We start from the raw sequence: 57,671 nt of genomic DNA, 5'->3' as shown, positions 1-57,671 counted from the left end.
TTCCAAAATTTAAGTAAATATTATCGTGATATGGTTGTCTAGAATAATAACCTGCATTCGCATAAAAAGATCCAATTTGTTCTACTTTATAACTAACACCCCCTTTAACATTATATCCTACATTGTTAACCTGTTCTGCATCCTGATCTGCAGGCAAGTAAGCCCAACGATCTGTACGGTTGTGGGTTTGACTTGATAAAGATCCTTGAAAAAAAGAAGAGAAATTATCTTTTGCATATTCTATTTGAGAGAAGAAACCTCCGTATGAAATAGTCTCATCATAATCCCATGCATATCTGTTAGGAACATCCGCAAATTTGGTTAAGATAGCATAACGATCATTTGTATATGTATTATATATTTTATTATTAGGAATATTTACATTTCCGTTGTCTAAAAAATAATCTGCACCTAATAAGTTGTTGATTTGTCTAAAGTGCAACCCTTTATAAGTTCTTAAATCAAGCCCTACATTAAAGTTAACATATTCTCCAAAATTAGTTTTGAAATTACTTACTAATCCGTACCATTGATGATTATTTACAGAATTACGTAATGCAAAAGTTGCTGATCCACTTGCACTTGCTTCATTCGCAGCAATAATTGCATCATAATCTACATACCCATCTGTAGTTCTCTTTGTAGAACCAACTGTACCTAAACTACCACCACGACCCCAAGAAGCATATAAAACAGTAGATAAGCTTGATTTACTATTGATATCAAAATCCCAGTTTAAGTTAGCAACTGGTTTATGATAATAATTCCCAACCGCTGACTTGTACTCCCCATTTAAAACACCACCATTGTTATTATATTTTCTACCATAAGTTTCATATACACTTAATTTTTTACCATAGTTTTGATCATGCTCTTGTGGTGCACCAGTAAGTAAAAAATTGAAACTATGTCTGTCATTAGCTTTGTAACCAACAGAGATAAAGTAAGTTTCTCCAGCTCCTTCAGTCCCATCATTGTAACCATCTCCTTGCCAATGTGAAAGCATTATACTAGTTCCCCATCCGCTTTTACTCATTCCTGTACTATAAGCAGCTGTTGTTTTAAAATAGTTATCATTAGCAACTCCTGTAGAAACAAACCCTCCTTCTTCCTTATCTGTAGCTTTGGTTACAAAGTTTACCGTTCCTCCAACTGAAGAAATAGCTAATTTAGAAGACCCTAAACCTCTTTGGATCTGGACAGCATTTGCAATGTCAGACATTCCAGACCAGTTTGACCAATACATTTTACCATCTTCCATTCCGTTAATTGGCTGACCATTTAACAAGAAAGCTGTATTATCCTGAGCAAAACCACGAACACTAATTCTGGAGTCACCATATCCACTCGCTTGCCCTGCAACATATACAGAAGGCGTATTAACCATTGTCTGAGTAATATCTGCGGTACCTATTTTTGCCTGAATTTCAGCTGCTTTTATAGTAGAAACTGCAATTGGAGTTTTTCTGTCTTTTGCTAAATCGATAATTCCTTTACCCATTACAACAATTTCTTCTAACTGATTTGAATCAGATTCTAATAAAATCATACCTAAATTAGTTGTTGCTCCATTTGAAACTGAAAACTTAACTGTTTGTGTATTATAACCTAAGTAGGTAATAACCAATTCTCCAGAACTGTTTTGAGAGTCTAATGTAAATTTACCATCAAAGTCTGTAGAAGTTGCAGTTGTAGATCCTTTGATAACTACATTTGCACCCGGCAATGAGTTTGTGCCGTCGGTAATTGTACCTGTAACTTTTCCCTGAGAAAATGCGGTTGAAACTATCATGAACAATAGTCCGGTAAGTAACCAATTTTTCATTGTCTTCATTTGTTGTTTAGTTTATTGTTTTTGGCAAAATTATAACAAATTAATCAGATAATGTTATCGAAATGTTAAGAAAAACAAGATTTACGCAATCTGTTGAGCATTAAAACAGTTTTATCTATAAATGATAAATAAAATATATTTTTTTGTTTTTAAATACATTTTTTTTGTTAAAATCATAAAAATACAACCTGGCAAAACTCTTAAACACACAAAACGATTATATCTTGTAAGAATTTGTAAAATTTTTGTAATAAAAAACCTCTTAATTTGTAAAATCAAGAGGTTTAAAGTGCTAATAAAAAACTAAGGCGTCATCTTTTACTTAAAAAATAATTTAGCAAAAATGAAGTCGAACTATCATGTGCTTTTACCGTTTTAGTATGTATTTCTTCCAAAATACTATTAGCCAATTGTTTTCCTAATTCTACTCCCCATTGGTCAAAACTAAAAATATTCCAAATTACTCCCTGAACAAAAATCTTGTGTTCATATAAAGCGATCAAAGAGCCTAAGCTTTTAGGAGTCAATTTTTCAATCAGGACTGTATTCGTAGGCTTGTTTCCTGTAAAAACTTTAAATGGTAATAAATAAGATGCTTTTTCTGCTGAAAGACCTTGTTTATCAAATTCTGCCTGAACCTGTGCTGCTGTTTTTCCGTTCATTAAAGCTTCTGTCTGAGCGAAGAAATTAGACATCAATTTATTGTGATGATCTTCATTTCCGTACAAAGGCTTAACGAACCCAATGAAATCTGTCGGAATCAATTTTGTACCCTGGTGAATTAACTGAAAAAATGCATGTTGTGAATTGGTTCCCGGCTCTCCCCAGATAATGGTTCCGGTTTGGTAATTGACCGGTTTTCCGTCACGTCCAACACTTTTTCCATTACTTTCCATCGTTGCCTGCTGTAAATAAGGAGCCAATTTGTGCAAATATTGTGTGTACGGAATCAAAGCCTCGCTTTCGGCACCATAAAAATTGTTGTACCAAACACTCAATAAAGCTAAAGTTACCGGAATATTTTGATCAAATTCTGACGATTTAAAATGTTCATCCATTTCATTAGCACCTTTTAATAAATCATTATAATTATCAAAACCAACTGCCAAGGCAATGCTCAAACCAACAGCACTCCACAATGAGAATCTTCCTCCAACCCAATCCCACATCGGAAAAACGTTGTCAGGATTAATCCCAAATTCAGTTACTTTTTGAATATTAGTAGAAACTGCCACAAAATGTTTTGCAATGTCTTCCTGAGAAGCCGATTTCAGAAACCATTCTTTGATCGTTTCAGAATTTGATAATGTTTCCTGTGTTGTAAAGGTTTTAGAAACAATAAGGAAAAGGGTTGTTTCAGGATTCAGTTTTTTGATGACTTCATTTACGTGATCACCATCTACATTTGAAACAAAATGAAGATTCAAATGATTTTTGTAAAACTGTAATGCTTCAACCGCCATTACAGGACCAAGATCTGAACCCCCAATTCCGATATTTACGACATCAGTAAAAGCTTTTCCTGTAAAACCTTTTCTTTCTCCAGAAATCACTTCCTCTGTGAAATTTTTAATTTTAATTTTTACTTCGTAAACTTCCGGAATGACATTCTCCCCATCTACATTTATAACTTTCGATTCCGGAGCACGTAAAGCTGTATGCAAAACCGCCCTGTTCTCTGTCATATTAATGATTTCTCCTCCGAAATAATCTGCAATAGCATTTTTTAATCCAATTGAATTCGCTAATTCTAACAAAAGCGAAATGGTTTCCTCGCTAATATTATTTTTAGAATAATCTACCAAAAAGTCATTCCATTGCAAATTAAATTTTTCAACTCGGGCAGGATCTTGTTGAAATAATTCCTGTATAGTAGTCGAATGTGTTGCGTTATAGTGATTTTGGAGATTTTTCCACGCTTCAGTCCCGGTTGGGTTTGTTGTGTTTAAAGCCATTGTGTATTAAATTGAAATTAGTTTTTTTAGAAACACAAAAATACTGAAATTAGTTTTTAATAGTTGTTTGCTGTGTAATTAGTTACGAAAACGATTTATGTCAATAATTTCAATCTTATTTTCTCCGTTCCATTTATGGATTACAAAAGTGTTCAACTGAAATAGATTTCCATTTTTCCGATTTCGCAGTAAAAATTCTCCTAAATGCACGCATATATTTATATCTACTTAATGGAATATCGTTTATAAAAACGATAGGTTTAGATTCTAATTTAACTTTTCTAAAATATTCTTTGAAAGTTATTGGCCTTTCCATGTTCAATTGATAACCTATTTTTTGAAAATCATCTTTTACAAAATGAAGTGTTTTTTTTTCTTCTTTTTAAATATACCTTGAAACATACAAATGCTATAAAAACAGGAAAGAGCAAAAAAGAAAGTTCAGTTAAAACAGCAATCATAATACTGCCAGAAAACCATAATAATACAACACTTAATTGAATTAGTATATCTTTTATTGTAACCATTTAATATTTGTGAGTTACTATGCAAAAAAATTATCACCAAATCTTCCACCAGGGCTTTTTGTTGATTTCTATTGTTTTTTTGTCCTTATTAATCTCTATCCTTTTAGGTTCTTCAATTTTTATACTTGAATCATCAAAAAATAGTTCACCAAGGTCATTCATTCCAATTGGTGACTTTGTTTTTTCTTTCCAGGCTTCCGTCTGTAATTCCGGAATTAAAGGTGAATTTATTTTGGAAATAAATTTTTGTCTGGCTTTTTCTGTTATTTCCTCTTCAATATTAGAAGTTGAATTTTTAAAAAGTGAAAGAGAATTATCCGGAATATGAAGTAGAAAAACCTGTGTTTTATTTTCGATTTTTTGGATGTCCAAAACTTTAAAAAATGTGATCTCATCCAAAAGAAAATGTCCGGTTTTAGCAGAATAAGGATTGAATTTCGCTATGTCTTTTGCATTAGCACTTGCAATTAAATACCTCACATTTCCCGAAAGGCCACCTCCAATAGAAGTCATATCAGTAAACCCTTTTTCCTTTATGATTTGCCCAACTTTGTACTTTTCAATTAAGTTATCAGTCAAATGAGTATCTCTGTAAAATAGTTTTAAATCTGAAAAAGTCTCATCAAGAGTTTGTTTAATGCGTTTATTTTTCATATTTTATTCTATTTTCAAAAACCGTTACAGATTCCCAATACTATCCAACTCCCTCTTTAAAGGCTCCATTTGTTTTAAGAAACGTGTTTTGTCATTTCCTGTTAAAGATTCTCCGGTAGGTAAATTAAGACGGAGAGCATCTACCTGAATTCCGTTTTTCCAGAATCGATAGCAAACATGAGGGCCGGAAGCTAATCCTGTGCTTCCCACAAGTCCAATGGTTTGTCCTTGTGTAACACGCTGTCCGCGACGAACCAAAATTTTAGACATGTGCAAATATTGAGTCGAATACGTACCGTTGTGTTTTACTTTTACAAAATTTCCGTTTCCGGCAGTATATCCTGTTTGTTCTACCACTCCTGATGCAGTTGTAGAAATTGGAGTTCCTCTTGGTGCAGCATAGTCTGTTCCTTTGTGGGCTTTCCATCTGTGCTGTACAGGATGGAATCTGTTCATTGTAAATCTGGAAGTGATTCGACTGAATTTAATTGGCGTTTTTAAGAAGAAATTTTTCAAAGTTTTTCCTTCATCATCATAATATTCAATTTTTCCTGATGTAGTATCTTTTTGAAAAGGAAAAGCGTAAATAATTTTGCCTTTATATTCAAAAAAAGCAGCCTGAAGTTCTTCCACTCCATCATAAGTTTTTCCGTTAATAAAACGTTCTGTAAAAATTAATCCATAACGATCTCCTTTTTTAAGTTTAAAGAAATCGATAGACCATGAAAAAACTTTGGTAATTCGGGTAGCAAGAGCTGCTTCTACACTATTATTCCCAAGGGTTTCAGAGAGTGAACTTTTTAAAACACCTCCAATTATTTTTCTCTTTAATGTAACGGGTTTTACTTTTTTGTAAGCTATTGCAAGACTATCCCTTAAATCTATTACATAATAAGTAAGTGCATCTGGCTGATAAATAAAAACCTGCATTTTATTGGTTTTATTTTTAGACCTGAGAATAGTATAAGGTTTATTATAGCGAATCGCCCTTACATTAAAAGAATCTTTTACCTGAGAAACGATATCAAAAACTCTTTTATCCCCAATATTTTGACCTTGAATGATGGATCCGAAAGAATCCCCTTTTTTTATAGTATCGTGAATAACATTAAAATCTCCGTAATTAAATCCAAATTCTACTTTTTTAGGTTTTGGTTTACTAATTTTAATTTCAATTTTTTCTACTTTTTTATCACATGAAATTATTGAAAATAAGATGATTATAATTACGAATGCTTTTTTCAAACTTTTATTTTTTTTTCAGGAACTAAGCTGTTGGCTCATTTCCCCAATTAGACAATTCTTCTTCGGTCCACAATTTAGGAAAAAAGATGCGTCTTTGAAATTTTGGATGCATATATTTTTGCCAGTCACTTCCACCGGTTGCCTCACCGTTTCCTTTTCCGCTTTCCAAAATATATTTTATGGCCGTATTTAAATGCTGCATAACCCAGGTGATATTAACCGTATAATCATAATGACGCATAGCCAGAATTAAATCTGCATTTTGCTGATCCTGTTCCGGTAACTGGGTAAATTTTTGCCAGATATTCTTAGTTTTAAACGCAGCCATTTGACGCAGAAACTGTCCTTTGTATTTCTTTTCGAATTCGTGAAGCAGATACGATTTTTGACCAGTCTGATAATCTTTTCCGGCTGCCTGCCAATATAAATGCTCAAAAGAAGTTTCTAAATCGGTACTTTCATCAAAATTAGCTTTATATCTCCGATCTGTTAAATTTATAACATCAGTTGAAGCAAATTCTATTAATCTATACTGAGCACTCTGAAAACCACTTGCAGGAGTAAGCGTATTTCTAAATTTCATGTATTGATCTACTTCCATACCGTTTTCCATGATACTGAAAGAATTTGTAAGCATATCAAAGTAGCGTGTAATCCTGGAAAGCCTTTCACTGAAAAAATCAACCTGAATATCTTCTGTATCGGCTATCTGATCAATTTCCCACAGGATCATTTTAAAAATCAATTCGTTTACCTGATGATACATAATAAAAACCATTTCATCAGGAAGCGTAGTGCGTTGTATTTGAAGATTTAAAAGTGCATCAGTTTGGATGTAATCCCAATATGTAATTGGTTTTGACCAAAGCAAACCTTCAAGCTGAACATCCGTTTTTTGATTTATAGCTTTAAATTTAAGATCAATTTCTTTCAGGATTGATTCAGAATTATCTGTGGCATTCATTATTTTTTTACTTTAAATGGATATTTTAATCCTTTATATTCGTCGATATCAGCTTTAAGAGAACCAACTGCAAGATCAGCTTTTATTCTGACAGGAACTTTATTGTCATCATCTGTTATCCAAAGTGTTACACCTTCTTTTTCTTTAAAAACGCGACCTGTTTGTACTAATGGTTTGAAAACCATAGTTGCAACGGTGCCAAATTTAGTTGTAATATCCTGACGACCTATATATTTTAACTTAAATTTTGTGATCTCATCATCAAAAAACATGTCGATTGTAATGGAATCTCCTGATCTTAATTTATCGATATCGGGATGGTTTCGTAAATAATAAAAAGACGAGATTATATCCTGTACATCATCTTTTACAACAATTATTTTTTCTGTATTGCGTTTATAATCTTTCACTAAAACCCGATTTTGTGACTGACTAAAGAAACCTTCCTGATTTTTGGTATAACCTCCTTCATTTATTTTTCGGATATATCGATAAGGCTCTCCGGTTTCTTTATCAAAATAGCTTTCGTATAAATCCTCTACTTTGAAGAAAAACTTGGACATGCCAGTCGTGTAACCTTTACCCACGGCGTGAAAAACTTTTTTACCATTTGCAGTTCCCTCTTTAACCTCAAGAGTAGCATAACCTGCATTTACAATTCCGTAATGAATTCTAAATTTGAAATATTCTCCAACATCAAAAGCATCTTCTTTAAAGGTATCAAAACTTAGTGTTGTGAGAATTAATATAAATAGAGTTAGTTTTTTCATAATAAGACATTTACTGTTTATTAGCTATAAACGCAAATTTTATTCCAAATATACCAAAACAAAAAAACTCAGTCAAAGAATGACTGAGTTTTTATGCTATTAACTAACCAAAAAACTATAAATTATGAAAATTTATATCAATTCGGAAGGAAACCACCCCTTCCTGATTTGCGAGTGCAAAGATAGATACAAAGTTTAAATAATAAATAGCAAAAAGTGAGTTTAACAAAACATTTGCATAAAAATCATCAATTTATAGTGGTTTTTTTTACAATATGTAAATTTTCTGCGTTTTTACAAAGTTCCTCTTAATTCCTGTTCTCTTTCTATCGATTCAAAAAGAGCTTTAAAGTTCCCCGCGCCGAAACCTTTTGCACCCATTCTTTGTATAATTTCGAAGAAAAGTGTCGGTCTGTCCTGAACCGGCTTTGTAAATATCTGTAATAAATAACCATCTTCGTCAGCATCAACCATAATGGCTAATTTTTCAATTTCATTTAGATCTTCTTTCATCATATCCATATGAATACCTAATCTTTCCGGAATCGCATCATAGTATGTATGAGGAGGAGGAGATAAAAATTCAACACCTCTCGCTTTTAATTGTGACACTGTTTTGATAATATCATCTGTTGCAATTGCGATATGCTGAATACCTGGACCACCATAAAAGTCTAAATATTCTTCAATTTGAGATTTTTTCTTTCCTTCTGCCGGTTCGTTGATTGGAAATTTGATTCTTCCGTTTCCGTTAGACATTACTTTACTCATCAAAGCTGAATATTCCGTATTGATTTGCTTGTCATCAAATGACAGGAAATTCACAAATCCCATAACCTCTTCGTAGAATTTTACCCAGGTATTCATTTCGTTCCAACCTACATTTCCAACCATATGATCAATATATTTTAATCCTGTTGGTTCCGGGTTGTAGTCTGATTTCCATTCTTTGTAGCCTGGCAGGAAAACCCCTTTGTAATTTTTTCTCTCTACAAAAATATGAACAGTTTCTCCGTAAGTATAAATTCCGGAACGAACAACTTCTCCAAATTCATCTGATTCTACAGTTGGTTCCATAAAAGAACGAGCACCACGTTTCATCGTTTCTTCGTATGACTTTGTCGCATCTTCAACCCAAAGAGCCGCCACTTTTACCCCATCACCGTGTTTTTGAAGATGTGCATGAATAGGAGAATCTTGTGTTAATGGAGTCGTCAAAACAATTCTGATCTTGTCTTGTTTTAAAACATAAGATGCCTTGTCTTTTATTCCGGTTTCTAATCCGGCATACGCCAATGACTGATACCCAAAAGCGGTTTTGTAATAATGTGCCGATTGTTTTGCATTTCCCACGTAGAATTCTACGTAATCTGTTCCTAATAACGGAAGAAAATCTTGTGCTCCTTCGAAGATTTTTTCTAATCCGTATTCTACTGATTTTACTTCTTTCATAATAATTCGATAATTTGACAATGAGAAAATGAGATAATTTCTAAATACTTTAATCTGATCAATCTTGTAATTAATGTACTCTCTAATCTTCTAATTCCTCATCTTAGATGTTGCTATTATTTTATTTAAAAATTTTAAAATTTGTGATAATTCATTTAATAAGTTTTTACAATCAGGATAGCTTTTGTGTGCATCGCATAGTAACAGCCAATATCTGTTTCGTCTGCTTCTTTAATTGCAATTTTTAATTTATGAATAAAATCTGCTTTGCTTTCTGCATTTTGCGATTCTTTAGAGTTGGTTCCAATTGATGTTCCGCTTTTTAATAATTAATTAGCAATTACAAACTCTTTCGTTCTTTGTATTGTTCGTTGAAGGTCATTTTTTAATTAGAAAATTTGTTAATTAGATAATTTATTTTGTAAGCTTAAAATTACAATTTTTATTTATATTGTCTAATTATCAAATTGGCACATTGACTAATTATTCACACCATGACTTATAATACTGTCCGTCGTCGAGACCCATTGCTTCTTCGGTAACCATTAAAGGCCTGAAAGTATCAACCATAACAGCCAATTCCTGAGTTTCTTTATGACCAATACTGCGTTCCATTGCGCCAGGTGCAGGACCATGCGGAATTCCTTTTGGGTGCAACGTAATATGACCTTGCTCAATATTGTTCCGGCTCATAAAATCACCATCAACATAATATAGGACTTCATCAGAATCAATATTGCTGTGATTGTATGGCGCCGGAATTGCTCTTGGATGGTAATCGTATAATCTTGGGCAGAAAGAGCAAACTACAAAAGTAGCTGTTTCGAAAGTCTGGTGCACCGGCGGCGGTTGGTGAACACGTCCTGTTATAGGTTCGAAATTATGAATAGAGAATCCGTATGGGAAATTATAACCATCCCAGCCCACAACGTCAAAAGGATGAGTCGCATAAACGACTTCGTGAATCATACCTTCTTTTTTGATTTTAATTAAAAAATCACCTTTTTCATCATGTGTTTCCAATTCGTTTGGCAAGATAAAATCACGTTCGCAAAATGGCGAATGTTCTAAATGCTGACCCGATTGGTTTTTATAACGTTTTGGAGTATAAAAAGGAGAATAGGATTCGACATAAAAAAGTCGGTTTTCAGTAGTCTCGAATTCAATTTGATAGATAATGCCTCTTGGAATAATTAAATAATCTCCATATTCAAAGGGAATATTTCCTAACATAGTTCTTAATTTTCCTTTTCCTTTATGGATGAAAAGCATTTCGTCAGCATCTGCATTTTTGTAGAAATAATTTCGAAGCGATTCTTTCGGCGCAGCCAAACCAATAATACAGTCTTTATTGACTAACATTGCTTTTCGGCTGTCTAAAAAGTCATTTTCTGGTTTTAATTCAAAACCTTTAAAAAGAAGTGATTTTATATTTTTTCCGATTGCAATTTTTGGTTCAGCCGAATACGACTTTAAAATTTCTTTAACCTGTGTAGGTCTGTGTACATGATAGGATAATGACGAATGACCATGAAAACCTTCAGTACCAAACAATTGTTCGTAATAAAAACCTCCATCAGGCTTTTCGAATTTGGTGTGTCTCTTTTGTGGAAATTTTCCGAGTTTGTGATATAATGGCATGGCTTTTCAATTAGATAATTTGTAAATTAGATAATTCGAAAAATTTGAATTGTGTGAACAGATAATCAATTCAATATTATGATTGACTTATTCTCTCAATTCGGCGGTTTTATTCAGGATTTCTCTTGATAAGGAATTGAAGATATTCTAATAAACCTGTCCATTTTGTTTTCATTATAACAAATATCGTAATTTTTATTCAAGTAAATTAAAAATTAAAACAAAAATCCGATACTAAACCATGTGAAACCTTTGGAGTTTTCAGGTGACCATGAATATTTTACTTCTATAGGACCAATAATAGTTTCTAAACCATATCCCAAAGCATAACCAGAATATTTGGGCATCTTTATCCAATCGACAGTACTAAAAAGATCATCACCGAGATTGGCATAATTAGCAGAAAAATTAAAATGATTTTTTTTAAATATTTCATAGTCTAAAGTTATTGCCGCTTTTATATAACTATCGCCGGAAATACTCAGAAAATCATATCCATAAAAATAATTAAAGTTATTAACTTTATAATAACCGTATCCTCCCAGGATGTAATCAAAAAAGGGCACGCTGTCATTACCAAAAGCTAATCCTGCATCAGACTGAAATTTTATTGTTGCCTTATTAAAAACAGTTCTGGCAATTCCAATCCCAGCTTTTGCAGTAGAAAAAGGATTAAACTGACCAGTGTAATCTGATGAAGCCAGGTAACTCTGAATATCTCCTGAGAAATACCAGCCTGATTTTGGAAAGCTCTTGTTATCAAAAGAATCATATTTTAAATATCCGAACACACTAAAATAAGTACTTTCATCAATTTTAGGATCTATATTTCCGATTGTAGGAGATTTTATTTTTAGAAATTTATATTCCAGTCCACCCCCCATGAGAAACTTCTGTACAAAAATAGTTTGAAAATAAGCCTGATTTGTTATATCTAAAAAATCGACATTAATCAAATTAATATTGGGATTATCAGTAGACAAACTATTGATACTCTCTGTTACATTTCGGTTAAACTGATTCAGTTTTGAGTTAAAACCGAAACTGATATTAAAACCATTTTCTACATAATAATTAAAATCATACCTGAAATTATCACCCAAAACAATATCAAGAGATGTGTTGTCATTTTTTAGAAATGTCTTTTTGTGCGTTAAGTTTAACAAAACACCACTTTTATAAAGTCCGTCATAATGCAGGCCAAGCTTTAAATACGTTTGTGTTGGATTTTCTTTCAGAATAAGATTTAAATCATCTTTACCTTCATTTGATTCAAGCGAATAGGATATAGCACTAAAATTTTGCGTGGCATCTATATTATTTATTCCCTTTTGGAGGTCTTCGTAGCAAATTGTACTTCCAGATTTAAAACGAAGTTTACTTGTTATGTATTCTTTCGTGTAATTATCCAGTTTGGTGTTGTTTATTTTCTTTATTTCAAGTGTATCTGAAGCTATTTTTAATTTAGGTTTTTTATAAAAATTATGATCATCTGCCAAAGATTTGATTTTTTCATAAACCTCAAAAGTGGCATCTTCTCCTCTACGGATTATTTCACCGCCTTTATCAAATGAGATAACGCCATAATCACGAATATCGGGTTTTATATAAATATCGGTATCTGCAATTTTTTGCTTCATTTTATCAATAGACTGAAGATTCGTAATCTGAACCAAAATTCTGGTAGCATTTTTCAGACTTTTTCTGGTCAGTAAATCATCCTGCACATCGACACCTATTATAATATCGGCACCTAAATTACGAACTTCTTTAATCGGATAATTATTAACAACTCCACCATCAACCAATAATCTTCCATCAATTTCAACAGGTGAAAATAAGGACGGAAAAGCAGCACTTGCAACCATGGCCTGAGCCAAATTACCTTTGTTAAGCAACACTTCCTGACCTGTTTCTATATCTGTTCCAATACATAAAAAAGGAATTGGCAGTTTATTAAAATCACGAACATGGCGTACGTTTCTGGTCAGACTGCTTAATAAGTTATAATTATACATTCCTTTTGAAAGGGCTTCCGGAATTCCGACTCTTAAATTACTAAAAGGTAATACAATCGCATATAATTCGTCATTTCGTTTACCATAGAAATTTTTGGAACCTCTTGGAATATAATCATTGATTAGTTCGTCAAAATTGGTTTGTTTGAAAATAGAATCAATTTGTGCCGCATTATACCCTGTTGCATAAAGTCCTCCAATTATGGCTCCCATACTTGTTCCACCTATATAATCAATTTTTATTCCGGCTTCTTCCAGGACTTTAAGAACTCCAATATGCGCAAACCCTTTTGCCCCACCCCCACTTAAGACCAGTCCTATTTTTGGTCTTTTTACGCTATCCGTTTTTTTTTCTTGCGAAAAAGAATTTTCCTGGCTCAGCAATAAAAGTATAAAAAGAACCGTCTGCACGCCCCAGATGGAAATGTAAAACTGCGAGAGTCGAAAAGCTATTTTTTCCTGTAAAAAAAGAGCGACTTCAGAAGCTCCTTTATTTGCAGTAGAAAAAAAGTTTTTTGACCGAGTATTTGAAATGAACAGCTGGATAAGGCGCATAGAAAAGGTACTAATTGGTTTTGTAAAAGTCGACAATTTTTTTGGCTTTTGATACTCCTATTACATCAGAAATCTCTTTTTCTGTGGCCAATTTCAATCTTTTAACACTCTTAAAATGTTGTATTAACGTAAGCATTGTTTTTTCGCCAATACCCGGAATACTTTCTACAGACGAATTAAGTGCCGCTTTGCTGCGTTTGTCTCGATGAAAAGTAATTCCAAATCGGTGTGCTTCGTTACGCAATTGCTGAATAACCTTTAGTGTTTCGGATTTTTTATCCAGATACAGCGGAATCGAATCGCCGGGGTAAAAAAGCTCTTCGAGGCGTTTTGCAATTCCGATGATGGCAATTTTCCCACGAAGCCCTAATTCATCAATACTTTTTAGGGCAGCAGATAATTGTCCTTTTCCTCCGTCAATGATAATCAGTTGCGGAAGCGGTTCGTTTTCATCCAATAATCTTTTGTAACGACGGTACACAATTTCGGTCATCGAAGCAAAATCGTCTGGTCCAACAACCGTTTTTACGTTAAAATGACGGTAATCTTTCTTACTTGGTTTTCCATCTTTAAAAACAACGCAGGCTGCTACCGGATTTGTTCCCTGAATATTGGAATTGTCAAAACATTCGATATGACGCGGTTCATTTGGCAAACGAAGGTCTTTTTGCATTTGCGCCATGATGCGATTGACGTGTCGGTCAGGATCTACAATTTGCAATTGTTTCAATTGTTCGATTCGATAAAATTTGGCATTTCTGATAGATAAATCCAGAATTTGCTTTTTATCACCCAGCTGCGGAACAGTAACTTTTATCTTTTCACCCAAATCAACATCAAACGGAACAATTACTTCTTTTGATAATAATTGAAAACGTTCCCGAAGCTCAATTATCGCCAGTTCCAGTAATTCTTCATCAGTTTCGTCCAGTTTTTTCTTGATTTCCATGGTATGCGAACGAATAATCGAGCCATGAGAAATTTGTAAAAAGTTCACATAAGCCGCACTTTCATCAGATACAATCGAAAAAACATCAATATTGGTAATTTTTGGATTTACAATTGTTGATCTCGATTGATAATTTTCGAGGATTTCTATTTTTTCCTTAATTTTCTGTGCCTCTTCAAATTGTAAATTCTGTGCATACTGATTCATCAAACGCTTGAAGTCTTTCATGCTTTCCTTGAAATTTCCTTTGAGAATTTCGCGGATTGCATCTACCTGTCTTTGATAATCTTCTAATGATTCCAATCCTTCGCAAGGACCTTTGCAATTGCCGATATGATATTCCAGGCATACTTTAAATTTACCGGAATTGATGTTTGACACACTTAAATCATAATTACAAGTTCTTAACGGATACAGTTCCTTAATTAAATCCAGAATAGTATATACCATTTTGAAATTCGTATAGGGACCAAAATACTCAGACCCGTCCTTGATCATTCTTCGGGTTAAAAATATTTTCGAAAAAGGCTCTTTTTTAATGCAGATCCAAGGGTAACTTTTGTCATCACGAAGGAGCACATTATAGCGAGGCTGCAAGGTTTTGATCAGGTTATTTTCTAATAAAAGCGCATCAGTTTCAGTAGGAACGACAATATGTTTAATAGTTACTATTTTCCTAACCAATACATTTGTTTTCCTTGTATCGTGAATTTTATTGAAATAGGAAGAAACTCTTTTTTTTAAATTTTTTGCTTTTCCAACATACAATATCTTTCCGTCTTTATCGTAATACTGATATACTCCGGGATTGTCCGGCAGGGTTTGAATTTGAAGTTCTAAAGATGGCATTTGCATTGTATTTGTTTCTGGAGATAGGATAAAATCTTGTCAAAAATCATTCCGATTGCATTGGAAAGCTTAACACTGAAATATTTTCAAATTTACAAAATCAAAAGAATAATTTCTATATTTAGAGCCTCTTTAAAATTCGACATGAAAAACAATGCCCCAATAGTTCTTTTTGGCGAATCGATTTTGCCCGGAGAAAACAAAACGATAAATGTAGAAATTGCCCGATTGCATACTACAACCAAACTAAATATTCCGATTATTGTTCGCCGTTCTAAAATCGATGGTCCGGTAGTTTTATTCTCTGCCGGAATTCATGGTGATGAAATAAACGGTGTTGAAATTGTACGGCAAATCATCAGCAAAAAAATAAATCGTCCAACAAGAGGTACTATTATTTGTATCCCTATTATCAACATTTACGGTTTTGTCAACAAATCAAGGGAATTCCCTGACGGTCGTGATTTGAACCGTGTATTTCCGGGAAGCAAAAAAGGGTCACTTGCCAGTCGTTTTGCTTTTCACATTACCAATCAGATACTGCCAATTATTGATTATGCCGTAGATTTTCATGCAGGAGGTGCAAGCCGTTTTAACGCTCCACAAATTCGAATTACACATAATAATCCAAAATTAAAGCTTTTGGCAGATGTGTTCAGCGCTCCCTTTACATTGTATTCTAAAAACATCAATGGTTCTTTTAGAAACACTTCTGAAAAAGCCAATGTTAAAATGCTGCTTTTTGAAGGCGGTAAATCATTGGATATTAATGATCCGGTTGCTAATGAAGGCATAAAAGGAGTTAAGCGTTTACTCGATTATCTCAATATGCTTGATCCGAAACATGTTGTCGAAAAAGCCGATTTTCCTTCTATCTATATTAAAAACTCCGTTTGGTTACGGGCAAAACAATCCGGATTATTGCACGATTATAATATGATCAGCAGATTTGTCACAAAAGGGACCATTTTAGCCATCATTACAGACCCTTTTGGTAAATTTGAGCAAAAAGTAAAAGCACCGCATGATGGCTTTATCATCAACGCCAATCATTCACCTATCGTTTATCAGGGCGATGCTATTTACCATATCTCTAAAAATATTGACGAAAATGCCGACGAACAAGAAAGAATTAAGATTGCTTTATAAAAATCTCCGAAAAGAGCTTTCTCAACAAGATATTGAAGAAAAAAGTCTGGAAATAACCAATCAATTAATCCAATTGCCTATTTGGGATAAAACGTATTATCATGTTTTTCTTCCTATTGTAGAATTAAAAGAAGTTGACACAGAATTTGTTCTACACCTGCTTTCAGGAAAAGACAAAGAAATTGTGGTTTCTAAAAGTGATTTTGAAACCAGAATCATGACTCATTTTTTATTGACGGATAATACCAAAATAAAGAAAAACGAATACAACATTCCCGAACCTGTAAATGGTCTGGTGGTTCCTTCTCAAACTATTGAGGTCGTTTTTGTTCCGCTTTTGGCTTTTGATATTTTTGGAAATCGTATTGGCTACGGAAAAGGCTTTTATGATACATTTTTAGCCGAATGTAAACCTGAAACCATCAAAATTGGGCTTTCGTTTTTTGAAGCTGTAAATCAGATTGATGATGTTTTCGAATCAGATGTAAAACTGGATTATTGTGTGACGCCTAAGAAGGTTTATAGGTTTTGAAACTAACATCTCTAACGTCACTTCGAGTGATTTTTGATCTATGACTGCTTTTGAAAATATATTTTTATTCGTTTCTCTACTCAAAAAACACTCGAACTCATGAATCTTGCAATTAAAATCAATGAGTTTTTTTTTAAAATCTATTTCACCATAACACCTTCAACAAACAAAATCGGCACTTCTTCAGTGTTATTTTCGTTGATTAAGTTTGATTTAAAAATAAACTTCTTATCGTATAAAGTGTTTCCAATAAAGAAAGTGACCATAAATTCATTGTTCAAAATAAGAAGACTCTTTTCGATCATTTCGATTTTCACTACAGATACCGCCGGAACCTCAACAAAAGCATGACGTAAAATAGATGTTTTTTTCATTTCACCATCAATTGTTCCAAATGCTTTTGAAACCACCATCACACTGTCTAAATTAAAATCACTGTCGTTTACCAGATAAGCATACCATACTTTTTCCATAAAATCGTCGCTCCATTCCTGAACAGCGGCTAAGAATACGTTTTCTACTTCGGGGATTGTTATATCTTTTTTCATTTTTTCGTGAACTGTAAAATGTAAAAAGTGATTAGGAAGCAGGACTTCTAACTAATCACTTTTCACTTATAACTTAATTTTAAATATTTGCTTTGAATTGCTCTAAGAAACGAACATCATTTTCGTAAAACATACGGATATCGCCAATTTGGTATAAAAGCATCGCAATACGCTCTACTCCCATTCCGAAAGCAAAACCGTTGAATTCATCCGGGTTGATGTCGCAGTTTTTAAGAACATTCGGGTCTACCATTCCACAGCCTCCAATTTCTAACCAGCCGGTTCCTTTAGTGATACGGTAATCGGTTTCGGTTTTTAAACCCCAATAAATATCAATTTCGGCACTTGGTTCTGTAAACGGAAAGTAGGACGGACGTAAACGAATCTTTGATTTTCCGAACATTTCTTTAGTAAAATAAAGTAATGTCTGTTTCAAATCTGCAAACGATACATCTTTGTCAATATACAAACCTTCTACCTGATGGAAGATACAGTGTGAACGTGACGAAATCGCTTCGTTACGAAATACACGTCCCGGAGAAATAGTACGAATTGGCGGTTTGTGGTTTTCCATATAACGAACCTGAACAGACGATGTATGCGTACGCAACAGCACATCAGGATTTGTCTGAATGAAAAAAGTATCCTGCATATCACGAGCCGGATGATATTCCGGCAGGTTCAATGCCGTAAAGTTATGCCAGTCGTCTTCTATTTCCGGACCCTCGGAAACGTTGAAACCAATATTGGCGAAAATATCTATAATCTGATTTTTAACAATCGAAATAGGATGACGTGAACCAATAATTACAGGCTCTGAAGATCTTGATAAATCACCAAAAACCCCTTTTACTTCTTCTTTACTTTCAAGTTCTTCCTGAATAACTCTTACTTTTTCTTCAGCAACAGCTTTTAAAGTATTGATTACTTGTCCAAAGTCTTTTTTCTGATCGTTTGGAATATTTTTAAACTCTGTAAAAAGTTCTTTTAACAACCCTTTGCTTCCTAAATATTTAATACGGAATTGCTCTAAAGATTCTTTATTTTTATCATTAAAGGCCTTAGCTTCCTCTATATGCTGTTTTATCTTGTCTATCATTTTCCTTCTACAATTGAGAATACAAATTTAGTGTTTTTAGTTTAAACTATACAGTCCCAGTCTCAGTTTTCAGTTCAATTGAGATCGAAAACTGAGACTGAGAATAAAAAATTACTCAATAAGTTCTCTTTCTAAAAAATAATTCACAATCGCTTCTTTCATCAAAACAGATTGTTCGCCTGCTTTTAGCGGAGGCAATTCTTCTTTTACTTTATAATGCGGCCAGCCTTCGTCATCAAAATATTCGAATTCATAAAACCCGTAAGGTTCTAACAATCGGCAAATGGCAATGTGCATCAAATTCAATTTTTCGTCTTTTTTGAATTCGCGGTGTAGTTTCCCAAGTTCCTGAACTCCAATAAGGTAAATAATGGCATCTAAATCTAAATCTTCTCCCTGTGAAAACTGATTGGACAATATATCGACGAGCTTTTCCCAGCGCTCTTTTAGTTGTGTATCTCTGGACATTTTTATAATTGTGAATATGAGTTGTGAATTATAAATTCAAAAACCATAAAATTTAGCTTACAAAGATACGTACTTGAAATTTGAGAACATATCCCTAATAATTCTTTTATATTTGCGCCTCAATAAAACAGCATAAAATATGAGTTTTTTCGATATGATTTTAGGAGCGCTTTTGGCTTTTAGCCTGTATAAAGGAATTAAAAATGGTCTTTTTATTGAAGTTGCTTCCTTTGTTTCCTTACTTCTGGGAATTTATTTAGCCATTAAATTATCTTCTTTCGCAAAAAACATCATTATAAAGTATGTTTCCTGGAATCCAAACACGATTCAAATTACGGCTTTTATACTAACTTTTATTCTTGTTGTAATTGGCGTTTATTTATTGGCCAAAATCTTAACAGGTATAGCTGATTTTGCTTTCTTGGGCTGGCTGAATAAACTAGGAGGCGGTTTTTTCAGGGTTTTAAAAACTATTTTGATTGTGAGTATTTTTATTGCTCTTTTTGAAAAAATCAACTTTGACAACACTTTTGCAAAAAAAGAAACCTTAGATAAATCTATTTTTTATAACCCAATTAAAACAGTAGCTGCCGTTGTGTACCCTTCAATTGAAAAAGGATATGAAAGTCTAAAAAAGGCAAATCAAGAAGAGTCTGCAGAAAAAGAATAGTCCCATTTTGCTCAGGATAAACTTAGTTGAAAGGCTTTAATTGGAAAAGGGCTTCGACTCCGCTAGCCTGACATCTTCTATTAATTCTTACTGTTTAATCTTCCTGATTGATTTGTTGCGGAAATAAATTTTTCAAAATAATCAGCATCATTCCAATTACATTTACAGATGAAGTGGTTAGTAAGGTAATCAGTACATTCTCTGAAAGATTTAAATGCAACAAATTGTCATTGAAATATAAAATTGACACGACAGCTGCCAGCCAAAGAAAAATAATAAAAGAGAAAATATACGTGAGATATCTTCGAAGTTTTGTGTCTTCTAAAAACCTGCCTACTTTTGCATTTCCCAGCCTGTCTTCAAGGATTTGATTTTGAATACGGGCATTATCAATATCTACAGGTCTTATTGCTGCGCTGTTTTCAATAGAAATATTGCTTAAATTGAGTAACGACATTTAAGTAGAAATTGGTTTCAAATTATTGTAATGCTCAAAAATATCTTCATCCGAAATCATGGCGTTAGAATCCTTACGATATACTTTTTGCCACGGTGTTCCTTCAATATGTGTTAAAGCACTTAAATATATACCGTCAAATCTTCCATAAACTTCCCATATTTTATCTAAAAACTTTTCATCTTCACCTGTGATTTTTTCGTTTTTAGTTGCATTTGGAATTTTCTCCGTAATTTTTTCTTTCTTGTATTGCTTTATACTGTAATATAACGAAGGAAAAACAGGGCCAAAATCCCAGGCAATCGGATTTTCATCAATCAGCCTGTCTTTTTTGTTTGTCAGGGCCAAATACCAGCCATAAGCAATATAAGTCAGCTTGATAATTTTCATTGGAGTCAGATCCCCGGTTTTGGAATATTTATCTATGAAATAATTAGCTACTGTTGTTGGATTGTAAGCCATAATTATAAAATATTATTTATCAAAGTTAGCTAAAATTAGGTTGCTACAAAATTTTAAGAACTTATTATAATGTAAATGAGTTGTTTTACATCAAATTTAAAAGTAAACCCGAAAGATTTTAAAAAAAATTTCGGGTTTGTTTCTGTCAGGCTGAACTATATTAGTTTTCAAAAGTATTTACCAGTTTATTTTAAAGCTCTGGCCTTTTTTTAAATCGATAATTTGTTTTTTGTCACCACTAATTAAGGTTGTTTTCCCTCCATTTTTAGAAGAAATATTTAAAACCGTTACCTTCTTATTCTTCCATTCCATTGCAATTTCGAAACCACCTCTTGCACAAATTCCTTTTACCGAACCTGTTTCCCAAGCATCTGGCAATGCTGGCAATAACATGATTTGGTTTTCGTCTGACTGCACCAGCATTTCGGCAACAGCCGATGCTCCGCCAAAATTCCCGTCAATTTGAAACGGCGGATGTGCATCGAATAAATTAGGATATGTTCCTCCACCTCTTCTTGGTTTTTCCGTTTTTTTTCCGTCAGGATCAACATAACGAAGTAATTCGCGATACATTTTATAGGCTCTGTTACCATCCAAAAGTCTAGCCCAAAGATTTATACGCCACCCTTTAGACCAACCTGTAGTTTCATCTCCTTTTATCTCTAAAGTTGTTCGTGCCGCATTTGCTAACTCAGGTGTTGCTAAAGGTGAAATATGATTTCCAGGAAACAATCCAAACAAATGAGATTGATGACGGTGTTTAGGATCTTGATCTTTCCAGTCAAAATACCATTCTTGTAAATTCCCGGCTTTACCAATTTGATAAGGATATAATTTTGAAAGTGCCGTTTCAAGTTTTGTTCTAAATTCATCATCTGTTTTTAAAACTTTAGAAGCTTCGATGGTATTAGAAAAACACTGTCTAATCATGGCCAAATCAGCAGCACCACCATACATAGTTGCACCAGTATAACCATTAGGTGTAATATATAAGTTTTCGGGGGAAGTAGATGGAGACGTAATTAGATAACCATTTTTATCTTCAACTAACCATTCTAAACAAAATTGTGCTGCTCCACGCATCAAATCATAACCTTCATTTTTAAGATAATTTAAATCCTGAGAGAATAAATAATGTTCCCAAATATGAGTACTCAACCAAGCGCCTCCCATATTCCAACAAGCCCAATTGGGATCTCCTCCACCAAAATTTCCAACAGGATTACTCATAGCCCAGATATCCGAATTTTGAGCTACAGCCCATCCGTCTACGCCATAAAAAGTTTTAGCCGTAACTTTGCCTGTTTGGGCAACATTCTTTATATAACTTAAAAGTGGCTGGTGTAGTTCAGACAAATTCGTATTTTCTGCTAACCAGTAATTTTCTTCAACATTAATATTTACTGTATAATTACTACTCCAGGGCGGACGCATATAAGGATTCCAAATACCTTGCAAATTAGCAGGAACACCTTGTGTCCTCGAGCTGCTTATCAATAAATATCGACCATATTGAAAATACAAAATCTCTAAATTTTTGTCTTCTTTACCCTCTGAATAACGCAATAAACGTTCGTCTGTAGGCAAATTAGTAGCAGTAGTCTTTCCAAGGTTTAAACTCACTCGCTGAAATAATTTTTGGTAATCTAAAATATGAGCTTCTTTTAATGTCTTATACGATTTAGAAATAGCTTTTTCCATATTTTCTGCAGCAATTGCCTTATCGTCTAATCCTTCTGTACTTGGATTTTTATCAAAACCATTAAAACTGGTAGCTATAGAAACAAAAATCAATGCTTCAGTTGCATTTTTTACTCCAATTTTATTATCCGCAGTAATAATTGTCCCATCCGTATTTTTAATTTGAACTAAACTTGTAAAACGAGTCCCTCTATTTTCATCAAAAAGAATTGGATTATCACTTTTAACATAACTTGGCTCTGCATGATACGGCGCATAGCCATTAATTTTTAATTCTTTTGTACTAACATCTGTTTTAAATTTCAATAAACTTTCAAAGTCAATTAAAAAATTCAAGTTACTCTTTTTACTAGATGTAATCTTGATAGCCATGATTTGATCAGGAGCTGAAACAAAATATTCGCGGGTATATTTCACACCCTCGATTTCATAATTTATTTTAGAAACAGCATTATTTATATCTAATTCTCTATAATAATTAGTGGCTTTAGTATCCTTTTTAAAATGCGAAATGTGTAACGTTCCAAGTGGCGAAAAAGATTCTGAGTAATATCCCTGCAATTTTTTATTTAATTCATCTGCCAACTTATAGTCTTCGTTTTTCAATGCTGCTCTAATAGCCGGTACATTTTTATATGCGTCAGGATTCATATTAGCATTTACAGGCTCACCTGACCAAAGCGTAGCATCGTTTAAATAAACCTTATCCACATCCACTCCTCCAAAAACAGTCGCGCCTAATTTTCCGTTTCCTAAAACCAGACTTTCCTCAAAAAATTCGGCCGGTTGATTGTACGATAAAATATGACTGGATTGGGCATTTCCTTTGATGTGAATAAAAGAGAACACCAAAACCAGAGACACGCTTTTTAAGAATTTTGAATTCATATCTATTGCTTTTAAATTTTTAAATCTGTCCTGAAGCTTCTGGACCTAATGACAATATTAGGCTGTTTTTATAAAGTTTCAGGAAAAAACCCTCCAGTTTTTTTATCCCAAGTTTAAAAATCAATTGTTATTCAAGAAAATTAAATTTCTCGTGTAACGATTTTGCGTGAGGGATAGTAGCAAACTAGCGAAGTAGTGCGGATAGCCCGACCACATTTGCGAAAGGTGCGTATAAGCGGTTTGTTATGTAGCGCCTTTTGTAAATGTGGTCACGCCATAATTATTTACTAACCTGGTATTTTTCGTTAGCCGTTATCATTTCCCAATCATCGGTTCTGAAAGGCGATGCGGGGAATTTTTCTTTATTGAAAAGATTGATTTCGGTATCGTCGTCTGCCCAACCGTAATGAACGGCTACTGGATTTGGAACATTTTCGCTTGATACTATTATTTTGTTGTCTTTAATTATCGCTTTCGCGGAATGAAAAACTTTGTCAACACCCGCGATTTCGAAACCTGTTACATTTTCTGAATTATCCAGAGTTGAAAGTCCTGAGCCGATAGTATCGAAAGTCAGAATAATTTGGTTTCCTTTTATTTCCTGCGATCTAAAGGTTGGCCCGCTGTAAATTTGCTTTTTGCCGTAAATATTGTTCAAGGCAATAGCTGCCAAACGCAGTCCAACATCTTGTTTGTTTGTAGGATGAATGTCTTTTGCGTTGCCAATATCGGTGGTTACGGCCATTCCGGTATTTTTTAACTTCAGTGTTTCGGATTGTGCTTCGCGAAGTTCTGCCCATCGGCTTCCGATTTTGCTGTTACCTTTAAATTCATCAAAAGTGGACAGCTGTACAAAATAGAAAGGAAAATTGCCCTGTTTAAATTTCGTTCTCCAATCGGTAATCATTAACGGAAATGCTTTTTTGTATTGTTTAGCTCTCCAAACATTAGCTTCGCCCTGATACCATAAAACGCCCTGAATGGCAAACGGAACCAGCGGATTTACCATTGCGTTGTACAATAATGAGGGATAACTATTGGGTGAAACCGACATTTTAACCTGTACGACGTTGAATTTCCACAATCCTTCGAGCTGAATCGCGTTGTCTTTGAACTGAATTTTTAAATCAGATGCTTCACCGTAAATTCCGCCACCGCCACTGTAATCTGTAATTCGTACTGCGATTACGTTATTTCCTTCTTTTAAAACTCCGGCAGGGATTTTATAAATCCTTAGTTTTTCCCAAATGTTATTAGTGCCGACTTCAACTCCGTTTACAAAAGTTTGGTCTTCATCGTCTACTTTTGATAAATGCAAAACAGCTTCTTTTTTGGCTTGTTCGGCTGTCAGCACAATCGTTTTTCGCATCCAGACAATACCATCAATATTGCCTATTTGCTGGTTTTCCCAAAGTGAAGGGACTTTTATTTGAGGCCAGTTTTTATCATCAAAACTGAATTCTTTAAATTGTTTTTCATTGTCCATCGTTACTTCGAAACCCTGAACTTTTTTGAGATTTCCTAAAACTGATTTTTTATAACTTTCGAAAATGAAATCCATATCTACGGTTGGAACATCTGCAATCATGGATTTAAATTCATCACTTTTTTCGAATGCTTCACGGCTGGTCCAGGTTTCCACATTAGTTCCGCCCCAAGAGGTGTTGATAATTCCGATTGGGATTTTTAATTCGGCATATAATTTTTTGGCAAAATAAAAGCCCACTGCAGTAAAATTACCAACGGTTTCTTTGTTTGAAACTTCCCATTTTCCTGCTTTTAGATCCTCTTTTGGAGTTCCGCTTAGATCCTGTGCGATGCCAAAATGACGAATCATAGGATAATTAGAATCGGCGATTTCTTTTTCGGCATTCATCGTTTTTGAAACCTGAAATTCCATGTTAGATTGTCCACTGCAAATCCAGACTTCACCAACCAGAATATTTTTGATCGTTATTTTATTTTTTCCGATAATTATCAATTCAAAAGGTCCTCCGGCATTTTCAGCCTTTAAATTTAGAGTCCATTTTCCATTTTTATCAGCTTGTGTTTTTACAATTTGTCTGTTAAAATGTACTGCTACTTTTTCATTGGCATCTGCCCAGCCCCAAACCGGAATTGTTTTGTTACGCTGCAATACCATTCCGTCAGAAAAAATCAAAGGCATTCTGATATTAGCATGGGTAAATATACTGTAAATCAACAAGATAAATAATTGAAATTTCTTCATTTTTTGTTTATTTAAATTAATAAACCGCATAAGCGATATAAGTAAACATGAGTCCATAACCAACAACAAACTTAAATTATCTTATATCACTTATATAGTTTAGAAGAGTTTTACTGTTCCAGTCCTTCTTTTAAAGCATTTAAAACCTGAGTATCAAAAACGGTATTATCGCTTCTTTTGAAAATTCCAAAACCATTATTTCCAAGACTTCCTTCATCCCAATAAAAAGGCAAAAGACCATTTGCTTTTGCTGTTTTTACAACTGTTTTTAGATAATAGGCTCTTGAAGCCAAATGCAAAGTTAAGTCGGTTCCGGTTAAAGTTGTTCTTCTGATGGCACCAAATTCTCCTAAAAGAACCGGAATTCCTTTATCAGCAAATTGGGTTTTCATTAGTTTGAAGTTCTTTTCTAACTCTGCTTCTTCTCCATACGTTGCGTTTCTTTCTGTATCTGTTGCAGAGTGAAAACCAGTACCCCAATAATAGAACATTGTTCCCCAGGACTCATCTTTTGTCAAACCGGCAAAATTCCATGGTGCGTAATAATGCACTTCAACCATCATACGATTTGCAGCTGTATCAGTTGGCAATTTTGTCATGAATTCATTTGTTTTTGCAATATCGGTAGTTGGCCCCTGAACTACCAAAGTACGATAGGCATTTTTACCTCCCGTAGAACGCACGGCATCAATAAAGGTCTGGTGATACGAATTCAAAACAGCCATTTGAGCTGCATTTTCCACTGCAGGTTCGTTAGCTCCTGCAAACAGCAAATGCTGGTCAAAGCCTCGTAAATGTGTTGCGATTTGTTCCCAAAAAGCTTTTTGTTTGGCATTATTTTCTGCTTTTTTGGCTTCGGTAATATTATTTTCGAGCCAGCCGCCATCCCAATGGATATTTACGACTACATACATATCATTGTCAACACAATACTGCACAACTTCTTTTACGCGGTTCAGCCACTCTGTTTTTATTTTTGCTGTTGTAGTATTTTCCAAATACTGGTTCCAGGAACACGGAATTCTAATCGCATTAAATCCATTTGCCTTAACGGCATCAATCAATGCTTTAGTCACTTTAGGATTTCCCCAAGCAGTTTCGCCGCCTGTTGCTTCTAAAGTGTTTCCGATATTCCAGCCTAGTTTTATTTTTGCAGCTAATTGAACCGCCGTATTTGTCATTCCGGTTGCATCAGCAGGAAGGGGATTTGTGTTATAACTTGGATACAAGCCTTCAGCAACATTTTGTTCTTGTTTTTCCTCTTCTTTATCTGAACTGCAGGCCCAGATACTTATACACGATAAACACAAAATGGTGCTTAATAGGGATGTTTTTATTAGCTGTTTCATTTTCATTTGGTTGTTATAGTTAATAAAGTGGTTTTTGAGGTGGTTTTAAATGGGTAATTTATTTGATCGTTACCACCACTTCTTTTTTGATATCTCTTGAAGAAGTACCGATTTTCAAGGTATATTTTCCTGGTTCAACTATCCATTTTTTAGTAGTAACATCATAATACGCTAATTCTTTAACCGGAACTTTAATCGTTACTGTATTTGAATTTCCTGATTTAACCAATACTTTTTTGAAGCCTTTTAATTCTTTTGCAGCACGCGATACTTTAGAATCTGATTTGGAAGTATACAACTGAACAACTTCTTTTCCATCGGCTTTTCCTGTGTTTTTTACGTCAACTGAAACTGAAATAGTTTCGTTTAAAGCATATTCTGTTTTATCAGCTTTAACATTTTCAATTGCAAAAGTAGTATACGATAATCCGAATCCAAAAGGATATAAAGGAGCTATATTCTTAGTATCAAACCAACGGTATCCTACTAAAATTCCTTCAGCATAATTTACGGCTTTGTCACCAGGGAAGCTGTTGGTTGCATGTGCAGGAGAATCCATCAATTTTTTTGGCATTGTCCAAGGTAATTTTCCTGACGGATTTACTTTTCCTAACAATACATCTGCCAAAGCATTTCCTCCTTCAGAACCATTAAACCAGGTCCAAACCAAAGCATTTGTCTTTTTGCTTACCGCATCAATACCAAAAGGAGCTCCTGCCACAATTACCACAATTGTTCTTGGGTTAACGTCTACAATTTTTTTGATTAATTCTTCTTGTCCGAATGGCAGATGTAAATCGCTTCGGTCGGAAGCTTCGGTTTCGTAATCACGGTTTGAACCTGCAAAAACGATGGCTATATCTGAATTTTTAGCTGCTTCAATTGCTTCTTGTACTTTAGCGGGTTCTAACTTATCGATAGTTACAGGGCCCGAAGAAGTAATATTTCCTAAATTTCCTTTGTTTTTTTCTTCGTAACGCTCTAAATATCCTTCAGCATAATTAATTTGAATTGATTTAGGCAATCTGTTTTTTAAACCATCGAGCGGTGTTACTTCTCTTTTTGTTTTTACACCAGCACCAAATCCGCCTAAAGCATTTTTCTTCGTCGCATTGTTTCCAATTACGGCAATAGATTTAACCCCCTCTAATTGTAAAGGCAATGCATTGTTTTCGTTTTTTAATAAAACTATTGCTTCTGCTGCAATTTTATAGGCATCCTGATAATGTGCTTCAGTAGCAATGCTTCCCTTTACACGTTCTTTTCCTCCCATAGCTTTTACCTGAAATAAAGTGCGCAAAATTCTTTTTACATGGATGTCAATTTCTGCTTCTGAGATTTCTTTGTTTTTAGCTGCTGCTATTAATTTGTCGGCAAGGAAAAATTCATTGAATGGTTTTGGTGTTCCCATCTCAATATCCAACCCGCTTTTTAAAGATTTTACTGTGGAATGCACCGCTGCCCAGTCTGAAACTACAACTCCCTTGAATCCCCATTCGTCACGAAGAATTTTATTGAGCATATAATCATTCTCGCATAAATATTCACCTCTAAATTTGTTATAAGCGCCCATAATACTATAAGCTTTCCCTTCTTTCACAGAGGCTTCAAAAGCAGGAAGATAAATTTCACGCAACGTACGCTCATCAATTTGCACATCTACAAAATCACGATTGGTTTCCTGATTGTTTGCTGCAAAATGTTTTACACAAGCCATAACGTCGTTATCCTGTAAACCCACAACCATGGGCACGGCCATTTTTTTGTTTAAGAAAGGGTCTTCGGTCATGTATTCGTAGGTTCTTCCTCCAAGTGGTGTTCTGACAATATTAATTGCCGGAGAAAGCAGCATGTCTTTGTCTCTGGCACGCAATTCCTGTCCCACACTGTTTCCAAAAGTATAGGCCATTTCCTGATTAAAAGTCGCTGCCAAAGCCCCCGCTGCCGGATAATAGGTAGCGAAATCATCTGTCAGGCCAGCCGGAGCCCAGTTATCACGGGAAATTTCTTCACGAACTCCTAATGGTCCATCGGCCATTTTTAGTTCCGGAATCCCCAAACGTTTTACCCCTCCGGATGTAAACATACTGTTACCATGCAACATTCCGATTTTCTCTTCAAGTGTCATTTGAGACACCAGTTTATCAATTTCGGCATCAAATTCTGAACCGATTTCTTTCCCTACATATTCTTTTTGATCTGAATCCGAATTAGTAGTTTGCGACTCATTTTTACAGGAAGTAAACGTTACAAAAGCTATAGCCGCTGATAAATATAAAATTTTGTTTTTCATAGAGTTTTGTTTTTTCAGATTTAAGATTCTCCTCACTAAAAGCTTAAATCCTGTTTTAGAAATTTTTTCGGTGTTTATTTTTTGAATTATTGTTTGATAAGATTCAGCAGGATAACATCGTTTTCGTTTATTTTGAAATCTTTGATGTAAGTTCCTGTGGTATTAATTGTCACTTTTTCGGTTGCGATTACCTCTCCGTTATTCTTTTCTTTAAGGGTATTAACCTGTTTCTTTGTTATTTGACTGGGTTTGCCCATTGCCAGATAATCGGCGTAGGCGTCATTGGTTTTATACCCAACTTTGTATATTTCCAAAATATATTTCCCTTTTTGAATACCGGACAATTCTATTTTTACGGTTCCTTTTGGTTTGGATGGTAAATCCTGAATATAATACGTTTGATTGTTCACCGAATCACCGGGATGCGTATTGGTGAAATCCCAGAACAAAAGCTGAACATCTCCTTTTGAATTTTTACTTGCCCAGGAAGAAGTGTCGCTATTTTGAAGTTCAGTTTCTCCTAATTTGTTTAGGAAAGCATACGAGAAATAAGCCGGTTTTTTGATTCCCTGTGTGTTCAATAAACCGAAACCTCCGTGAAAAGGTGTAAATCTTGGACCGGGTTCTTCGAAAATATCGGTAAAAACCCAGTACGACATCGAGTTTGCCGCATTGCCTACTTGTTTCAGTTTTTGAAGAATATAAGCAGCCGAATGATAACTGTCGTGAATAGGATCTGCCGGTGTATAAGAAGAACTCCATTCCGTATAATGCAATTCTAACTTAGGCATAGCAGACTCTGAAATTTGTTTACGCGAGCGAATTACATCGCCACTTATGCTATTTTCATCCTTACTCAAAATAGTTCCAGTAGTCCCAAATTCATCCAAAAAACCCTGATTTACACCATAGGTATGTGTTGATATAAAATCTAAAGGCACTTTGTTTTTACTGGCAAATTCAATTGTCTCCGGAACCCAGCCAGCTCCTGCAGTTGCCGGACCTCCAACTTTATAGGCACGATTGACACTTTTTATTCCGCGTGCTGCATATTCATACAACTTAAAATATTCTTCCTGTGTTCCCGTCCAGAAACCCGGAGTTAAATTGGGTTCGTTCCAAACTTCGAAGTACCATGTTTTCACTTCTTCTTCTCCGTAACGTTCAGTAAAATGCTTGGTTAAGTTTCGAATTAAATCTTCCCATTTTTTATAATCTTTAGGAGGTGTTACATTTCCTTTCCACCAAAAAATCGTTTCCGGTCCGCTGGCCAATGCAGAAGGCATAAATCCCAATTCGACAAAAGGTTTCATTTTGATGCTTACAATATAATCGTATAAAACATCAATATATTGGTAATTGTACTCGGGATTCCCTTTAGAATCTTCTCTGTAGACCGCCATATCATCAGACAATAAACCATGCATTCTGATGTATTTAAAATCACATTCTTTTTTGACCAAAGCCAGTTGTTGCTGCCAATCGGCTCGTAAACCTTCATTTGCTCTTCCGGCACCAATACATTCTTTGAACATGGTGTTCAGTTTTCCTGCCGTTTTATTGTAATCTACTTTTATATTTCTTTCTGAAGATTTTACTACATCCGAATTTTGTCCAAACAAATTAATATTGATTAGATTAATGAAAATCACAAATGGTACTATTATTTTTTTCATTTAATTCTATTTAGAGTTAGTTACGTTATATTAGTCAAACCCGAGAGGTTTTAAAAACCTGTCGGGTTTGAAAAAAAATCTATACTTATAATTTTTTAAATCTAATTGCAGTTCCGCCTGCTCCGCCTAAATGTAATTTTAGGGAATCAGAAGCTTTAACTGTTTTCTTAGAAATGGTTACTCCTGTTGGATTATGAGTTTCATCAGAACCTTCTGAATCTGCATAAATTTGAGCTTCGTACGTGGCATTAGCATCTAAGAAAGATAATGAAACCTCTAAATCCCGGGCTTTTTCGTTCGTCATAGAACCTAAATACCAGTCTGCACTATTTTGGTCTTTACGAACTGTAGTCAGGTATTCTCCAATTTCGGCATTCAATACTTTAGTATCTGCCCAGTCTGTCGGAACCTCTTTTAAGAATTGAAAGGAAGGAACTCCTTTATAATTTTCAGGGAGATCGGCTAACATTTGAATTGGAGAATAAAATACTACATACATCGCCAATTGCTGCGCTGTTGTTCCGTGAATTCTTTTTCCAGGATATCCTTGTTTAATTTCTACATCCAAAACTCCGGGAGTATATTCCATAGGACCCGATAACATTCTTGTAAAAGGCAAAATAACAACGTGACTTGGCGGATTTCCTTCGCTCCAGGCATTATACTCTTGTCCACGAGCCGCTTCTCTGGCCAGCATATTTGGATAGGTTCTGCGTTCTCCCGTATCTTTTATTGGTTCATGATAGAAAACGGCCAAATCATATTCCGCTGCTTTTTTCAATACATATCTAAAATAATTTACACCAAACTGACCGTGGTGCCATTCTTTCATATTTAACTTAGAACCTACATGACCAATTTTTACGGTATGAATTCCTAGTTTTTTGTACAGCGCAAAACCTTCATCGATTTGTTTTAAATAATTAATCAAATTAGAGCCTGTTTCGTGGTATCCAATAAGTTCAACGTCTTTTTTCTTTCCGTATTCCACCACTTTTTCCAAATCAAAATTATCGGCACTTTTTGTAAAACTAAACATATGCATGTGGTTTTCGTACCAAGCGGGAGTCCAGCCTTTGTTCCAGCCTTCAATTAACAAATGATGAAAACCTTCTTTGGCAGTAAAATCTATATATTCTTCAGCATTTTTGGTCGTTGCCCCTTGTTTGTCGCTTTCCCAAAAAGTATATTTTCCTATGTGCATTCCCCACCAGATTCCGAAATATTTATACGGTTTTACATAAGAAGGGTTTCCTAGTTTGTTAGGTTCGTTTAAATTTAAAATTAAATACGAATCAATCAAGTCTCCTGCTGTTTCTCCAATTTGAATCGTTCTCCAGGAAGAAGTAAACGTATCTTTTACACGGACTTTTACACCATCAGCCCAAGGCACTAAATCAGATTTTAGCTGTGTTCCAGTTGTGTTTACTAACGTCATACTCGCAAAATCTATCAAATTTGCTTCGTGAAAACTCAATTTTAATCCGCTTTTGCTTTCAATTGTTAAAGGCGTGTGAACTGTATCCAAAGTACTTACTGGAGAATTCTCATATAAATATTCGTAACGATTCTCACGATAAGCCGGAATCCACCAGGCTTTTCCATCTTCCTTCAAGTTAAAAGTTGTTTTTTCATCCATAATGAAAATACTGTCTTTTTTTGCTTGTTTTGGATAGACATAACGAAAAGCAATTCCATCATCATAGGCACGGAATTGAATTTCTAATTTTGTTTTATGCTTATCTTTTTGTTGCAATTTGACCACCAATTGATTGTAGTGGTTTCTAATATTTTTCTTTTCTCCCCAAACCTGTTCCCAGGTTTCATCGAAAGTAGAATTCTCCACTTTTGCAATTTCGAAGTTCTTACTCAGATCATTATCCTTTAATAAAAATCCCATATCCGAAAGCGATAACACTTCGGTTTTCCCATGAGAAACGGCATATTTTGGTTCGCTTTTCACCAACTCAAAATTAATTTTGTTTTGGCCGTTAGGCGATTTTACTTCGTAAGCATTTTTATTTTTTTGACTGTATCCAACCGTAATGGATAGCAAAACTGCGGAAAGGACTAGTTGTTTTTTCATGGTTTCTTTCATTATTCTTTTTAAAATTAAATTGGGTGGTATGAAAATTTCACCCAATTTAAAAACTCAACTCAAACAAAAATTTATTTACATCCTGCTGGGACTCTTTTTTAGCAACTGATTAAAATATTTCAAATGATTAATTTAAAATTTGTCGCAGATTTTTCACGCAGATTTAGCGGATTAAGCCTATTTCTATTTTATCCACTCTGTTTTAAAAGTGGTTTTTCCGTCAATTGTATTTGGGGTTACCTTGAAATTGTTTTCGTTTTTAGTAACTGTAATGGTTTGTAATACTTTGCCTTCTGGTAAAAATACTTTGGCTGTAGCCGAATTTATTTTGTCTGTTGCAAAAACTTTTAAAGTCAATTTACTCCAATCCATGTCCTTCGTCGATTGCGCCAATGGAATATGAGGAATTGCAGAACCGTCTCTAACTAAAACAACAATTGGAATTTCGCCAGCTTCGATTTTGTGCCAGCCTCCATGATATACTTTTTTAGTCTGATAATCAATCCAGGTTCCTTCCGGAAGATATACATCTCTGCTTTTTACGTCTTCAAACAATGGAGCAACCAACATACTTGAACCAAATAAATACTCATTATCAACCAACCAAGAACCCGCATCTTGTGGATATTCCACAAATAAAGCACGTAACATTGGTAATCCTTTTTCTGAACTTTCTTTGGCTTGTGCATAGATATATGGCATTAACTCATAACGCATATTATCTGCTCTTCTGAATGAATCTAAAAATTCTTTGCTATATAACCAAGGCTCTGTTGGTGGTTCTCCGTGGCTTCTTACGTGAGACGTTAACATTCCGAATGGTGTCCATCTGTTGTATAAATTTTCAGGTGATTTCGTTACAAATCCACCAACATCATGGCTCCAAAAACTAAATCCGCTTAATCCTAATGACAATCCACCACGCAATTCTGAAGACATTGCTCCATTTGAAGTTGCTGCATCACCTCCCCAATGTAAAGGATAGCGTTGACTACCAGCCCAGGTACTTCTGGCCCAGATTAAAGTATATCCTTTTTCTTTTTGCGTAATTTCAGCAACAGCTTTATTGTAACGTAATGGATATAAATTGTGCTCGTAAAAACCAGTTCTTCCTGAGTAATAAATTCCATCAGCTGGAGCAGCTTCACCGAAATCAACCTTGAAAACAGAAACCCCTTGATCAAACAAATGTTTTAGTTTGGCTTGGTACCAAGAAACGGTTTCCGGGTTTGAAAAATCCAAAACGGCGTCTTCGTAAGGCAAATTCCCTTTGCGATCTTTTACGGCTAAACCTTTATCTACAATTTCATTAAACAACGTATTTTTAGGAGTGAAATAAGGTAATTGCCATAAACAAACATGAAAACCATCTTCTTTCATATCGGCCATCATTTTTACAGGATCACCAAAACGCGCTTTTGCAAACTCATAATTATTTCTCCAATCTACATCAAACCAACCGGTATCAAAATGAATTACATCTGTTGGAATTTTGTATTTACGTAAATTTTTAGCTACTTCACGACCTTCTTTTTCAGAGAAATAGGTAATACGACTCATCCAAAATCCGAAAGACCAAAGTGGTGGCATTGCTGCTTTTCCGGTTAGATTGGTATATTCATCTAAAATATCTTTTGGCTCCCCGATGAACAAAAACAAATCGGCTTCATCATCGCCAATATACATTTCATTTGCACTTCCAAAATATTTTCCAAAATCAACTGTAATTGGTGTTGAATGATGCATAAAAACACCGTATCCACGACTACTCATGTAAAATGGAATTGGTTTATACATGGTCTCATTCTGAATACCATTTGCATCATCTGTCCATAAAACTACTTTTTGACCGCGTTTGTTGAATTGTGTGAAAGATTCTCCACAGCCAAATATTTTTTCATCGGGTTCGAGACTGAAAGCAGCTCCCATACTTCGAGAATAATCGCTGTTTCTTCGAACAAAAGAAAAGGGCAAAGCTGGTGTATAAGTGTTTTTAAAGTCGGAATTATGTAACGTACTTGTTAGTAGTTTTCCGTTTTCATCATAAATTTTCACATGCCAAGGCTTAGTCAGTATTTCGACTCTTCCATGTTTGCTTGTAAATTTATAACCTCCTTCTATTTTAGAAGATTTCCATAATTCAGGATGATTTGGAGCCACGCCATCTACCAGCATCAAAGATTCTTTTTGTGGATGAAATTGGGGCCCCGAAGTCATTTTGATACGAATGGTACGATCAGAAACAAACTGAATTTCAAACGGCAGTTCTGGTTTAGCTGCATACTCCGTTGCAGGAAATTCATTCGCTGCAATCGTATCTGGTTTTACCAACATATTGTTGAAAGCCTGACGGGTCTGATAATTATAACGTAAATATTTTACAGTTCCTTTTCCTGTTGCGGGATCAAATTTTGTTAGCTCATCGGCAAAATAAAAGGTATTGAGATAATTCTCAAAATCCTTACTGATGTCTATTGGAGCATTAAGCACATCGGCATTTTGTATTTGTGCCGAAGCTTTTGGCATAACTAGAAATCCAAACATAAAGATGGAAAGCAATGCGGTTCGTTGTGAGTTTTTCATTGGTTAATAATTCTAGATGTTAGTTGTACTGCAAGGTTTCCAAAACCTTTTAGATTTATAATTTTTATTTAAACCTTGTTTTTCCTGAAAGATTTTGTAAACCTTTCAGGAAGGTACCATATTTATTCTGATGTAATTACAATTGTTGACTGTTTTAATCCATTCGCTTTAGCGGTCAATTCCATTCTCCCGGCTTTATCACCAGACTGAACGATTACTAAACATTTACCACTCATCGCTGTGTGTTTTGAACCTTTAAACGATTCATGACTTACGGGATCTCCACTGCTCACTCCGACAATTTTTCCGTTTCCTTTTAAAGAAAAACTAATTTCATTATTTGCATTTGGAGCCAAGATCCCTTTCTCATCTAAAATAGCAACTGTTACAAAAGACAAATCATTTCCGTCTGCTTTTATTGTACTTCTATCTGCTGTCAATTTCAATTGTGATGGATTTCCTGCTGTTTTAATTTCGGTTTCTAAAACAGTTTTTCCATTTTTACGTGAAATAGCTTTCAGTGTTCCTGTCTGAAAAGGAATTCTCCACATAACATGTAAATCATCTCCTTTTTTGCTTCGGACTCCAACTGATTTTCCGTTAAGGAAAAGTTCAACTTCATCGGCATGATTGTAATAACTCCAAACATCAACCGTTTGCCCTGCTTTCCAGTTCCAATGTGGAAAAATGTGCAAAACCGTTTTGTCTGTCCATTCACTTTGGTACATATAATAGACATCTTTTGGGAAACCGGCTAAATCTACAATTCCGAAATACGAGCTAACTGATGGCCATTCGTATGGAGTTGGTTCACCTATATAATCAAAACCTGTCCAAATGTACATTCCCGAAAGAAAATCGTGTTTTTTAATGACTTTCCAGGTTGCTTCGTGAGTTGATCCCCAAGGTGTCTGTACCTGATCGTAAGCCGAAACCGTGTTTCCTGGATTTCCATCGGTAAATTTAATGTCCCATCTTACAGGCCATTTTTTTATGGTATCTGAAACAATATCATAATACCCACGGGTTTGCAAACCTGAAGTTGTTTCGGTTGCGATGAATGGTGTATTTGGAAAATTTTTTTGATGGTGCTCATAAGTCTGATGTGCATAATTATAGCCAATAAGATCTAAAACCCCAGATTTTGCTATGGCATTAAAATAGGTTTTTGCTTTATCAAACTGCAAAGTTACCTCATCAATATTCATATTTACCGGCGGATTCATTGCTGCTGTAAGTGGGCGCGTTTTATCATATTGACGTACAATTCGAGCCAACTCTTTTGCGATTTCAACACCAGTTTCATTCCATTGTTCCGGAATTTCATTTCCGATACTCCATATAAAAATACTTGGATGATTACGGTCACGACGCAATTGATCTGTTAAATCTTTTTCGTGCCATTTGTCCCAGTCATTTGCGTAATCGTATTTGGTTTTGTTTTGTTTCCACATGTCAAAAGCTTCATCCATAACAATGAAACCCATTTTATCACAAAGATCCAAAAGTTCAGGAGCAGGCGGGTTATGAGAAGTTCTGATTCCGTTTACACCCATTTCCTTTAAAATTTCTAACTGACGTTCGATCGCGCGCGTGTTGATGGCAGAACCCAATGGCCCTAAATCGTGATGCATACAGACTCCTTTTATTTTGACCTGTTTTCCGTTTAAAATAAAACCTCTGTTCAGATCAAATTTGAAATCTCTGATTCCGAAATTGGTTTTGTATTGATCAACGATTTTATCATCCACCGAAATTTCAGTAACTGCGGTGTATAATTCCGGTATTGCAACTGACCATAAAACTGGTGATTCAACTTGTGCATTTTGTTGGATTGTTTGATTGGCATTTGCGCCAATCTCTATATTTTGAGTAACCGACGTTACTTTTGTCTCTTCTTTAAAAATAGTTGTAGTCACTGTTGCTTTTTTTGAAGATGTATATTGATTCTGAATTGTAGTTTCAATATTTATGGAAGCGTTTTCAGCAGTAACTTTTGGCGTTGTCACATAAGTTCCCCATTGTGCAACGTGCAATTTGTCTGTGGTTTCTAACCAGACATTTCTAAAAATTCCTGAGCCAGAATACCAGCGTGAATTGGGTTGTTTTGAATTGTCAACCTTAACAATTATTTCGTTGGTCTTTTCTCCATAATTTAGGTATGGTGAAAGCTCATATTGAAAACCGATATATCCGTTTGGTCGTTTTCCTAAATAATGGCCATTTATCCACACTTCGCTGTTTTTGTAAACGCCATCAAAAGTAATTGAAGTTATTTTTGTGCTGTCTTCTGCAGCTACTTTGAATGTTTTTTTATACCAGCCTAAACCTCCGTTAAGTGATCCTCCTCCATATCCTGCCGGGCTTTTTTCATCAAATTTTCCTTCGATACTCCAATCATGCGGAACATCTAAAATTCTCCATTTGGTTGAAGTTCCAATAGTATCTTTGTCGGCTATACTATGATTTAAATGAAAACTCCAATCTGAATTAAAAGAAACTTTACGTTTAACAAAAGCATCTTGTTTTTTGCTGCAAGAGCCAAAAAATATAATTCCAATTATCATTACTAATGACAATCTATTACTTAAATTCTTTCTTTTGTCTTTCATACAGGAACTATTTTATTGAAAAAATATAAACATACCGATAAGTGAATTTTTAAGATCACTTATCGGTAGTTTATTGATGTAATTGAATTACGGTTTTGGTTTGTAGTGGAAAATGATTTGTGCTTTTCCATCATTAGGGTTTCTAGCCTGATCACGTAGTACAGACAAACGTAATGAAGTCTCCGTAAGTTCAACTACTTTTATACTTGTCCAACTGCTTGCATCAGGGTAATAATCACCTCCATAAAGCAATTCAGGACCATTGCTTAATGTCATTTTATTATTTGCAATATCAAAAGAGAAAAGACCTGTTTTAGTCGTTTGGCTTGTTGTAGCCTGAGCCGTTTGTTTTACAGAAACATTGTATCCTGCGTCCAGGTTAAAAGTCATTTCTCCCCAATCTTTGTTTGGCATAACCCAAGTATTACTTGCATAGTCAGGATACCAGTTCCAATTGTCACCTGTTTTACCAGGAAAATCTAAGCCTCCCCATCCAATTGGACTAGCCATATCCAGAACCCATGTTTTACCAGTAGCACCGTTAGTCAACATTGCCCATTTGGGATCTGTAGTTATAGAAGACAAATCTGTTGTCGTAACGGTGACACTTTTTGATGTTGCTGCTTGTACAGAACCTCCTCTTGCAAAGGCAGTGAAATAAAAAGTATAGGTTCCAGGAAAAGGAAAAATTATTTTATCTGATGATTTATTAGAGTGTCCTAATTCCGTGCCGGCAGCATCGACATATCTCCAATATGCAATTACATCAGGGTCTTCATTTTTTATTAGAATCTCATTTCCGTTTTCAGGATTTGGCGCTACTGAAAATTTAACATCAGCTGGTGTTAATGTTACCGCTTCAAAATTTTCGCGATCTTCAACAGGTTCGCATGAAAATAATAATGAGCCTATGGTTACTGCAGCTATTAATATATATAATATACGTTTCATAATCATTTGTTTTTAATTAATTCCAACCTGGATTTTGTTTAATTGTACCGTTTGAAAGGACTATCTGAGACTGTGGTAACGGGAACCAACCTAACGTTTCTGTTCTAAAAGTTACATTAAACTCTGTTCCGGTAGTATTGTCAATTGCTTCTTTAGCAACATCCATACCTTGTCTGATCAAGTCAAAATAACGTTGTCCTTCAAGAGCTAATTCAAAACGACGCTCTTCCATTATAGCAATTTTATCAAGAGTAGTAGCCCTGTGTGCTGTATCTTTAAAGGCTCTGTCACGAACTCTGTTAAAATCATCAATCGCTAAAGCTGCATTTGTATCTAAATTTAATTCAGCAGCCATAAGCAGCACATCTGCAAAACGTATAACTGCATAATCCTGATAGTTATCAATTTGAAAATTACCACCATTTGCTTCTACAACTGCTGTACCTGCTTCATTAGTAATTGGACAATATTTTTTCCATGAATATCCTGTATATTGACGCTGATCTCTTGCTTGCGGATCAAAATTTAGAGGCTGTCCTTTATACTCTTCTGTATTATAACTTATAATTGTAGCATCCCTACGAGTATCACCTGTCGCATAATCATTATATAATTCAGGATTTACAGTTGCACCTCCCCAACCAGTAGCATAGGGTCCTATACTTCCGCCACGAGGCGCAATATTTACCTGAAAACGGTTTCCTTCATTTAAACCCCAATCTCCTTTTCCTGAACCGTTAAAACGAACAGCCCAAACCATTTCTGTATTGTCTTCTCCTGCAAATTTATCAAAAGACGCAGCCAGCCAAAGATTTGCAAAATCAGCAACCAATCCGTGTCCGCTATTGCTTACTGCATCGTTGATATAAGTTGTAGCTTGTGCTTTTGTAACTACACCTGCTAAATCAGGTTTTTCGTAATAATCTGTGTAGAATAAAAATGTTCTTGCTAAATAAGCTTCTGCAGCCCATTTTGTAATACGCCCGTAATTTGCATTTCCAGCTTGTGAATAGTTTTCTGGTCCTAAATTATCTGCAGCGAATTTTAAATCGCTTGCTATTAAAGCATAAGTAACCTCAGGCGCTTGTCTTGGCAATTGAAACTCACTTGTCGTTACTGTATGATCCAGAGGAACAATATCTCCAAACATTTTTGCAGCTGTAAAGTGAAAATGCGCTCTTAAAAAACGTGCTTCTGCTTCGTATCTTGTTTTCAATGCTGTATTAGCTCCCCAGTTTACTTTGTCCAGATTTTCTAATAAAATATTAGCTCTGTAAATTCCTAAGTAAGCAAATTTCCAAACATCAGAGTTCATGTCTTTATTACTCACATATAAAAAGCGATCCCATTCAATATCAGCCTGAGCATCGGCAGTTCCGTATCCTCCAAAACAATCATCAGATGCTTGTTCACTAATTAATAAAGGTCCTCCGTAAGCTTCGCGTTGTAATACATCGTAAACAGCAATTAAACCTTCGTAAGCATCATTCGGTGTTTTATAAAAATTAGATTCATCCTTGTTTGTTGAAGATTCAGTATCCAGAAAATCATCTGAACAAGCTCCTAAAACAAATAAGCTTGACAGGGCTAATATTTTTATATATTTTTTCATCGTTTTCATAATTTAAAAGTTAACATTAAGACCCATCATATAGGTTCTGGGCTGTGGATAATATCCAACATCAATTCCTCTTGCCCATGGTTGTGTTAAAGTACCGTTACTATCTCTGTTACTATTTCCAAATCCAATTTCAGGATCCATTCCTTTATATTTAGTAAATGTAAACAGGTTATTGGCAGCAACATACAATCTGAATTTACTAAAGAAGCTCAGCTTGTTTGTTAATTTTGTAAAATCACATCCAATAGTAGCACTTTTAATTCTGTAAAAGTCTGCATCCTGAACATATAAATCAGAGAACTTTGTATAATTACCGTTTGTATCTGCTCCATAAGTAACTCTAGGAATTTTGTTTGAGCTTCCTTCTGTTGTCCATCTGTTTAATACTTCGGTAGTATTATTTGTGTAAGGGCGTGTTGGATCATGAACTCCAAAAACGTTTTGACTTCCTGCTACACCATATGTATATACAGATATATCGAATGCTTTGTAAGAAAGATCAAAGTTTAAACCATAAGTAAAATCAGGATTTGGATTTCCTATTTTAGTTTTATCATTTGCATCAATTTTTCCGTCATTATTTAAGTCAACGAAACGAACATCTCCAGGTTGTGCATTTGGTTGTACACCGGCAGCAACTTCACTCGCATTTTGAAAAATTCCTGCTGTTTTTAATCCGTAAAAATAACCAATTGGCTGTCCAACCTCAACACGGTTCATCTCATCTGTTCCCTGAAACAATAAGTTTGTTTCTCCGTGAATAATTCCTTCACTGTTGGCAACTCTAAGAACTTTGTTTTCATTGTGTGAAATATTTCCGTTTACAGAAAAATTCCAGTCTTTTCCAAATTTAGTACGGTAGGCCAACGCAACTTCAATACCTTTATTTTGAATATCACCTCCATTAATATATGGCGCTGTTGCTCCTGCATAAACAGGAATGGAAGCAAGAACTAACCAATCTTTTGTTTTTTTATCATAATAGTCAAACGTTAAAGTAAAATTATTGAATAATGTAGCATCAAAACCAAAGTCTGTTTGCTCTGAAGTTTCCCATTTTAAACCTGGATTTGCAACTTGGTCAGGACTTGCACCTGTTTGCAATGTTTCAGTTCCTGTACCAAAATGATAGTTCTTATTATAAGTACTAATTGTAGACATATAAGAAAAAGCAGGAATCTGATCATTACCATTCTGACCCCAGCTTACTCTAAGTTTAAGATTATTTAATATTTTATTTTGAGGAAAGAAACTTTCTTTATCAACATTCCACCCTGCAGAAACTGAGGGGAAATTTCCGTACCTGTTTGCAGATGCAAAGTTTGAAGAACCGTCTCTTCTAATTGTTGCAGTAAATAAATATCTGTTATTGTAGTCATACAGCAAACGTCCGAAATAAGATTGAATTGCATAATCTCCACGGTTTCCTTTTACTGTATTTGATGTTTGATCTGTAGCATTGCTAAGGTAAGCGTGTCCAAAATCATCAAAAGTTAAGTTTCTTCCTGTCCCTTCCATAAAATCTGACGTATTCTTTTTGGCAGAAGTACCTGCCAAAACATCAAAATTATGTACACCGGCAATTGTAGTTTTATATTGTAACGTATTTTCAAAAATCCATCCTAATGACTTAGTAGCATTTTGAGTAACACTTGAAACCGTATTATTATCTGTTGTTGACAGGGAATAAACCGGTCTGAAAGAACGGTAGTTACTGTCTGTCATATCAACACCAAAACTAGTTCTGTATGTAAAGTTTCTTAAAAATTTTAATTCTGCAAAAATATTACCCACATAACGGTTTGATTTTGTTTCATTAAAATTATTGTAGTATAATGATCCAACCGGGTTACTAACATCTGGCGCCACTATTGACTTTGCAAAATTTCCATCTGCATCATAAGCTTCATCAATTGGTGCTGCGTTTAAGAAACTTCTAATACCATTACTATAAATTCCCTGATCTGCAATCCCAGAACTTTTAATATTGGCGAATGAAAAATTCTCTCCAATTTTCAAGTGGTTTTCAATAACTTCTGAAGTTGAATTTACATTGAAAGTCACACGGTCATATTGCGATTGACTTGTTGCACTTCCAATCATACCTTCTTGCCCGTAATATGACAATCCTGTAGAAATTGTAGATTTTTTATCGCCACCGCTGATAGTAAGCGAGTGATTTTGTTTTATTGCACCCTCGTTGAATAAATCACTTTGCCAGTCATGATTTGGAAATGCAGCAATCTGTTCCTTTGTATATAAAGGTGTCAGACCAGAATTTATACGAGATTCATTCATAATAGTGGTGTATTCCTGTGTATTTAATAAATCAAGTCTTTTAGCTACTTGCTGAAAACCCGTATAAGTATTAAATGATACATTTATTTTCCCATCTTTACCTTTTTTAGTCGTTACTAAAATAACACCATTAGCTGCTCTGGCTCCATAAATAGATCCTGCAGAAGCATCTTTAAGTACGTCAATTCTCTCTATTGCAGAAGGGTCAAGGTATCCAATACCATTATCAACCACTACACCATCAACTACATAAAGCGGTGTACTGTTTCCTGCCGTTCCTACTCCACGAATGTTCACTACCATTCCAGCACCGGGTTGCCCTGATGATGAAGTAACATTTACCCCTGAAGCCTGACCTTGTAGAGCATTTACAACATCAAGACTCGCAACCTGCTGAATATCTTTTCCAGACACTAATGATGTTGCTGCTGTGTTTACCTTTTTCTTTTGAGTACCATATCCGATAACTACAATTTCTTTAAGTTCATTGGATTCAGTTTGTAGTGTAGCATTGATAACCGATTGAGACCCCACAGTAATCCGCTGTGTTTTAAATCCCATAAAACTGATAACAATTACATCACCTTCTTTAGCGTTTAATTTATAAAAACCATCAAAATCTGTTGAAGTTGCATCTTTTGTTCCTTCAACCATAACACTTGCTCCCGGAACTCCCATTCCGTCTTCTTCAGATTTTATGTTTCCACTTATCGCTTTCTTTTGCGCTTGTGCAAAACCAGACTGCATCGTAAAAATACTTAGCAACAGTGCCATATAAAATGGGAGCATCGTTGTTCTAATACAATATTTGCTTTTCATAATAATTAATAATTTGTTTAAAGTTTGTTGTTAGTTGTTTGTAATCTAAATGCGAATGCGAAATATTTTTTCCCTATTTATGAGTAACATAAATCTTTTGCTAAAACTTTTTAAGATATTTTTATTCATGCAAATGAATCTATTGGTTAATTTCAGATTTAATTTTATAAAAATCATTCTGAATTTTAGTTGCACTTTGTCTTTTTTAAATTAACTTATAGTCAAAAAGTATTTATCTTATGGTTAATTTGACTACAAGTGTAGTGTAATTTTTCTATATTAACAAAAAATTAGGCTTATTTTTTATAATTCAGATAATAACAATGTAATTTTTATTGATTATTTAAATTTAACGAGTGCGCCATATTAAACATTATTAATAAATCAACACTTTATTGATTAAATTAATAATGATTTAAAATATTAATTCAAATTAATGAATGGTTTTTTAAATATTATTAATATTTAATTGCTGAATTAAAAATATATCCGTATTTACGAGTGTAATATTATTTTATTTATTTAATTTGTTGAAATTTTAACAACATGGTTGACAATTTGGATGATGATAGTATTGTAAAGAATGGCTCTTCAGTGATGAATGCCATTACGATTGACTGTGTTATTTTTGGTTTTGACAAAGGAAGCCTTGAAGTTCTTTTAATTCAGCACGCAGAAGGAATAAGCAAAGGAAAATGGGGACTTCCGGGAGGCTGGATCAAAAAAAAAGAAAGTACAGACGATGCCGCTCACCGACTATTAAATGAACTGACAGCGTTAGATCATATTTATCTGGAGCAATTGAAAGCGTTTGGAAATCCCGATCGTTTTCCACTCAGACGTGTGATCACAATTGGTTATTATGCCCTAATTAAAAGAGAAGATTATAATATTCAGGCAGGTTTTACAGCATCGGATGCCAAATGGTACAAGATCAATCAAATTCCGGATTTAATTTATGACCATAATGAAATATTGGCTTACAGTCTAAAACATTTACGCGACAGAGTACGGCAGGCACCAATTGGGTTTAATCTATTACCGGAAAAGTTTACATTGTTGCAATTAATGCATTTGTATGAAGAAATATTAGGAATAGAAATGGACAAATCTAATTTCAGACGTAAAGTTCTTCATATGAAACTGCTCGCTGCATTGGATGAAAAACAACAAGATGTTTCGCACAGAGCAGCAAAGCTATACAAATTTGATTCGGAAATTTATACAAAACTTACTGAAAAAGGATTTAATTTTGAATTTTAAACCAGCCTCATAAAAGCAAAAAATGGCATTTTTACACTCTAAAAAAACTCGTGAAATTAGCGAAACAGTTTCAGAAATTCAGAAACCCGTTTTAGACGGAATCACGATTGATTGTGTCATATTTGGATTTAACAAAGGAAACCTGGAAGTACTTCTGGCGCATCATGCCGAAGGAGAAAGTGTTGGAAAATGGGGACTTCTTGGTGGCTGGTTAAAAAAAGATGAAAGTTCTGATGATGCAGCTCAACGAATTTTATATGAACTTACGAGTCTTGACAATATTTATCTGGAGCAGTTAAAAGCTTTTACAGATCCGAATCGTGTCGCCGGAAGAAGAGTAGTAACCATTGGATATTATACACTCGTAAACCGTGAAGACTATAAGGTCAAAGCCGGATTAACCTTGATGGAAGCGACCTGGCATAAAATTAACGCACTGCCTGATTTGATTTTCGACCATAAGGAAATCATGGATTTCAGCTTAATGCAACTTCGTAACAAAGTGCGTCAGGCACCCATTGGATTTAATCTTTTGCCTGAAAAATTTACCTTATTGCAACTAATGCATCTTTACGAAGAAATATTAGGAATTGAATTAGACAAATCTAATTTCCGGAGAAAAATTCTGCACATGAAACTTCTGGTTGCCTTAGATGAAAAACAACAGGACGTCTCGCACAGAGCCGCAAAATTATACAAATTTGATTCTGAAATTTACAAAAAACTCACCGAAAAAGGGTTCAATTTTGAGTTTTAAAACTTCTTTTAAATCCCGGCATCCAACAATCAGTCATCTTCATTCCAGAATCCAAAACTTTGCGCTATCTTTGCGCCTTAATAACATGCTCTACAGCAATTGCTATAGCATCATTTATACCCGAAAAAATACTTAAAACTCGTATAGAGAATTGACAACATAAAATGAAGAAGATACGTAACTTTTGCATTATTGCACACATTGACCACGGTAAAAGTACATTGGCAGACCGATTATTAGGCGCTACGCAAACCGTTACAGCCCGTGAAGAAAAAGCACAATTGCTTGACAACATGGATCTGGAACGAGAACGTGGAATTACCATAAAAAGTCACGCCATTCAGATGGAATACACTTATAAAGGAGAAGAATATATTTTGAACCTAATTGACACTCCTGGTCACGTTGACTTTTCATACGAAGTTTCTCGATCTATTGCCGCCTGTGAAGGTGCACTTTTGATTGTGGATGCTGCACAAAGTATTCAGGCACAAACGATTTCAAACTTATATCTCGCTTTAGAAAATGACCTGGAAATTATTCCGGTTTTGAACAAAGTTGATTTACCAAGTGCTAATCCTGAAGAAGTTAGTGATGATATTATCGATTTATTAGGATGTAAATTAGAAGATATTATTCACGCCTCTGGAAAAACAGGTTTTGGTGTCGAAAATATCCTGGCTGCCATTATAGAAAAAATTCCGGCTCCAAAAGGAAATAAAGACGAACCATTACAGGCATTGATTTTCGATTCACATTACAATCCGTTTCGTGGTATTGAAGTTATTTTCCGTGTTGTAAATGGTGAAATCAGAAAAGGGCAAAAAATTAAATTCATGGCTACGGGCAATGAATATTTTGCTGATGAAGTAGGAACTTTAAAACTAAATCAGGTTCCTAAAAATGTAATTTCTACTGGAGACGTTGGGTATTTGATTTCCGGAATTAAAGAAGCGAAAGAAGTAAAAGTTGGTGATACACTTACCGATGCCAAAACGCCAACCACCAATATGATTACCGGTTTTGAAGACGTAAAACCAATGGTTTTTGCCGGAATTTATCCTGTTGACACCGAAGATTATGAAGATTTGCGTTCTTCTATGGAAAAATTGCAGCTGAATGATGCTTCGTTAGTTTTTACTCCCGAAAGTTCTGCTGCTTTAGGATTTGGTTTCCGTTGTGGATTCTTAGGAATGTTACACATGGAGATTATTCAAGAGCGTTTAGAGCGCGAGTTCGACATGACGGTAATTACTACAGTCCCTAACGTTTCGTATTTGGCGTACAGCAAAAAAGAACCAGATGTTCCATTCGTTGTTAACAATCCTTCAGATTTGCCTGAACCTTCTCGTTTAGACAGAGTTGAAGAGCCTTTTATCAAAGCAACCATCATTACAAAAGCTGACTTCGTTGGAAACGTAATGAGTCTGTGTATCGAAAAACGTGGTCAAATTACCAATCAAACGTATTTGACAACTGAGCGTGTTGAATTGAATTTTGACATGCCTTTGGCCGAAATTGTATTCGATTTTTACGATCGTTTAAAAACGGTTTCTAAAGGGTACGCTTCTTTTGATTATTCCCCAATCGGAATGAGAACTTCGAAACTGGTAAAACTGGATGTTCTTTTGAATGCTCAGACAGTGGATGCACTTTCTGCCCTGATTCACGAAGACAACGCTTACAACATCGGTAAAAAAATGACCGAGAAATTACGCGAGTTAATCCCAAGACAACAATTTGATATTCCGATTCAGGCTGCTATCGGTGCCAAAATCATTGCACGTGAAACCATCAAAGCACTTCGTAAAGATGTTACCGCAAAATGTTACGGAGGAGATATTTCGCGTAAGCGTAAATTGCTCGAAAAACAGAAAAAAGGTAAAAAACGTATGAGACAAGTTGGAAACGTTGAGATTCCGCAAGAGGCTTTTATGGCTGTTTTGAAATTGAACGATTAGTCTTTTTAGAAGAAAGAACAAAGAGTAAAGAATATAGACTAACCCAATGACGTAAAAGTTGTTGGGTTTTTTGTTTAGGTTTGAAAGAAAATGTATTTAAGTAAATAACAGCAGTAAATTTTACAACAGAGTAACAAAGATTTTTTAGCAACAGATTATTACAATCTTCAGAAAATTTAATGCTTAAAATCATTTTTTTCATTAACCTGATAATTATGAAAACTAAAAAATTCAACATTCGCACAGAAATTCCGGTAGAACATCAGGAAATAGTTTTAATAAGTAACACAAAATCAATGACGAAAACTGTTGTTTATTTTGTTATGAAATAAGACCTCCACAAATCCCCAGCCCCACAATTAAATATACTACCGCTAAAACAAATAACACTTTGGCTGCTTTTGGATTGCCTTTTTTTATTGACAATCCGATTATAGCAAATAAAATTGGAGGACCAACCATTATCAAAACAAAAAACAGAATCAATCCATTTAAATTTCCTACTTCTAATGCTATCATATACTTTCCACTTTACTTCTTAATTCTTCTAATCTTTCTATTTTATCGTCTCTGTAAAACAAATTCATGGATTCAAACGGAATGATTTTATTGTCTTTATTTACAATATGCACACATGATTTTTTGATTGCTCTTACATCAAAATTATAAGCATCAATAAATTGCATAATGATGATTCTGAACAAATTATCATAACTTAAATCCGGAGCATCAATATTAGGGAGACAACACAAAATAGATTTTAAATTCTCCTGAGCTACCTCTACAGAATTCCCGGTACTGAAAAGTTCAATCATTTTTCCGTGAAGCACTTCATCTTGTTCGTAAATAATCGTGTTTTTACTATTGTCTAATAAATCATTTGGATTGATATATCGTGTTAATGGAAAAACCTCATCTCCTAATTTCAAGGCGTATCCCATGACCAAAGCATCAGGATTGCAAGGCACCGGAAGCAAATCATCTGAATTAAAAATAGAAGTCTGCTCAAAAATTTTCCTTCGAACTTCAGTTAAAGTCATCCTGTCTGTTTCAGGATTAAAATTATCCAGTCTTCCTGCAATTTGTGTAGGCTGAAAGGTAACACCTCTAATACATTTTTGTTTTAATGCAAAGTCAATTATTTTACCTATTTCATTATCATTCAACCCTTTTTGAAGCGTCACTACCAATGTGGTCGATAAATTTACTTCGTTTAAATTTTCAAGAGCCTGCATCCGTATGTCACGTAAATCAGCACCACGTAATTCCTGTAAAACACTGTTTTCAAAAGAATCAAACTGTAAATAGATTTCAAAATCCGGAGCATACGCTTTCAGTTGTTTGGCAAATTCTTTGTCTTTCGCAATTTTAATTCCATTTGTATTCAACATTAAATGTTTAATAGGAAGCGTTTTTGCATAATCTAAAATCTCAAAAAACTGAGGATGAACTGTTGGTTCTCCACCACTAATCTGTACAACGTCCGGTTCTTTTTCATTTAAAACTATCGTGTCCAACATCATTTTCACTTCCTCCAAAGTCCTGTGTCTGCCATAAGAGGGAGACGATCCGGCATAACAAGTTGGGCAGGTCAAATTGCATCTGTCTGTAACTTCAATTACTGTTAAACAGGAATGTTGTTCATGATCCGGACACAAACCGCAGTCATAAGGGCAGCCATAATGTGTCTTAGTATTGAACGTATAAGGTGTCTCAGACGGCTTATTGTAGTTTCGGATGTTTTTATAATACGGAATATCGTCTGCAATCAACACTTTTGAATTTCCGTGCTCAGGGCATCTTTTGAGCATGTAAACATTATCATTTTCAAAAACAATTTTAGCATCAATTCGCTTCAGGCATTCCGGACAAAGACTTAAAGTAAAATCATAATACGTATACTTTCTAACAGGCATTTTTTATTAAATTTAAAATGGTTTTATGATAATATAGCAGACAAATTAAGCATAAAATCTGAATGGTACTCAATCCTAAGAAAAAGAAATTATTGGGCTTTAAAAACTCGATCAAAAACCGAAAAGAAAAATAAGCAATCATAAAATATTGAAACAGCAAACCGCTTTTTAAGTCTTTGTTCTTTACTTTCCATAAAAAAAAGAATAGAAGGGTCAGGAAAATTAACTCATACAAAGAAAGAGGATGTCTCTTTAGATTATCTCCTAAATTCATTCCTAAAAAAAAAGTAGTGACTTTTCCATAAGTAAATTCATTTGTACCTGATAAGAAACAGCCAATTCTACCAATAAAAATGCCTAAAATGATGGGGAATATAAACAAGTCGCCCGAGGATTCTTTTTCCCCAATCCTCTTTTTTACCCATTCAACACCCAAAAGTCCACCAAATAATCCACCCATTATCGTTTTTATATTAAACAAATTTAAGAGTGATTGTAAATCTGAAGGAAAAATGGGGTTTTCTAGAAAACCTACAATCCTAGATCCTAAAAAAGCTCCGATAGCAGCCCCTAAAATAATAGATAACCGATTAGTTGAAACAATTTTATCATGGCTTTTTTTGCGTAAAAAAACATAGTAGCGATACCCAAAAAAGAAAGCTAAATATTCTAAAACTAAATGAATATTAATTTCATAACCAAAAACGATAGGTTCAAATGGAATTGTCATTTTATAAATGATAGAATTAAGTATGGTTATGAAATAAAATATAATTGTAAAGATGCGAAAAAATTGTAGTTAGCTTTCAATTATAAAATGCAATCATTAAAAATCTCATGTAAATGGCTTAAAGCCAAAAACGATTTTATCAAATTCCCATCATCTTATTGAATTGTAATCTGATAAAATTGCAAAAGGTATGAAAGAAGATGCTAAATAGACGTAAACAACAATACATTATCAGTCAATGCATTAACCAATACTTTTAAATATTTACAGGTTTATTCTTACTAAATAAATTATTTTTACATAAAATACTGATTTTTAACATCTTAATTACAATATAGAGGTAATTTCTCACACAAAAATTATATCTTTATTTATGAAACCCAAAAATTATTATTATGAAAACTAAATTCTTTATTATTTTATTAATGTTGACGTTTGGATTTGTAAACGCACAAGAGAGAGAAGCAGAGGCAGAAATGAATTCGGCGAAAGGAGTGAGTTTCGATACAGGTGACATGTTTATCGAAGGAGGAATTTCATTTAGTGATTCCGATGATTCTAATTCATACTCTATTAATCCCAAATTTGGTTATCTGATAGCACATAATTTTGCTGTCGGTGGTGATTTAGATTTTGGCGGCAGTAAAACGGATGCCACTGATTCTAAAACTACTTTTTTTGGTATTGGTGTTTTTGCCAGATATTACTTTTTTGAGGCAGATTCTAAACGCTTTAAAGCATTTGGCGATATAGGATTAGGCTATAGCCATGCGCGTGATGAAGGTAATGTTGTTGGAGGAGGAAGATATGACGAAACTACTAATGGCATTAAAGCCAATATTACACTTGGGCTTAATTATTTCTTCACCAAAAAATTTGCTGCTACCTTTGTTCTGGCTGACATCCTTACTTATAACAATGCTAAACCCGAAGATGGACCTTCGTCTAATTCTTTTGAATTAAACATCAATTTGTTTAATAACATTTTTGCCCAGCCAAAATTTGGATTGCTTTATAAATTTTAAAATTTAATTTGTTTCAGATTTTTTTACATTAAATTCAACCGCAATTTTGTAAATTTTTTTCAACAAACTGCAAAAAAATTATAACCCGATAACTTTAGTTCTCGGGTTTTTTGTTCGTTTCAACCTTTGTATCTTTGAACCGCAGAACCTCAGTAACTCAGAAAAAATGCTCGACGAAACACCAAAACGATTTGACCGGATTGTAGCCATCTTGATTCAGCTACAATCCAAAAAAATTGTAAAAGCACAGGAATTAGCCGATCGTTTTGAATGTAGTTTACGAACTATTTATAGGGATATTCGAACTTTGGAAGCATCCGGAGTTCCTATTTACAGTGAAGCCGGGGTGGGTTATGCGTTAATGGACGGTTACAGATTGCCCCCCGTTATGTTTACCCGCGAAGAAGTGAGCAGTTTTATCGCAGCCGAAAAGCTTATGCAGAAATTTACTGATCCATCTCTTGGAAATCATTATGCTTCGGCAATGTATAAATTAAAGTCGGTTTTGCGAAGTACAGACAAAGACTGGCTTTCCAATATAGAATCAAAAATTATGATGCAGGCTTCTGAGCCCATGTTTAATGATAACTCACCTAATACTCTGGCTCTTTTATTTGAAAGTATTGCTGAGGAAAAACAAATTCAGCTTTTATACAAAACCTTAGAAGCTGAAGAAGCAAGCCATAGAAATATTGAACCTGTTGGTGTTTTTCATGAGAATAACAACTGGTACTTTTTAGGCTATTGCCATTTACGTAAAGATTACCGCCAATTTAGAACAGACAGAATTCAGGGGATTAAGAAAACAGATCTGAAATTTACTATCGAACATGATTCACTCGAAACGTTTCTGAACAAAAAAGACCAGCCAAGTCCAAAAACAAAAGTTCGAATCTCAGTTCAGAAAAAAATTGTAAAATACCTGCAGACCGAAAAAAAATATCATGGTTTTGTTTCTGAAAAAGAAGTGGACGGACAAATAGAAATGACCTTTATGTCCTGCGATATAGAAAGTGGTTTTCCGCGTTGGTTTTTAATGTTTGGTGATTATGCAACGATTTTAGAGCCGGAAGAACTCAAAAAAAGAACTTTAGAATTACTAGAAATCAATAGAGAGCGGTTATTAAAAAACTCCTAAGAAGAAATTTCACTTTCAACATTAGGAGTTTTTTATGTACTCTTCTGTAAATTTATCTTTCCCAGAAAAAAGGGGGTTCAATCCCTAAAGCTCTGAGGTACACATAACCTTGTCCGCGATGGTGTATTTCGTTATCTATCAAATACATGATATTCTGAATTACCGGAAAATTATATTGGCCAAACAAATTAAAGCTTTCATTAAAATCTTCAATCGTTAATTGCTGCCAATATTTATTAATTTCTGCAGTCGCTTCGTCCCATTTTTCAAGATATTGTGCTTTAAAAATCAGATTTTCAGATGCTTCTGCATAGGGTGCTGTATCTTTATTGATAATACCTTTCATGGCAGGAGCTCCCATTGCCAAAAATTCGTCAACTAATTTTGCAAACGGCCGCATTCCGCCTATTGAAAATTCGAAAAAATCTTTTTCAGGAAAAGCCTCAATCACACGACGTGTAAGAGCTCTGTGTCCTTGCCAGTGCTTTAATAAATCTTCAGGAGTAATAACTTGCGCTTCTAATGTTTTCATAATTTAAAGTTTTAATTTTTTAATACTTCAAAATTATTGAGGGCTGGTGACAACAGTTTGTCAGCAGGAAAAATTATTTTTTATATAATCTCTTTATTTATCCTTTAGCCATTCAAACAGTCTGTTTGCATCTTCAAATTTAAATAATTGAGTCCCTTCGTTCATCGTTGCTGCCGACCCACAGGCAACTCCCCATCGAACAACTTCCTTCAGGCTTTTATTCTGCGATAATGCCCAAACCATGCCTCCAACCATACTATCACCGGCTCCCACGGTACTCTTTTTGGCAACATTGGGTGCCGGTACAAACTCATACTCGTCTTTTGTAACCAAAACTGCTCCCTGCGGACCCAGTGAAACTACAACAATTTCAGCTCCGCCTTTAGCAATTATTCTTTTTGCAGCTTCATTTACATCATCCGTTTCTAAGCGTTCTACACCAACTAATTTCGCCAGTTCACCAACATTGGGCTTAATCAGATATGCGCCAGTTTCTAAAACCTTCTTTAAAGCCTCGCCTGAAGTATCAACAATTACTTTAGAATTTGATGTTTTTCCAATTTCAGCAACCTTCTGATAAAAATCGGATGACAAACCTTCATTTAAACTTCCGCTGGCCACTAAAAATTTTGGCTTTAAATTCGAAATAGTTTCCAAAAGCTTTTTAACTTCTGAATGTGATAAAACATCCCCTGTGAATCCAAAACGATATTGTGAATTAGTATTGTCATCTACGGCAATAAAATTTTCTCTTGTTGCCGTTTCGGTTTGAACGACCTCAAAATCTATTTTTTCTTTAGTAATCAAATCCTTTAACATTTCGCCAACGGAACCGCCAGATGTAAAGACAGCTAATGAACTTCCGCGTAAGCGTGCTATAGCTTTCGAAACATTTATTCCGCCTCCGCCAGCATCAAATAAAGGATCTTTACACCTGATTTTCTGTTCGGCAATCAGTCCAGAAAAATGTGTGCTTTTATCTACCGAAGGATTTACTGTTAGCGTTACGATATCATGTAGTTTCATTTTTCCTCTCTTTTAAATGGTTTTCACAAAGTTTTTTTTGAGCATTTACTTGCAATTTACTAAAATTAAATCCTACATCCATTCTTCACCAAAAATTAATTTTAAAACAACTTTAACCGTCTAAAACACTAAGAATCATGCAATTCATATTTCGTCCGAAATGATAAATTCTAAAGAAAATAAGCCTTTTTGATCCGGGATTGCATGATAATTAAAATAGCGATTCGCTATTCTCTTCCGATACTTGATTACAGGTTTTTTATCCCTAAAAGTAGTATTTCAGGTTTTCAAATCTCATTTAGCATGAATCGATACTATATTGGGCGGGCCACCATCCCAATAAGCGGGCACCGCACATAACGGTTATTCGCCCACTTATCAGGATGCTGTCAGGCTGTCCGCGTTACTTCGGTAACCTGCTACCATCCTTCACGCGGCTACAAGAACTCCAGAATAAAGAAACAAATTTTGTTTTTCTAAGTTTGTGACTATTATCTATATTTGAAAAAATAATGTGAAACAAACATTCGTATATACATCCAATTTTGGGTAGATTGGCGCTACTTTGTAGCGTGTATATACAAGTTATATGCAAGCGTTGCGCGACGAACAAAAAATACACATAAAATCAATTTAAGAAAAAACATTCTTATTAAGATGCTAATTATAGTATGTAGTATGTTTTGAATACTAAAGTTAGCTTTGTGCAGACTTTAATTAGCAATGGAATCTAAAAACGAAATATTAAATTTATTCGGAGAAAACGTTAGAAAATATAGACGCTTACTCAACATTTCACAAGAGGAATTAGCCTTTAAAGCTAATCTTCACAGAACATATATTGGAATGATTGAGAGAGCAGAAAAAAACATAACCCTCATAAATATCGAAAAAATTGCTAATTCTTTAGAAGTCAAAATAGAGGACTTATTAAAAAATAGCAATAATGGAAATAACGATTGAAGAATTTTCTCAACTACTTGATAACAAGTATATAATTATTGAAGCTTTTAGAGAACACTCAAAAGCTTCTGAAAAATATATTGATGTAACATTCGTCCAAATAGATGGTTACACCTGGAAAGGTTCGATTCCATATTTCTACAGAAGAACAGGCCTTTTCATTGAAACTGCCAATGATTTAGTTGATTATTTAAATGAAATTTATCCTCAATTTACTAAAGCAGAAATTGAAAAATTTCATGCTCAAGAAAAAAAGAGATGGGATGATGAAATGTCAGGAAAAAAAACTACTAAAGAATTCTTTGAAAACTTACTTGACTTTGATTGGAAAAGTGTAAAATATGATTTACCAAGTAATCCAAATTGGGCTCGCAGAATACAAGACATAAAAGAATTCGGTTACACTTTAGCAACTGATACAAGAAGAATTGTAAAAGATAAATATGAAACAGACACTCACATTTTGCTTGTTCCACTACCAAAAGGAGGAGTCACAGGATATGAAGTAATGTCACCTGTTTTTAAAGCTAAAGCTATTTCTGTAATGGAATCAATCAATGTTTATGAATATAGTAAAGCCAACAAACACGGTTTGCTACCTGACCATAAATTCCCTGAAATAAGATGGGATGAAGAAACCAGAGCAGAAAATCCTGAAGAAATGCCTAACAATGAAATTAAAGAAAAATTTCAGCTTGTAGACAACCAAAGAAATCAACAAAAAAGAGAAGTTTGCCGAAAGTGTTTTCAAACAGGAAAAAGAGGAAAACTTTATGGTGTTAACTTTTACTATGAAGGTAATGAAAATTGGGATTTAGAAATTCCAAAAATAGGTAAAGAAGCTGAAAAAGGATGTGTAGGTTGTGGATGGTATGATATTCAGAAATGGAGAGAGAGTTTAAATGAATTGATAGAAAAAGGCAAATAAATTGCATACTAAAGTTATCATTTTTTTGTAACTTTGCATTATATAAATAAATATTATGAGTAATAAATTGACATTTGGTAGTGTTTGTTCAGGTATTGAAGCATCTCAATTAGCTTTTAGTCCTTTTGGTTTTAAGCAACTATGGAGTTCAGAAATTGCCGAATTTCCTTCAAAAGTACTTGAACACCATTTTCCTGAAATTCCAAATGTTGGAGATATGATTAATATTCCTAAAGCAATTCTAAATCGTGAATATGAAGCTCCTGACCTTTTTTGTGGCGGAACTCCATGTCAAGCATTTTCATTAGCAGGATGGAAAAATGGACTTGCTGACGAAAGAGGACAACTGACAATGAAATTTATCGAAATTGCAAATGCAATAGATAAAATAAGATTGGAAGACGGTAAAGAAGAAACCATTGTTCTTTGGGAAAATGTTGAAGGTGTTCTAAATGATAAAACTAATGCTTTTGGAAACTTTATAGCTGGCCTTGCTGGTTTTGATGATGAAATAAAAGTTAACAAATGGACTAAATCAGGCTATTTACAAGGTCCAAGTAGAAATGTAGCATGGAGAGTTATTGATGCTAAATATTTTGGTGTGCCACAACAAAGAAAAAGACTTTATGTATTAGCTGGAAGTAAAGATTTTCGTCCTGACCAAGTTTTATTTGAATTTGACAGCAAAAATATAGTAACGGAATTGAAGATAAACAAACAAAATAAATCAAACGAAACCTTAATTAATTTATTTAGTGAATCTACTCCTAAAAAAGAAAAAATTGTTGAAAATATATTTTACAAAGAAAATATAAAGTTTGAAATTTTCAGAGAGTACACAGATTGTCTTTACGCAGCCTATGGAACAAAATGGAATGGTAATGCTGCTGCTTATAATGGTTCATTATATATTTCACAAAATGAAAGAATTAGAAGACTAACACCTTTAGAATGTGAAAGATTGATGGGATTTCCCGATAATTACACGTTAATTAATGGAAATAGTGACACTAATCGCTTTCAAGCAATTGGTAACTCTTGGGCTATTCCAGTAGTAAAATGGATAGGTAATCAAATAAATATTTTTTCAAATCAAGAAACAAATCAAGAAACAATTTGTTGGTTCAAATCAACAAAAAGAACAGCTAATAATTTAAATGCTGACTTATTTCTTCTCGAAAATATAATTTCAATAAATCAAAAATTATATCTAAATAGTTCAAATATTCCTAATATTCCAATTACAAGTGAAATAAAAGATTTAGTTCAAGTGAATAATGTACCTGAAAAATTTTATTTAAGTCCACAAGCTTGCAAAGGTATTTTAAGACGAAAAGTTGAAAGAAACATGAAAATGAATTCTCAATTGGAAAAAATAATGACTAAAATTAGTTCAGTAGAAAAGGAATTAATCACTGCTTAACAAAAACGCCTGCATGTAACAGCTAAGGGATTCGTTGCGTGCGTAGCACGAACAATGAAGCCCGTGTTGAACGGAACCGCTGAGATTCCGCA

General features: G+C 34.4%; 43 protein-coding genes (1 of these 43 running past the window's edge). 11 read left to right on the top strand and 32 right to left on the bottom strand.

Annotated features, from left to right (window positions below; all coding sequences use genetic code 11):
* From ACEN2I_RS07460 to uvrC, 11 genes are all read right to left on the bottom strand, one after another.
* Positions 1-1,825 carry the 5' portion of a TonB-dependent receptor gene (locus ACEN2I_RS07460; protein ID WP_441765470.1) on the bottom strand. 740 nt of this gene lie to the left of the window's left edge, so 1,825 of the gene's 2,565 nt are visible here — the first part of the coding sequence; its start codon is at positions 1,823-1,825; the stop codon falls past the left edge of the window.
* Positions 1,826-2,145: 320 nt separating this feature from the next.
* Positions 2,146-3,789: a glucose-6-phosphate isomerase gene (pgi, locus tag ACEN2I_RS07455; protein WP_441765469.1), complete on the bottom strand. Its 1,644-nt coding sequence runs from the start codon at positions 3,787-3,789 to the stop codon at positions 2,146-2,148.
* 560 nt (positions 3,790-4,349) lie between these two features.
* Complete coding sequence (locus ACEN2I_RS07450) at positions 4,350-4,970, bottom strand: hypothetical protein (protein WP_441765468.1); 621 nt, start codon at positions 4,968-4,970, stop codon at positions 4,350-4,352.
* 24 nt (positions 4,971-4,994) lie between these two features.
* The gene (locus ACEN2I_RS07445) at positions 4,995-6,215 is read right to left on the bottom strand and encodes a peptidoglycan DD-metalloendopeptidase family protein (protein WP_441765467.1); all 1,221 of its coding nucleotides are present in this window, start codon (positions 6,213-6,215) and stop codon (positions 4,995-4,997) included.
* Between the two features lie 22 nt (positions 6,216-6,237).
* Positions 6,238-7,179, bottom strand: a complete 942-nt coding sequence (locus ACEN2I_RS07440; protein WP_441765466.1) for a tryptophan 2,3-dioxygenase family protein — start codon at positions 7,177-7,179, stop codon at positions 6,238-6,240.
* On the bottom strand, positions 7,179-7,949 hold the full coding sequence (locus tag ACEN2I_RS07435; protein ID WP_441765465.1) for a DUF3108 domain-containing protein: 771 nt from the start codon (positions 7,947-7,949) through the stop codon (positions 7,179-7,181). The genes ACEN2I_RS07440 and ACEN2I_RS07435 overlap by 1 nt, the downstream gene beginning before the upstream one ends.
* Positions 7,950-8,243: 294 nt before the next feature.
* On the bottom strand, positions 8,244-9,404 hold the full coding sequence (hppD, locus tag ACEN2I_RS07430; RefSeq protein ID WP_441765665.1) for a 4-hydroxyphenylpyruvate dioxygenase: 1,161 nt from the start codon (positions 9,402-9,404) through the stop codon (positions 8,244-8,246).
* 152 nt (positions 9,405-9,556) lie between these two features.
* Positions 9,557-9,709 (bottom strand): four helix bundle protein, encoded by a 153-nt coding sequence (locus ACEN2I_RS07425; RefSeq protein ID WP_441765664.1) that lies wholly within the window; start codon positions 9,707-9,709, stop codon positions 9,557-9,559.
* Positions 9,710-9,884: 175 nt separating this feature from the next.
* The gene (locus tag ACEN2I_RS07420; protein WP_441765464.1) at positions 9,885-11,042 is read right to left on the bottom strand and encodes a homogentisate 1,2-dioxygenase; all 1,158 of its coding nucleotides are present in this window, start codon (positions 11,040-11,042) and stop codon (positions 9,885-9,887) included.
* A gap of 215 nt (positions 11,043-11,257) precedes the next feature.
* Positions 11,258-13,651 carry a patatin-like phospholipase family protein gene (locus ACEN2I_RS07415; protein WP_441765463.1) on the bottom strand — a complete coding sequence of 798 codons (2,394 nt, stop codon included), beginning with the start codon at positions 13,649-13,651 and terminating at the stop codon, positions 11,258-11,260.
* Positions 13,626-15,419, bottom strand: coding sequence for an excinuclease ABC subunit UvrC (gene uvrC, locus ACEN2I_RS07410; protein WP_441765462.1), 1,794 nt, complete (start codon positions 15,417-15,419; stop codon positions 13,626-13,628). Before uvrC ends, ACEN2I_RS07415 begins: the two co-directional genes overlap by 26 nt.
* 138 nt (positions 15,420-15,557) lie before the next feature.
* On the opposite strand from uvrC, the gene ACEN2I_RS07405 reads away from it, so the two are divergent.
* Complete coding sequence (locus tag ACEN2I_RS07405) at positions 15,558-16,562, top strand: succinylglutamate desuccinylase/aspartoacylase family protein (protein WP_441765461.1); 1,005 nt, start codon at positions 15,558-15,560, stop codon at positions 16,560-16,562.
* On the top strand, positions 16,525-17,094 hold the full coding sequence (locus tag ACEN2I_RS07400; RefSeq protein WP_441765460.1) for a 5-formyltetrahydrofolate cyclo-ligase: 570 nt from the start codon (positions 16,525-16,527) through the stop codon (positions 17,092-17,094). The genes ACEN2I_RS07405 and ACEN2I_RS07400 overlap by 38 nt, the downstream gene beginning before the upstream one ends.
* 140 nt (positions 17,095-17,234) lie before the next feature.
* Here the strand turns inward: ACEN2I_RS07400 and ACEN2I_RS07395 are convergent, their stop codons facing one another.
* From ACEN2I_RS07395 to ACEN2I_RS07385, 3 genes are all read right to left on the bottom strand, one after another.
* Positions 17,235-17,642, bottom strand: a complete 408-nt coding sequence (locus ACEN2I_RS07395; RefSeq protein ID WP_441765459.1) for a hypothetical protein — start codon at positions 17,640-17,642, stop codon at positions 17,235-17,237.
* 79 nt (positions 17,643-17,721) lie between these two features.
* Positions 17,722-18,741, bottom strand: coding sequence for a phenylalanine--tRNA ligase subunit alpha (gene pheS / locus ACEN2I_RS07390; protein WP_441765458.1), 1,020 nt, complete (start codon positions 18,739-18,741; stop codon positions 17,722-17,724).
* Positions 18,742-18,852: 111 nt separating this feature from the next.
* Entirely contained in the window at positions 18,853-19,209 is a 357-nt protein-coding gene (locus ACEN2I_RS07385) for a hypothetical protein (protein ID WP_441765457.1), read from the bottom strand.
* Positions 19,210-19,348: 139 nt separating this feature from the next.
* Here ACEN2I_RS07385 and ACEN2I_RS07380 point away from each other — a divergent pair, with 139 nt between their 5' ends.
* A complete protein-coding gene (locus ACEN2I_RS07380) occupies positions 19,349-19,879 on the top strand; it encodes a CvpA family protein (RefSeq protein ID WP_441765456.1) in 531 nt (176 codons plus the stop codon).
* A gap of 94 nt (positions 19,880-19,973) precedes the next feature.
* On the opposite strand, the gene ACEN2I_RS07375 is transcribed toward ACEN2I_RS07380, so the two are convergent.
* From ACEN2I_RS07375 to ACEN2I_RS07315, 13 genes are all read right to left on the bottom strand, one after another.
* Positions 19,974-20,336, bottom strand: coding sequence for a hypothetical protein (locus ACEN2I_RS07375; RefSeq protein ID WP_441765455.1), 363 nt, complete (start codon positions 20,334-20,336; stop codon positions 19,974-19,976).
* The gene (locus ACEN2I_RS07370) at positions 20,337-20,798 is read right to left on the bottom strand and encodes a Panacea domain-containing protein (protein WP_441765454.1); all 462 of its coding nucleotides are present in this window, start codon (positions 20,796-20,798) and stop codon (positions 20,337-20,339) included. It lies immediately after the preceding gene.
* A 177-nt stretch (positions 20,799-20,975) separates the two neighbouring features.
* Positions 20,976-23,387, bottom strand: a complete 2,412-nt coding sequence (locus ACEN2I_RS07365; RefSeq protein ID WP_441765453.1) for a glycoside hydrolase family 95 protein — start codon at positions 23,385-23,387, stop codon at positions 20,976-20,978.
* 280 nt (positions 23,388-23,667) lie between these two features.
* Positions 23,668-25,617 (bottom strand): sialate O-acetylesterase, encoded by a 1,950-nt coding sequence (locus ACEN2I_RS07360; RefSeq protein ID WP_441765452.1) that lies wholly within the window; start codon positions 25,615-25,617, stop codon positions 23,668-23,670.
* 110 nt (positions 25,618-25,727) lie between these two features.
* Positions 25,728-26,966: a glycoside hydrolase family 5 protein gene (locus ACEN2I_RS07355; protein WP_441765451.1), complete on the bottom strand. Its 1,239-nt coding sequence runs from the start codon at positions 26,964-26,966 to the stop codon at positions 25,728-25,730.
* Positions 26,967-27,024: 58 nt separating this feature from the next.
* Positions 27,025-29,259: a glycoside hydrolase family 3 C-terminal domain-containing protein gene (locus tag ACEN2I_RS07350; protein WP_441765450.1), complete on the bottom strand. Its 2,235-nt coding sequence runs from the start codon at positions 29,257-29,259 to the stop codon at positions 27,025-27,027.
* An 86-nt stretch (positions 29,260-29,345) separates the two neighbouring features.
* Positions 29,346-30,935 (bottom strand): GH39 family glycosyl hydrolase, encoded by a 1,590-nt coding sequence (locus ACEN2I_RS07345; RefSeq protein ID WP_441765449.1) that lies wholly within the window; start codon positions 30,933-30,935, stop codon positions 29,346-29,348.
* An 85-nt stretch (positions 30,936-31,020) separates the two neighbouring features.
* Positions 31,021-33,021: a glycoside hydrolase family 97 protein gene (locus ACEN2I_RS07340; RefSeq protein WP_441765448.1), complete on the bottom strand. Its 2,001-nt coding sequence runs from the start codon at positions 33,019-33,021 to the stop codon at positions 31,021-31,023.
* 195 nt (positions 33,022-33,216) lie between these two features.
* Positions 33,217-35,616 carry a TIM-barrel domain-containing protein gene (locus ACEN2I_RS07335; protein WP_441765447.1) on the bottom strand — a complete coding sequence of 800 codons (2,400 nt, stop codon included), beginning with the start codon at positions 35,614-35,616 and terminating at the stop codon, positions 33,217-33,219.
* A gap of 122 nt (positions 35,617-35,738) precedes the next feature.
* Positions 35,739-38,183, bottom strand: coding sequence for a glycoside hydrolase family 2 TIM barrel-domain containing protein (locus ACEN2I_RS07330; protein ID WP_441765663.1), 2,445 nt, complete (start codon positions 38,181-38,183; stop codon positions 35,739-35,741).
* A gap of 132 nt (positions 38,184-38,315) precedes the next feature.
* Positions 38,316-39,179: a hypothetical protein gene (locus ACEN2I_RS07325; RefSeq protein WP_441765446.1), complete on the bottom strand. Its 864-nt coding sequence runs from the start codon at positions 39,177-39,179 to the stop codon at positions 38,316-38,318.
* A gap of 16 nt (positions 39,180-39,195) precedes the next feature.
* Positions 39,196-40,791 (bottom strand): RagB/SusD family nutrient uptake outer membrane protein, encoded by a 1,596-nt coding sequence (locus ACEN2I_RS07320; RefSeq protein ID WP_441765445.1) that lies wholly within the window; start codon positions 40,789-40,791, stop codon positions 39,196-39,198.
* A 12-nt stretch (positions 40,792-40,803) separates the two neighbouring features.
* Positions 40,804-43,917, bottom strand: coding sequence for a SusC/RagA family TonB-linked outer membrane protein (locus tag ACEN2I_RS07315; RefSeq protein ID WP_441765444.1), 3,114 nt, complete (start codon positions 43,915-43,917; stop codon positions 40,804-40,806).
* Positions 43,918-44,463: 546 nt separating this feature from the next.
* On the opposite strand from ACEN2I_RS07315, the gene ACEN2I_RS07310 reads away from it, so the two are divergent.
* From ACEN2I_RS07310 to lepA, 3 genes are all read left to right on the top strand, one after another.
* The gene (locus ACEN2I_RS07310; RefSeq protein ID WP_441765443.1) at positions 44,464-45,180 is read left to right on the top strand and encodes an NUDIX hydrolase; all 717 of its coding nucleotides are present in this window, start codon (positions 44,464-44,466) and stop codon (positions 45,178-45,180) included.
* 22 nt (positions 45,181-45,202) lie between these two features.
* A complete protein-coding gene (locus tag ACEN2I_RS07305; protein ID WP_441765442.1) occupies positions 45,203-45,937 on the top strand; it encodes an NUDIX hydrolase in 735 nt (244 codons plus the stop codon).
* 164 nt (positions 45,938-46,101) lie between these two features.
* Positions 46,102-47,898: a translation elongation factor 4 gene (gene lepA / locus ACEN2I_RS07300; RefSeq protein WP_441765441.1), complete on the top strand. Its 1,797-nt coding sequence runs from the start codon at positions 46,102-46,104 to the stop codon at positions 47,896-47,898.
* A 321-nt stretch (positions 47,899-48,219) separates the two neighbouring features.
* On the opposite strand, the gene ACEN2I_RS07295 is transcribed toward lepA, so the two are convergent.
* Genes ACEN2I_RS07295 through ACEN2I_RS07285 form a run of 3 tightly spaced genes read right to left on the bottom strand, consistent with a single transcriptional unit; the run spans position 48,220 to position 50,544 of the window.
* A complete protein-coding gene (locus ACEN2I_RS07295) occupies positions 48,220-48,417 on the bottom strand; it encodes a hypothetical protein (protein ID WP_441765440.1) in 198 nt (65 codons plus the stop codon).
* The gene (locus tag ACEN2I_RS07290) at positions 48,414-49,814 is read right to left on the bottom strand and encodes a radical SAM protein (RefSeq protein WP_441765439.1); all 1,401 of its coding nucleotides are present in this window, start codon (positions 49,812-49,814) and stop codon (positions 48,414-48,416) included. Before ACEN2I_RS07290 ends, ACEN2I_RS07295 begins: the two co-directional genes overlap by 4 nt.
* Positions 49,804-50,544, bottom strand: a complete 741-nt coding sequence (locus ACEN2I_RS07285; RefSeq protein ID WP_441765438.1) for a prolipoprotein diacylglyceryl transferase — start codon at positions 50,542-50,544, stop codon at positions 49,804-49,806. The genes ACEN2I_RS07290 and ACEN2I_RS07285 overlap by 11 nt, the downstream gene beginning before the upstream one ends.
* 395 nt (positions 50,545-50,939) lie before the next feature.
* Between ACEN2I_RS07285 and ACEN2I_RS07280 the strand changes: the two genes are divergently transcribed.
* Positions 50,940-51,569 (top strand): outer membrane beta-barrel protein, encoded by a 630-nt coding sequence (locus tag ACEN2I_RS07280; protein WP_441765437.1) that lies wholly within the window; start codon positions 50,940-50,942, stop codon positions 51,567-51,569.
* A gap of 166 nt (positions 51,570-51,735) precedes the next feature.
* A complete protein-coding gene (locus ACEN2I_RS07275; protein ID WP_441765436.1) occupies positions 51,736-52,707 on the top strand; it encodes a helix-turn-helix transcriptional regulator in 972 nt (323 codons plus the stop codon).
* A gap of 52 nt (positions 52,708-52,759) precedes the next feature.
* Here ACEN2I_RS07275 and ACEN2I_RS07270 read toward each other — a convergent pair whose 3' ends face one another.
* Both ACEN2I_RS07270 and ACEN2I_RS07265 read right to left on the bottom strand, forming a co-directional pair.
* Complete coding sequence (locus ACEN2I_RS07270; RefSeq protein WP_441765435.1) at positions 52,760-53,239, bottom strand: DinB family protein; 480 nt, start codon at positions 53,237-53,239, stop codon at positions 52,760-52,762.
* A 93-nt stretch (positions 53,240-53,332) separates the two neighbouring features.
* Positions 53,333-54,265 carry a 1-phosphofructokinase family hexose kinase gene (locus ACEN2I_RS07265; RefSeq protein WP_441765434.1) on the bottom strand — a complete coding sequence of 311 codons (933 nt, stop codon included), beginning with the start codon at positions 54,263-54,265 and terminating at the stop codon, positions 53,333-53,335.
* 723 nt (positions 54,266-54,988) lie between these two features.
* Between ACEN2I_RS07265 and ACEN2I_RS07260 the strand changes: the two genes are divergently transcribed.
* Genes ACEN2I_RS07260 through ACEN2I_RS07250 form a run of 3 tightly spaced genes read left to right on the top strand, consistent with a single transcriptional unit; the run spans position 54,989 to position 57,579 of the window.
* On the top strand, positions 54,989-55,228 hold the full coding sequence (locus ACEN2I_RS07260; protein WP_441765433.1) for a helix-turn-helix domain-containing protein: 240 nt from the start codon (positions 54,989-54,991) through the stop codon (positions 55,226-55,228).
* A complete protein-coding gene (locus tag ACEN2I_RS07255) occupies positions 55,212-56,156 on the top strand; it encodes a hypothetical protein (protein ID WP_441765432.1) in 945 nt (314 codons plus the stop codon). Before ACEN2I_RS07260 ends, ACEN2I_RS07255 begins: the two co-directional genes overlap by 17 nt.
* Before the next feature lie 55 nt (positions 56,157-56,211).
* On the top strand, positions 56,212-57,579 hold the full coding sequence (locus tag ACEN2I_RS07250; protein ID WP_441765431.1) for a DNA cytosine methyltransferase: 1,368 nt from the start codon (positions 56,212-56,214) through the stop codon (positions 57,577-57,579).
* Positions 57,580-57,671: the final 92 nt, after the last annotated feature.

This window comes from Flavobacterium sp. W22_SRS_FK3, assembly GCF_052113665.1.
GTDB lineage: Bacteria > Bacteroidota > Bacteroidia > Flavobacteriales > Flavobacteriaceae > Flavobacterium.
The sequence above is the reverse complement of the archived record's forward strand: the minus strand, read 5'-3'. Positions and strand labels throughout refer to the sequence as shown.

Bases quoted from the DNA above. Each gene is read 5' to 3' on its own strand.
- ACEN2I_RS07355 (WP_441765451.1), bottom strand. From the start codon at position 26,966: ATGAAACAGCTAATAAAAACATCCCTATTAAGCACCATTTTGTGTTTA.
- pgi (WP_441765469.1), bottom strand. From the start codon at position 3,789: ATGGCTTTAAACACAACAAACCCAACCGGGACTGAAGCGTGGAAAAAT.
- ACEN2I_RS07380 (WP_441765456.1), top strand. From the start codon at position 19,349: ATGAGTTTTTTCGATATGATTTTAGGAGCGCTTTTGGCTTTTAGCCTG.
- ACEN2I_RS07250 (WP_441765431.1), top strand. From the start codon at position 56,212: ATGAGTAATAAATTGACATTTGGTAGTGTTTGTTCAGGTATTGAAGCA.
- ACEN2I_RS07375 (WP_441765455.1), bottom strand. From the start codon at position 20,336: ATGTCGTTACTCAATTTAAGCAATATTTCTATTGAAAACAGCGCAGCA.
- ACEN2I_RS07295 (WP_441765440.1), bottom strand. From the start codon at position 48,417: ATGATAGCATTAGAAGTAGGAAATTTAAATGGATTGATTCTGTTTTTT.
- ACEN2I_RS07325 (WP_441765446.1), bottom strand. From the start codon at position 39,179: ATGAAACGTATATTATATATATTAATAGCTGCAGTAACCATAGGCTCA.
- ACEN2I_RS07320 (WP_441765445.1), bottom strand. From the start codon at position 40,791: ATGAAAAAATATATAAAAATATTAGCCCTGTCAAGCTTATTTGTTTTA.
- ACEN2I_RS07400 (WP_441765460.1), top strand. From the start codon at position 16,525: ATGCCGACGAACAAGAAAGAATTAAGATTGCTTTATAAAAATCTCCGA.
- ACEN2I_RS07265 (WP_441765434.1), bottom strand. From the start codon at position 54,265: ATGAAACTACATGATATCGTAACGCTAACAGTAAATCCTTCGGTAGAT.
- ACEN2I_RS07330 (WP_441765663.1), bottom strand. From the start codon at position 38,183: ATGATAATTGGAATTATATTTTTTGGCTCTTGCAGCAAAAAACAAGAT.
- ACEN2I_RS07275 (WP_441765436.1), top strand. From the start codon at position 51,736: ATGCTCGACGAAACACCAAAACGATTTGACCGGATTGTAGCCATCTTG.
- ACEN2I_RS07350 (WP_441765450.1), bottom strand. From the start codon at position 29,259: ATGAAAAACAAAATTTTATATTTATCAGCGGCTATAGCTTTTGTAACG.
- ACEN2I_RS07340 (WP_441765448.1), bottom strand. From the start codon at position 33,021: ATGAAAAAACAACTAGTCCTTTCCGCAGTTTTGCTATCCATTACGGTT.
- ACEN2I_RS07315 (WP_441765444.1), bottom strand. From the start codon at position 43,917: ATGAAAAGCAAATATTGTATTAGAACAACGATGCTCCCATTTTATATG.
- ACEN2I_RS07435 (WP_441765465.1), bottom strand. From the start codon at position 7,949: ATGAAAAAACTAACTCTATTTATATTAATTCTCACAACACTAAGTTTT.
- ACEN2I_RS07360 (WP_441765452.1), bottom strand. From the start codon at position 25,617: ATGAAGAAATTTCAATTATTTATCTTGTTGATTTACAGTATATTTACC.
- ACEN2I_RS07270 (WP_441765435.1), bottom strand. From the start codon at position 53,239: ATGAAAACATTAGAAGCGCAAGTTATTACTCCTGAAGATTTATTAAAG.
- ACEN2I_RS07335 (WP_441765447.1), bottom strand. From the start codon at position 35,616: ATGAAAAACTCACAACGAACCGCATTGCTTTCCATCTTTATGTTTGGA.
- ACEN2I_RS07450 (WP_441765468.1), bottom strand. From the start codon at position 4,970: ATGAAAAATAAACGCATTAAACAAACTCTTGATGAGACTTTTTCAGAT.
- ACEN2I_RS07280 (WP_441765437.1), top strand. From the start codon at position 50,940: ATGAAAACTAAATTCTTTATTATTTTATTAATGTTGACGTTTGGATTT.
- ACEN2I_RS07285 (WP_441765438.1), bottom strand. From the start codon at position 50,544: ATGACAATTCCATTTGAACCTATCGTTTTTGGTTATGAAATTAATATT.
- ACEN2I_RS07255 (WP_441765432.1), top strand. From the start codon at position 55,212: ATGGAAATAACGATTGAAGAATTTTCTCAACTACTTGATAACAAGTAT.
- ACEN2I_RS07290 (WP_441765439.1), bottom strand. From the start codon at position 49,814: ATGCCTGTTAGAAAGTATACGTATTATGATTTTACTTTAAGTCTTTGT.
- uvrC (WP_441765462.1), bottom strand. From the start codon at position 15,419: ATGCAAATGCCATCTTTAGAACTTCAAATTCAAACCCTGCCGGACAAT.
- pheS (WP_441765458.1), bottom strand. From the start codon at position 18,741: ATGATAGACAAGATAAAACAGCATATAGAGGAAGCTAAGGCCTTTAAT.
- ACEN2I_RS07305 (WP_441765442.1), top strand. From the start codon at position 45,203: ATGGCATTTTTACACTCTAAAAAAACTCGTGAAATTAGCGAAACAGTT.
- ACEN2I_RS07405 (WP_441765461.1), top strand. From the start codon at position 15,558: ATGAAAAACAATGCCCCAATAGTTCTTTTTGGCGAATCGATTTTGCCC.
- ACEN2I_RS07385 (WP_441765457.1), bottom strand. From the start codon at position 19,209: ATGTCCAGAGATACACAACTAAAAGAGCGCTGGGAAAAGCTCGTCGAT.
- ACEN2I_RS07420 (WP_441765464.1), bottom strand. From the start codon at position 11,042: ATGCCATTATATCACAAACTCGGAAAATTTCCACAAAAGAGACACACC.
- lepA (WP_441765441.1), top strand. From the start codon at position 46,102: ATGAAGAAGATACGTAACTTTTGCATTATTGCACACATTGACCACGGT.
- ACEN2I_RS07260 (WP_441765433.1), top strand. From the start codon at position 54,989: ATGGAATCTAAAAACGAAATATTAAATTTATTCGGAGAAAACGTTAGA.
- ACEN2I_RS07370 (WP_441765454.1), bottom strand. From the start codon at position 20,798: ATGGCTTACAATCCAACAACAGTAGCTAATTATTTCATAGATAAATAT.
- ACEN2I_RS07440 (WP_441765466.1), bottom strand. From the start codon at position 7,179: ATGAATGCCACAGATAATTCTGAATCAATCCTGAAAGAAATTGATCTT.
- ACEN2I_RS07395 (WP_441765459.1), bottom strand. From the start codon at position 17,642: ATGAAAAAAGATATAACAATCCCCGAAGTAGAAAACGTATTCTTAGCC.
- ACEN2I_RS07345 (WP_441765449.1), bottom strand. From the start codon at position 30,935: ATGAAAAAAATAATAGTACCATTTGTGATTTTCATTAATCTAATCAAT.
- ACEN2I_RS07365 (WP_441765453.1), bottom strand. From the start codon at position 23,387: ATGAATTCAAAATTCTTAAAAAGCGTGTCTCTGGTTTTGGTGTTCTCT.
- ACEN2I_RS07310 (WP_441765443.1), top strand. From the start codon at position 44,464: ATGGTTGACAATTTGGATGATGATAGTATTGTAAAGAATGGCTCTTCA.